Consider the following 56,337-nt stretch of genomic DNA (forward strand, 5'->3'; position numbering starts at 1 on the left):
CCTTCAGCGCCTTCGAGGACACCGGCGGCACCAGGTGGTCCTGCTCGGCATAGACATTGAGCACCGGCATGGCAACGTACTGCAGGTCGACGGCGCGGCCGCCGATGTCGATGCCGCCGTTGACGAAGCCATTGCCCTGGTAGAACTGCTGGATGAACTGGCGGAACGCTTCGCCGGCCTGGTCGGGCGAGTCGAAGATCCACTTCTCCATGCGCAGGAAATCCTCCAGCGCGCGCGGGTCGTCGAGGATGTCGACCAGGCCCACGTACTTCTGCACGAACAAGCGCCACGGTTTGAGCGTGAGGTAGCACCAGTTCATCACGTCGGCCGGCACGTTGCCCAACGCGTCGACGAACAGGTCGGCATCGAGCCCGCGCGTCCAGTTCGACAGCATGTTGTCGCCGGTGTGGAAATCCACCGGCGTGACCATGGTGACCAGATTGCGTACCTTGCCCGGATTCAACGCGGCATAGCACAGCGAGAACGCGCCGCCCTGGCAGATGCCAAGCAGGTTGACGGCATCGAGGCGGTGTTCGCGGCGCAGGTGATCGACCGCACCGCCGAGGAAGCGCTGGATGTAGTCGTCGAGCTCCAGGTAACGGTCGGAGCGGTCGGGATAACCCCAGTCGAGCAGGTAAACATCCTCGCCACGCTCGAGCAGACCGCGCACGATCGACTTGTCGGCCTGCAGATCGACCATGTACGGCCGGTTGACCAGCGCGTAGACGATGAGCAGTGGCACTTTCGCGCTCGGCGTGCGCTCACCGCGAAAGCGGTACAGCACCACCTTGCCGTCGCGCCAGACTTCTTCCTTCGCGGTGGCACCGTATGCGACATCGTCGACAGCGCGCAAGGTGTCGAGCCCGGCGCGCAGCTTGGTCTGCAACTGCAGCGCCTCCTGCGCCAGCGATTCGGCACTGAAGCCCAGCGGCCCCTTGACGACGTGTCCGTTCATGTCAGCGCTTGCCCTTCACAGGCTTGTGCTTGGTCGGCTTGGTCGCGGTGGTCTGGCGCGCCTTGGCAGCGGCAGGCTTCTTGACCGGCTTCGCCGCTGGCTTGGCCACGGCGGCACGCTTGCCGGCGGCACGTGGCTTGGTGCCCGGCTTCACGGCAGCAGGCGCTGGATCGGACGTAGCAGCGGCCTGCGCCTGCACCATATCGCGCAGCTGGCGCAGCTCGCGTTCCAGCTGGACGATCTTGCGATGGGCTGAATCGAGCTCAGTGCGGGTCGGCATGCCCAGTTGCGCACTGGCCTGCTCGATCTCGGCCTGGACGTTGGCACGCAGTCGCATCTGCGAATTCACCAGCGCGGCGTAGGCATCACGGAAGCGCGGCGACAGCGCAATGTCGGCGTAGGCCTCCTCTGCCGCGTCGATCCACAGATCGAACAGCGCGCGCGCCGAATCGATCTGCCGCCCGGGTTCGCTGCGCTCGGTCAGCTTGCGCTCGAAGCGTGCGAATGCGTCCTGCACGGCCTCGGCCAACAGGGCCTGATAGGCCTGGCTTTGCTGCTGGCTATCGAGCTGGGCCTGCGCCAGCCGCTGCCAGCGCTGCTGGTGCTCGCGGGCAAAGCCGAACGCCGGTGCGTCGAGCCACGCCCCGCTCTCGCGCTGCCAACGCTGCAGGTGTGGAGCGACCTGCTGCCACCAGTCCGACAGATCGTGCTGGCCGGGTCCGTGCAAGCTGCCCAGCAGGTCGGCGAACGGATTGGCACCCTCGCCACCCAGCGCCTGCTTCCAGGCCTGGACGATCTCGGCAGCATCGGCATCGCGGCCAGCAAACCGGGCGGCGAGCTGCTGCATCTGCCCGAACCAGGCACTCGCCTGCGTGCTGAAGCGCGCGATCGTGGCATCGGCCTGGCCGCTGCCACCGGAAACCGATGACCGGGCCAGCTGCGACCACCAGTCGATCGCCTCGTTCCAGCCCGGCGTCGTCGATGCGGCGGGGTCCGGCGCTTCGGACCCGGACGCGCCGCGCAGGGCCTCGCCCCAGGCGTTCCAGTAACGCCGCGCCAATGCGTCGAAATGGTCGGAACCGAACCCTTGCTTCGCCATCACCGCCTCCGGAAGGAGCCGCGATCATAACGCCGCAGGGTGGCAGGCCGCGCCGGGGTCAGGGCTTGGGAATGCGCAGCGTCTTGCTGATCATCAGCGAGCCCGACAGCGCGAACAGCAGCACCAGCGGGTGGAACTGCCACGGACCCAGCTTGACCATGCCGAACCACAGGTCCGGCCCGATTGCGCCCTGCCACGCAGCCACCGCCAGCACGATCACCAGCACCAGGCTGGTCGGGATTGGCGTGCCTTCGAAGTATTTGACCTTGTCGTCCTCGCCTGAAAGCTGCTCGGCGGTGACGTTGTAGCGCGCCAGGCGACTCACGCCACAGCCGACGAAGTAGCTGAGCACCACCCAGTCCCAACCGCCCTGCAGACCGCAGGCGTAGGCCAGCGCGGCCGGGGCGACACCGAAGGAGATCACGTCTGCCAGCGAATCGAGCTCGCGCCCCAGCGTGGACGCCGACTTGCGCCAGCGCGCGACCCGGCCGTCGAGTGCATCGAAGATGAAGGCGAGCGGGATCAGCGCCATGCCGATCATCAGGTCGCGCACGCCGCCTTCCTGCAGGAACCGCATCGCGGCAAAGATCGCGCCGGTGCCGCAGAAGGCATTGGCGAGGGTGAACCAGTCGGCGAGATGGAACTCGCGCAACATCGAGAAATGGCGCGACATGGGCGCTCCGGGGCGATCGAAGGACGACAGCGTGCCAAAGCCGGTGTGATGCCGGCAAGTGCGGCGTCTTTGATCGACCGCCCCACGAACTGGGAGTCCAGTGAATTTAAGCGGATAAGCAATGGCACTGCCTCCGCCCTTCGACAGGCCCAGGACAGGCCTGCGCGGATGAAGGCCAAGGTCTTTCGAGGGAGATTCGCCTGATAGGGAACGAAACTACCGCGGCAACGCCTGACCGGCGCCGCGCGGCGATAATTTCGGCATGCCTTCACCACCCCGCAAAATCCTGCACGTCGACATGGACGCCTTCTACGCGTCGGTTGAACAGCGCGACGCCCCTGACCTGCGCGGTCAGCCGGTGGTCGTGGCCTGGCGCGGTGCCCGCTCGGTGGTGTGCGCGGCCAGCTACGAGGCGCGCAAGTTCGGTGTGCGCTCGGCGATGCCGGCCGTGCGCGCAGAGCGCCTGTGCCCGCAGGCGATGTTCGTGCCGCCGGATTTTGCCCGCTACAAGGCCGTGTCCCGGCAGATACGCGAGATCTTCGCTCGCCACACCGATCTGATCGAACCGCTGTCGCTGGACGAGGCCTACCTCGACGTCACCATCACCAAGACCGACCTGCCTTCGGCCACCGCCACCGCCGAGGCCATCCGCACCGCGATCCGCGAGGAGACCCAGCTCACCGCCTCGGCCGGTGTCGCACCGAACAAGTTCCTCGCCAAGATCGCCTCGGACTGGAACAAGCCCGACGGCCTGTTCGTGATCCGCCCGCACCGGGTCGAAGCCTTCCTGGCACCGCTCCCGGTCGGGCGCCTGCCCGGCGTCGGCAAGGTCATGGAACGCCGACTGGCCGACCTCGGCGTCGCCACCGTGGCCGATCTACGCGGATTGGAGTCAGCGGCACTCGAGCACCACTTCGGCCGCTGGGGCCGGCGCCTGCACGAGCTGTCGCTCGGCATCGACGAGCATCCGGTGCAACCCGAGCGGCCGACGCTGCAGATCTCGTCCGAGGACACCTTCGAACACGACCTGCCGCTGGAGGCACTGGAGCCGCACATCCGCCGTCTCGCCGAAAAGACCTGGGCCGGCTACCAGCGCGAGCGTGAGCAGCATGACGAGCGCATCGCGCGCACCGTGGTACTCAAGCTCAAGACCAGCGACTTCCGCATCCTCACGCGCAGCCTGACGCCATCCCTGCGACCGGCATCGCTTACAGAACTGAGCGATATCGCCTGCGACCTGCGATCGCGGGTGGAGCATCCGCCACACACGCGCTATCGCCTGGTCGGTGTCGGCCTGTCGGGTTTTGTCGATCGGGACAGTCTCGCTGCGCAAACCGACCTGTTCGATCTCAGCGACAACGCCATCGAATGAACAAACCACGTCCGCGTTTCAAACTCCGCCGGGGAATCCGACGACAAAGAAAAAGCGGGCCGAAGCCCGCTTTTTCATGTCCAGCGATGTGGCTTGCGCGACTTACTCGGCCGCGACGCCCTCGCCTTCCTCGACGGCCTTGATCGACAGGCGGATGCGGCCCTGCTTGTCGACTTCCAGCACCTTGACCTTGACCACGTCGCCTTCCTTGAGCTTGTCGGAGACCTTCTCGACGCGCTCGCTGGAGATCTGCGAGACGTGCACCAGACCGTCCTTGCCCGGCAGGATCGTCACGAACGCACCGAAGTCCATGATCTTGGCGACCTTGCCTTCGTAGATGCGGCCCGGCTCGACATCCGAGGTGATCTGCTCAATGCGCGCCTTGGCGGCTTCGGCAGCGGCGGCATTCACCGACGCGATCACGATGGTGCCGTCGTCCTGGATGTCGATCTGGGTGCCGGTTTCCTTGGTGATGGCCTGGATGGTCGAGCCACCCTTGCCGATCACTTCGCGGATCTTGTCCGGGTGGATCTTCATCGTCAGCAGGCGCGGGGCGAACTCGGACAGTTCGGTACGCGAGGTGGTGATGGCGTTGGCCATCTCGCCGAGGATGTGCAGACGGCCGGCCTTGGCCTGCGCCAGCGCGACCTTCATGATCTCTTCGGTGATGCCCTGGATCTTGATGTCCATCTGCAGCGCCGAGATACCTTCCGAGGTACCGGCCACCTTGAAGTCCATGTCGCCGAGATGATCTTCGTCACCGAGGATGTCGGACAGCACGACGAAGTCGTTGCCTTCCTTCACCAGGCCCATCGCGATACCGGCGACCGGCGCCTTGATCGGCACGCCGGCGTCCATCAGGGCCAGCGAGGAACCGCAGACCGAGGCCATCGACGAGGAGCCGTTCGACTCGGTGATCTCCGAGACGATGCGGATGGTGTACGGGAACTCTTCCATCGTCGGCATCACGGCAAGCACGCCGCGCTTGGCAAGGCGGCCGTGGCCGATTTCGCGACGCTTCGGACCCATCATGCGGCCGGCTTCACCCACCGAGTACGGGGGGAAGTTGTAGTGGAACAGGAAGTGTTCCTTGTACTCGCCCGAGACGGCGTCGATGATCTGGCCGTCGCGCGCGGTGCCCAGCGTCGCAACCACGATTGCCTGGGTCTCACCGCGGGTGAACAGCGACGAGCCGTGGGTACGCGGCAGCACGCCGACCTTCGAGGCGATGCCACGCACGGTGTCGAGCGCACGGCCGTCGATGCGGATCTTGGTGCTGAGCACGGCGGCACGCATGGTCGAGTACTCGAGCTCGCCGAATTCCTTCGACAGGTCGGCTGCCTTCCACTCGTTGGCTTCGGCCTGCGCGGCCAGCGAGGCCAGCACATCCTTCTTCAACGCCGAGATGGCGTCCTTGCGCTCCAGCTTGTCGCGCACAGTGAAGGCCTGGGTCAGGCGATCACCAATGGCGGTCTTGAGCGCGCCGACCATGGCTTCGTTGGCGGCCGGGGCCGACCAGTTCCACTTCGGCTTGCCGGCTTCGGCGACCAGCTCGTTGATCGCGTTGATCGCGACCTGCATCTGCTGGTGGCCGTAGACCACCGCGCCGAGCATCACGTCTTCCGAGAGCACGTCGGCTTCGGACTCGACCATCAGCACCGCGTTGGCGGTACCGGCGACGACGAGTTCGAGCTTGGAATCCTTGAGCTCGGAGACGGTCGGGTTCAGCAGATACTGGCCGTCCTTGTAACCGACCTTGGCGGCACCGATCGGGCCGTCGAACGGGGCACCCGACAGCGCCAGCGCGGCGGACGCGCCCAGCAGCGCCGGGATGTCGCCGTCGATTTCCGGGTTCATCGACATGACGGTCGCGATGATCTGGACTTCGTTGCGGAAGCCTTCCGGGAACAGCGGACGGATCGGACGGTCGATCAGGCGCGAGATCAGCGTTTCCTTCTCGGTCTGACGGCCTTCGCGCTTGAAGAAGCCACCCGGGATACGGCCGCCGGCGTAGAACTTCTCCTGGTAGTCGACGGTCAGGGGGAAGAAGTCCTGGCCCTCGCGCGCGGTCTTGTTGGCGACCGCGGTGACCAGCAGCACGGTGCCATCGACGGTGACCATGACGGCGCCGCCGGCCTGGCGGGCGATTTCACCGGTCTCCAGCGTGACTTGCTGGCTGCCGTACTGGAAGGTCTTGGTAATTTTTGCCACGTTGGTTTCCTATCGGTTCTGTGCGTTCCGGTCGAGGCCCTTGCCCCGCTCCGGTCGGCCGCCGCGGCGGCCGATAATTCAGTGGAGCTCAAAAACGAACCGCGGCGCATCGCTGCGCCGCGGTGGGTGTTCGTTTAGCGACGCAGGCCCAGTTTCTCGATCAGGGCCTTGTAGCGCTCGTTGTCCTTGCGCTTGAGGTAGTCGAGCAGGCTGCGGCGGCGGTTGACCATCTGCAGCAGGCCGCGACGGCTGTGGTGGTCCTGCTTGTGGACCTTGAAGTGGCCAGTCAGCTGCTCGATGCGCGCGGTCAGCAGGGCGACCTGGACTTCCGGCGAACCGGTGTCGTTGTCACCGCGCTTGTTGGATTCGATGATCTTGCTGGTGTCGATGGACATTGCTTGTTCTCTTCAGATGCAAGACCTGCAGAAGCGAATCGGTCGCGGTGTAACCCGCACCGACGCACCGCCTGGCCCGCCGTTTGCTTGAGGGAAAGTGCTTTCGAAGTGCTTGAAAAGCGGCGGAATTGTACCAGCCCGCCCGGGCGAATGCGACCGCAACCAACCCGTCCGATAGCGACGAACGGAATCAGCTCGACCGGTCGGACGTCTGTTCAGCTTTTTCGCGGTGCTCGATCGGCCCGGATTGCGTCGCCCAGCGGAACAGACGCTGCGGCAACAGGCGGTGTCCGTCCTGGCGCTGGCCAAGGCCCAGACAGTGGCCGGCGTCGCTGAAGACCGCAACCAGCCCGTCCTCGCCCGCGTCACACGACACGCTCTGGCCATAGCCGAGGCGCCGGGCGGCCTCGCTGTCGAGTTCGACCCGCGGGAACGCGGCCAGTCCGGCCTCGATCGGCAGCAGACAGGCATCGAGGGCGCCCTCGCCCTGCCCGGCCAGCGCCTGCAGTTCGTCGAGGGTGAACATGCGCGGCTGCGTGAAGGGAGCGACCCAGAGCCGGCGCAGGCTGGCGACATGGGCACCACAGCCCAGGGTCTCGCCGAGGTCGCGCACCAAGCTGCGCACGTAGGTGCCGGAGCCGCATTCGACCTTGAGGCGCAGGCGCGGGCCGTCGCGCTCGATCAACTCCAGCGCATGCACGACCACATCGCGCTCGGGTGCCTCGATCGCCTCGCCACGCCGCGCCTTGGCGTACAACGGTTCGCCGCCCTGCTTGAGCGCCGAATAGATCGGGGCACGCTGGCGGATCGGCCCGCGCAGGGGCGCCAACGCAGCCTCGATCGCGGCATCGTCCAGTTCCGGTACCAGACGCTCGAGCAGTGGCACGCCGTCGGCATCGTCGGTATCGGTGGTGACGCCGAGCACCGCCGTGGTCTCGTAGGCCTTGCTCGATCCGAGCAGCAGGCCGGCGATCTTGGTCGCCTCGCCGAAGCAGAGCGGCAACAGCCCGGTCGCGAGCGGATCGAGGCTGCCGGTGTGGCCAGCCTTCTCGGCGCGGAACAGGTGACGCACCTGCTGCAGCGCCTGGTTCGAGCTGAGCCCGAGCGGCTTGTCGAACAGCAGAATGCCGTCGAGCGCACGAAATACAGTACGAGGCTTCTTGCTCATCGGCTCGGGTGTTGGCGGTAGCCGCGGTGGTTACTCATACGTTCCCGCGGAAAGTCGGCGGCGGCAAGCAGACGGCCGCGGGGCAGCCACCTGCCGTCAGTCGGTGTTGTCGTCCGGGCCTTCGTCCGTCGCAGCGGTACCGGCCGGGGCGTCGCGCAGGAGATTGTCGATGCGCTCACCGCGATCGACCGAATCGTCGTAGTGGAAATGCAGCTCCGGCACATGGCGCAGCTTCATCGCGCGACCGAGCTGGAAGCGGATCTGCGGCGCCAGTTCCTTCAACGCCTTGACCGCTTCCCTGGAGCGCTCTTCCTGCAGCGCGGTCACGAACACCTTGGCATGGGCCAGGTCGCGCGTGACCTCGACGTCGGACACGCTGACCGACGGCAGGCCGTGCTCGCGCACGGCCTCGTGGACCAGCGTGCCCAGCTCCCTGCGGAGCTGGGCGGAAACGCGGTCGGTGCGATGGAACGACTTGGTCGGCATGATCGTCCCGGCTTTACAGCGTGCGCTGGACTTCGACGCGCTCGAAGCACTCGATCTGGTCGCCCGGCTTGACGTCGTTGTACGCCTTCACGCCGATGCCGCACTCGGTGCCGTTGCGCACCTCGTCGACGTTCTCCTTGAAGCGGCGCAGCGATTCCAGCTCGCCCTCGAAGACCACGGCATTGTCGCGCAGCACGCGGATCGGCTTGTGGCGCTTGACCACGCCCTCGACCACCATGCAGCCGGCAACCGCGCCGAACTTGGAGCTGCGGAACACATCGCGGACCTCGGCGGTGCCGATGATCTCTTCGCGGATCTCGACGCCGAGGATGCCCGAGGCCACCTGCTTCACCTGGTCGATCACGTCATAGATGATCGAGAAGTAACGCAGGTCGACACCGTAGGAATCGATCACCTTGCGCGCCGAAGCATCGGCGCGCACGTTGAAGCCGATCACGGTGGCCTTGGCGGTCGCCGCGGCGTTGGCGTCGGACTCGGTGATGCCGCCTACGCCGGAGCTGATCACGTTGATGCGGATCTGGTCGTTGGACAGCGCCGTCAACGACTGGCGCAACGCCTCGACCGAACCCTGCACGTCGGCCTTGATGACCAGGTTGAGGCTCAGCTGGCCCTCGCCCTTGCCCATCTGCGCCATGATGTCTTCCATGCGGTTGCCCGCTGCGGCGACCAGGCGCGATTCGCGACGCTTGGTATCACGCTGCTGGGCGACGTCCTTGGCCAGGCGCTCGTCCTCGACCACGACGAAATCGTCGCCGGCATCGGGCACGCCCGACAGACCGAGTACCTGCACCGGGATCGACGGGCCCGCGCTGGGCACCTGCGAACCGGTCTCGTCGAACAGCGCACGCACGCGGCCGTACTGCACGCCGCAGACGAGGTAATCGCCCTTCTTCAGCTCGCCCTGCTGGACCAGCACGGTCGCGACCGGGCCGCGGCCCTTGTCGAGCGCCGATTCGATGACCACGCCGGTGGCGCGGCCGGTCGGCACCGCCTTGAGCTCGAGCACTTCGGCCTGCAGCGAAATCGCATCGAGCAGGTTGTCCACGCCCGCGCCGGTCTTGGCCGACAGCTCGACCATCTGGGTGTCGCCGCCGAAATCCTCGGCGACCACGTCCTGCGCGAGCAGCTCGTTCTTGACCCGCAGCGGGTCGGCGTCGGACTTGTCGATCTTGTTGATCGCCACGATCAGCGGCACGCCGGCGGCCTTGGCGTGCTGCACCGCTTCCTTGGTCTGCGGCATGACGCCGTCATCGGCGGCCACGACCAGCACCACGATGTCGGTGAGCTTGGCGCCGCGCGCGCGCATCGAGGTGAAGGCGGCGTGGCCCGGCGTATCAAGGAAGCTGATCACGCCCTTGTCGGTTTCGACGTGGTACGCGCCGATGTGCTGGGTGATGCCGCCGGCTTCGCCGGAAGCGACCTTGGTGCGACGAATGTAGTCGAGCAGCGAGGTCTTGCCGTGGTCGACGTGACCCATGATGGTGACCACCGGCGGACGCGTGATCTTCTCGCCCTGCGTGTCCTCGACGTGCGCGAGCAGCGCATCCTCGGCGGTGTTGGCGTCGGCCCGGACCACGGTGTGGCCGAGTTCCTCGGTCACCAGCGCCGCGGTATCGAAGTCGATGCTCTGGGTGATGGTGGCCATCACGCCCATCTTGAACAGCGCCTTGACCACATCGCCACCCTTGAGCGCGAGCTTCTGGGCGAGATCGGCCACGGTGATGGTTTCGCCGATCGCCACTTCGCGCACGATCGGCGCGGTCGGACGGGTGAAACCACTGCCGGAGCGGAGCTGCTCGGCCTGGCGACGCGGCTTGGGCTTGCCACGCGTGCTGGTCGAGCGACGCGCGCGGTCGGAGGCACTCAGGTGCATCTGGCCTGCGAAGCGGTTGGTGCGGTCGTCGTCCTCGACACCGGCAACCATCGCGTGCGAACCACGGGTCTTGTGGCGCGGATCGGCGGCGGCCCCACGCGGCGCCTCGGCGGCGCGCGGCGCGGCCGGCTTGGGATGGCCGTGACCGTGACTGGTCGGTGCCTTGCGCACCGGCTCGTCCTCGCCACCGGCCAGCGCGCTGGCGTCGGCCAGCTTGGCCTTGGCTTCTTCCTCGGCCTTGAGACGCGCGGTCTCCTCGGTTTCCTTGCGCGCCGTCTCGACGGCTTCGGCGCGGCGCCGGTCATCGGCTGCCAGGCGCTCCTGCTCGGCAAGGTTGCGCTGCTTGGATTCTTCAAGCTTGCGCAGGATCTCGGTGCGCTCGTCGGTCGGATCGCCGGTCTGGCCGTCGATCGGCTTGACCAGGGTGACCTTCTTGCGCACGACCACGTCGACGGTGGTCTTGTTCTTGCCGCCGCCGACGGTGAGTTCCTGCTTGCGGCTGCGGTTGAGCGTGATCTTCTTCGGCGCATCGCCGGCCTCGGCCGGCTGTTCGACCTTGCCGTGGGCACGCTTGAGGAAGCCGAGCAGCTTGACTTTCTCGATGCTGGTCACGACCTGGTCGGGGCCGCTGAAGGTCATGCCGGCCTCGGCCAGCTGCTCCAGCAACTTCTCGACCGGCGTGTTCACCAGCTCGGCCAGCTTGCGGATGGTGGTTTGCTGCGACATTCGGATTCCGTGTCCTCGTGGCGTGGGACGTGTCCCGCGCGTGATGGAGCAATTGTCCCCCAAGGGGACTTCCTTCGGGGCGTACGGCGGGTATTGACCCGCCGGACAACGCATGGCGGGCCCAGGCCCGCCCTACGGTTGCTTGTTACTCGAACCAGTGCTTGCGCGCTTCCATGATCAGGGCGGCAGCACGTGCTTCATCGACACCTTCGATATCGGTCAGCTCGTCGGTCGCCAGGTCGGCCAGGTCGTCGCGGGTGACCACGCCACGCGCGGCCAGCGCGAAGGCGAGCTCGTCGTCCATGCCTTCCAGCGACAGCAGGTCCTCGGCCGGCTGGTGCTCGTCGACCTCCTCCTCGGCCGCCAGCGCCTCGTTGAGCAGGGCATCGCGGGCACGCGAGCGCAGTTCCTCGACGATGTCCTCGTCGAAGCCCTCGACCGCGAGCAGCTCGCCGACCGGCACGTAGGCGATTTCCTCGACCGTGTTGAAGCCTTCCGAGACCAGGATACCGGCGATTTCCTCGTCGACTTCGAGCTTTTCCTGGAACAGCTGGCGCGCAGCGACCTGTTCAGCCTCGGACTTGGCGGTGACCTGGTCCTGGGTCATCACGTTCAGCTGCCAACCACTGAGGCGACTGGCCAGGCGCACGTTCTGGCCGCCCTTGCCGATCGCCTGGGCCAGGCGGTCCTCGGCCACGGCCAGGTCCATCGAGTGCTTTTCTTCATCGACGATGATCGACTGCACTTCGGCCGGCGCCATCGCGTTGATGACGAACTGGGCCGGGTTGTCCGACCACAGCACGATGTCGACGCGCTCGCCATTGAGCTCGTTGCTCACCGCCTGCACGCGCGAACCGCGCATGCCGATGCAGGCGCCGATCGGATCAGTGCGGTTGTCGTGCGCGAGTACGGCGATCTTGGCGCGGTCGCCCGGGTCGCGGGCGCAGGCCTTGATCGAGACCAGGCCCTGGCCGACTTCCGGCACCTCGAGCTTGAACAGCTCCATCATGAATTCCGGGGCGGCGCGGCTGATGAACAGCTGCGGGCCGCGCGGCTCGGTGCGCACGTCGTACAGGTAGCCGCGCACGCGGTCGCCGGTGCGCAGCACGTCGCGCGGAATGCCCTTGTCCTTCGGGATGATCGCTTCCGCGTTGCCGCCCAGATCGACGTAGATGTTGCCGCGCTCGACACGCTTGACGATGCCGGTGACCAGTTCGCCGACGCGGTCCTTCCAGGCATCGACGACCTGCTGGCGCTCGGCCTCGCGCACGCGCTGCACGATCACCTGCTTGGCGGCCTGCGCGGCGATGCGACCGAAGTCGGGGTTTTCGATCTGCTCCTCGATGTAGTCGCCAACCTCGACGCCCTCGACCTCGTCGATCGCGTCCATCAGGCGGACTTGGCGGTCCGGCGATTCCATCACCACGTCATCGGCCACGACCTCCATGCGGCGGAAGGTCTCGTATCCGCCGTCCTTGGGGTCGATCGTGACGCGTACCAGCACGTCCTCGTCGTGATAACGCTTCTTCGCGGCCGACGCCAATGCGGCCTCGATCGCCTCGAAGATGACCTCGCGCGGCACGCCCTTCTCATTGGCGACCGCATCCACGACCAGCAACAGTTCCTTGCTCATCTCGTTACTCCGCACGGGTCGGCTTGTCGGCCGCCGGCTTATGGGTTGGCTTTTTGGTGGGGGTGTTCTTGACGCCGCTCTTGTCGGAGCGACCGCCCTTGGGGGACGCGCCCTTTGAAGGCCGGTCCTTGCTGGGCGCGAGGCCCAGTGCGGCCCAGTCCGGAACCAGGCGCGCCTTGTCGATATTGCCGAACGACACGACGAATTCGCTGCCGTCGAGCACGAACACGACGTGATCGCCCTCGACCCGGGCGATCTGGCCCTGCAGGCGACGGCGACCGTCCTGCGGCAGCTTCAGGCCGATCTTGACCGACTCACCGGCAAAGCGGGCGAAATGCGCCAGCGTGAACAGTGGCCGGTCGATGCCCGGCGATGAGACTTCCAGCGTGTAGTTGCTGCTGATCGGATCCTCGACGTCGAGCTGCGCGGATACCTCACGGCTGACCGCCTCGCAGTCCTCGATCGTCACCGAACGCGGCTCGCCATCGCTGCCAATCGCTTCGGCAGGCACATCGATGTACAGGCGCAACAGCGCACTGCCGGGAGACGGCAGGTATTCCGCGCCCAGCAGCTCGACCCCCAGCGATGCCACGGTCGGGGCGAGCAAGTTGGCGATTTCGACTGCTTTGTCCGTCACGCGCCTGACTCCTGCGGTTGCGACTGGCCGGAGCGATGCTCCCCACCGGCGATGCCTCGGTAAAACCGAACACGAAAAAAAACAAAGGGCCCGGCGGGCCCCTTGTCCGTACAACTGGATTTCGGCGTGGTCGCGTGAGCAGAACGCGACCACCAAGCCCGAGCCTTTGGTCTTAAGAAGGCCTCCGAAGAGGCCTTCAATGAGCGAATCGCTCAGACCGAAGCTGGTAGCGGGGGCAGGATTTGAACCTGCGACCTTCGGGTTATGAGCCCGACGAGCTGCCAGACTGCTCCACCCCGCATCAGGCCGATCATAATAACGATCGACTTAAATCTACGCAAGCCCAATTCAGGGTTTACGTGAAAATATTTCCAACCGATCAGCCGGCGAAGGCGCGCTGGCACCACACCATGATCGGATTCCATGCGAAACCCAGCGCGAGCAGCGCCAGCGCGTTGACCCCGAACACGATACGCAGCGGACGGTCCTCGCGAACCACGGGCATCTGCCCGTCCGGCTCGTCGAAGTACATCGCCTTGATCACGCGCAGGTAGTAGAACGCACCGACCACCGCGAACACCACGCCAACCAGCGCCAGCCACAGCATGTCGCCCTGCAGCGCGGCACGCAGCACCGCCAGCTTGGCCCAGAAGCCGAGGAACGGCGGCACGCCGGCCAGCGAGGCCATCACACACAGGATCAGCCCGGCCAACCACGGATTGCGCGCGTTGAGGCCCTTGTAGTCGTCGATCTGGTCGGCCTCGAAACCGCGGCTGGACAGCACCACGATCGCGCCGAACGCCGCGGCCGTGGTCACCGCGTAGTTGATCGAATAGAACATCGCGGCCGAGAAGCCCTGCGCCCCGCCCCCGGCCAGGCCGAGGAACAGGAAGCCGACGTGCGACACGGTCGAGTACGCGAGCAGGCGCTTGAGGCTGGTCTGCACCATGGCGCTGAGGTTGCCGATCGCCAGCGACAGCGCCGCAATCACGGCGAGCAGGATGCGCCAGCGGTCGTCGAGCGGGCCAGCGGCCACTTCCAGCAGCCGGTAGGCCATGCCGAACGAGGCCAGGCTCGGCGCGGCACCGATGAAGATGGTGATCGCCGTGGGCGCGCCACTGTAGACGTCCGGCAGCCACATGTGGAACGGCGCGGCACCAAACTTGAAGGCGATGCCGGCGACCATGAAGATCACGCCGGTGACCAGCATCAGGCTGGACGGGCTGGTCTTCACAACGGCAGCGATCTGCGTCAAGTCGAGCGAACCGGTGGCGCCGTAGACCAGCGACATGCCGTACAACAGCAGGCCCGAGGCCAGCGCGCCCAGCACGAAGTACTTGATCGCGGCCTCGGAGGCGACCGGGCTGTCGCGATCGATCGCGACCAGGGCGTACGAGCACAGCGCCAGCATTTCCAGGCCGAGGTAGACCATCACCAGGCTGCCGGCTGAAACCAGCAACATCATGCCGGCGGTGGCGAACAGCATCAGCACCGCGACCTCGCCCTTGTACAGCCCGCGCTCGCGCAGGTACGACCAGGTGTAGACCATCGACAGGATGCCGACCACGCCAATCGCGATCTTCATCACGTCGGCGGCGGTATCGCGCACGAACATGCCATTGAGCACGCTGCCGTGACCACCGACGCCAAAGGCGATCAACGCGGTGGCGACCGCCAGCACGGCGATCGCGGCGGCGTGGGTGATGAAGCGGCGGCGCTCGTCGAGGAACAGGTCGAGCATCAGCAGCGCGAATGCACCGAGAATCACCACCAGCTCGGGCAGCAGCGGCATCAGGTCGGCGAAAGAGCGGACGGGCATGATCATGCGCTACAACCTCAAAGCTTCGACGAGGCGATCTGCATCGCCAGATTCGCGATCGACGGTTCCATCAGGTCCGTCAGCGGCTTCGGCCACACGCCCAGCACCAGCACGCCGGCGGCAAACACGCCCAGGACGAAGACCTCACGCGGATTGATGTCTTCCAGCTCGGCGACGTGGGCGTTGCCGACCTCGCCCCAGATCACGCGCTTGACCAGCCACAGCGTGTAGCCGGCGCCGATGATGAGCGTGGTCGCGGCGGCAAAGGCGATCAACGGGTGCTTCTGGAAGCTGGCCAGGATGACCATGAACTCGCCGACGAAGCCCGAGGTGCCCGGCAGGCCCGAGTTGGCCATCGCGAACAACACCACGAACGCGGCGAACCACGGCATCACGTTGGCGACGCCGCCGTAGTCCTTGATCCTGCGGCTGTGCATGCGGTCGTAGAGCACGCCGACGCAACTGAACATCGCACCCGACACGAAGCCGTGGCTGATCATCTGCACCATCGCGCCCTGCAGACCCAGGCGCGCAGCATCGCCGTTACCGTAGTCGCGGACCAGGCCGAAGGCGATGAAGATGCCCAACGTCACGAAGCCCATGTGCGAGACCGACGAGTAGGCGATCAGCTTCTTCATGTCGTCCTGGGCCAGGGCGACCAGGCCGACGTAGATCACCGCGATCAGGCTCAACGCGATCACCAGCCAGGCCCATTCGTAACCGGCGTCCGGCACGATCGGCAGCACGAAGCGCAGGAAGCCGTAGCCACCGATCTTCAACATGATCGCCGCCAGGATCACCGAGCCGGCAGTCGGCGCCTCGACGTGCGCATCCGGCAACCAGGTGTGCACCGGGAACATCGGCACCTTGACCGCGAACGCGACCAGGAAGCCGAAGAACAGCCACATCTGCTCGGTCGCCGTCAGCGGCAGCGCGTACAGGTCGGCGAGCTGCCAGCTGCCGCCCTTGAGGTACAGGTAAATCAACCCGACCAGCATGAACAGCGAGCCGAGGAAGGTGTAGAGGAAGAACTTGATCGATGCGTAGATGCGACGCGGCCCGCCCCAGACACCGATGATCAGGAACATCGGGATCAGCATGCCTTCGAAGAAGACATAGAACAGGATCGAGTCGAGCGCGCTGAACACGCCGATCATCAGGCCTTCGAGGATCAGGAACGAGGCGTAGTACTGGCTGACGCGCTTGTCGACCGAAGTCCAGGCGCCGATCATCGCCAGCAGCGAGGTCAGCGTGGTCAGGCCGATCAGCGACACGGAAATGCCGTCGACGCCGAGGTGATAACGGATGTCGTAGGCGGGGATCCACGCCTTGTTCTCGACGAACTGCATGGCCGGGCTGGCCATGTCGAAGCCGGTGAACATGAAGACGCTGGCTACCAGGGTCAGCAGCGCCACGGCGGTGGCGAACCAACGCGCGGCATTGGCGCGTTCGTTGCCGAACGCGAGGGTGGCAAGACCACCGAGAATCGGCAGCCAGATCAGGAGGCTGAGCAGGAAAGAAGTGCTCTGCAAGGGCTCGGGGCTCACGTCGCGGGTCCTTGTTGGATTAGCGCCAGTAACGAATCAGCACGGCCAGAAGTGCAATCAGGCCGAGGATCATCGCGAAAGCATAGTGGTAGAGGTAACCGGACTGCATGCGGCGGGTCAGGCGTGCAACCAGGTCGACGGCACGGGCACTTCCGTTCACCGCGGCACCGTCGATCACGTAGGTGTCGATCGCGCGCGAGAGCTTGCCCAAGGCGATGCCGCCGCCGGCGAAACCGCCGATCCAGAGCTTGTCGAAGCCGTACTTGTCCTCAAGCACGCGCACCGGCCAGGCGAATACCTTGCGCGCCTTGGCCGGCAGCTCCGGCTTCCACCAGTACATGACGGTGGCCAGGGCGAAGCCGGCGAAGGCCAGCCAGAACGCCGGCGCCTTGAAGCCGTGCAGCGCGAACGCCACCGAGCCGTGGAACTCCTCAGCCAGCTTGCCAATCACGTCACGCGCGGCCGGCACATCGATTGCGCCGAGGAAGAACGGCAACTGCCTGGCGTGACCGGACAGGTCGGAACCGAACAGCATCGGGCCGACGGTGAAGAAGCCGATCAGTACCGAGGGGATCGCCAGTAGGATCAGCGGCACCGTCACCACCCACGGCGATTCGTGCGGCGTGTGGGCGTGGTCGTCGTGGCCATGATCGCCGTGCTTGCCGTGCGCGTCGTGGCCGTGTTCCTCAGCCAGCGCGGTCTCGTGCTCGGTCGAATCCGCTTCCGGGGCGACGTAATGGTCGGGCACCGGATCGTGGAAACGCTCCTTGCCGTGGAAGGTCAGGTACAGCAGGCGGAAGCTGTAGAACGCAGTGACAAACGCGCCCAGCAGCACAGCCCAGTAGGCATACGTCGCCACCCAGTTGTGCGCCTCGTGGGCGTGATGCGCGGCGGCCTCGATGATGGTGTCCTTCGAGTAGAAGCCGCTGAAGAACGGCGTGCCAACCAGGGCCAGCGTGCCGATCAACATCGTCCAATAGGTGATGGGCATGTACTTCCTGAGCCCGCCCATGCGACGCATGTCCTGTTCGTGGTGCATGCCGATGATCACCGAGCCGGCACCAAGGAACAGCAGGGCCTTGAAGAAGGCGTGGGTCATCAGGTGGTAGACGCCGGCGCTGTAGGCCGACACGCCCAGCGCCACCGTCATGTAGCCCAGCTGCGACAGCGTCGAGTACGCAACCACGCGCTTGATGTCGTTCTGGACGATACCGATCAAGCCGGTCCAGAACGCGGTGGTGGCACCGATGAACAGGACGAAGTTGAGCGCGGTCTGCGACAGCTCAAACAGCGGCGACATGCGCGCGACCATGAAGATGCCAGCGGTCACCATCGTCGCGGCGTGGATCAGTGCCGAAATCGGGGTCGGGCCTTCCATCGAGTCCGGCAGCCACACGTGCAGCGGCACCTGCGCCGATTTACCCATGGCGCCGATGAACAGGCAGATGCAGATCACCGTCATCAGCGACCAGCCCGCCATTGGCGCCAGCCAGCTACCACTCTCGGCCAGGACCGGCCAAGCGTGCTGCATCTGCGCGCTGGCGATGATCGGCTCGCCGGTTTTGGCGAACACGGTCGCATAGTCCAGCGTGCCAAAGGCATACAGGATGCCGGCGATGCCGAGCAGGAAGCCGAAATCGCCGACGCGGTTGACCAGGAACGCCTTGAGGTTGGCAAACACCGCGGTCGGGCGCTTGAACCAGAAGCCGATCAGCAGGTACGAGACCAGGCCCACCGCTTCCCAACCGAAGAACAGCTGCAGGAAGTTGTTGCTCATCACGAGCATCAACATCGAGAAGGTGAACAGCGAGATGTAGCTGAAGAAGCGCTGGTAGCCGTCGTCCTCTGCCATGTAGCCGATGGTGTAGATGTGCACCAGCAGCGAGACGAAGGTGACGACCACCATCATCATCGCGGTCAGCTTGTCGACCATGAAGCCGATGTGGGCTTCGTAGCCGCCGACCTGGAACCAGGTGTAGACGTTCTCGTTGAACGGCGCGGCGCCCTGCCCGACCAGCTGCCACAGCACCTGCACCGACAGCACGCAGCTGACCGCGACGCCGAGGATGGTGACCCAGTGGGCGCCGGCGCGCCCGACCTGACGACGGAACAGACCGGCGATGATCGCGCCCAGCAGCGGTGCCAGCACGATCGCCAGCAGGACGGTCTTGGAGATGGCGTGATCCACGATTGCGTTATCCACTCGCGTCAGCCCTTCATCGTGTCGATTTCGGCGACATTGATCGTGCGCCGGTTACGGAACAGCGTGACCAGGATGGCCAGGCCGATCGCAGCCTCGGCCGCGGCCACGGTCAGGATGAAGAACACGAACACCTGACCGGCCGGGTCGGCCAGCTGACGCGAGAACGCGACGAAATTGATGTTGACCGCCAGCAGCAGCAACTCCAGCGACATCAACAACAAGATCACGTTCTTGCGGTTGAGGAAGATGCCGGCGACGCTGATGCAGAACAGCACCGCGCCGAGCGCGAGGTAGTGCCCCAGTGCCAGGCCCGTCCCGAAGAATTCGCTCATGGCTTGCCCTCCTCCGCTGGCATTTCGATCTCTGCCGGCGGGACCGGCTTGACCGCCTCCATCTGCACCATGCGCAGGCGGTCGCTGGCCCGCACACGCGCCTGCAGCGACGGGTTCTGGTGCTTGGCGCCCGGACGGCGACGCAGGGTCAGCATCACCGCCGCGATCACGGCGACGGTAAGGATCACCGCGGCGACCTCGAACGGCAGCAGGAAGTCGGTAAACAGCGCACGCGCCAGCCAGGCAGTATTGCCACCGGTCGCCGCATCGGCCGGGAACGGTGTGGTCGCGCTGGCCTTGACGCCGATCAGGGTCAGCATCTCGACCAACATCACCACTGCAACCAGCAGACCGACCGGCAGGTAGCGCACGTAGCCCTCACGCAATGGCACGACATCGATGTCGAGCATCATCACCACGAACAGGAACAGCACCATCACCGCGCCGACGTAGACCAGGATCAATGCGACGCCGAGGAACTCGGCACCGGCGATGATCCACACGCAGGCGACCGAGAAGAACGTCAGCACCAGCGCGAGCGCCGCGTGGACCGGGTTCTTGACGCTGATCACGGCCACGGCCGACATCACGGCAGCAGCGGCGAAGACGAAGAAAGCAATCTGGGCAAGATCCATGTCGTCGGGCCTCAGCGGAAGGGCGCGTCGGCGGCGCGGCGTTCGGCGATCTCGGCTTCGAGACGGTCGCCGATCGCCAGCAGCTGCGGCTTGGTGACGATGTTCTGTCCGCGCTTGTCGAAGTGGTACTCGTGAATGTGCGTTTCCACGATCGAATCAACCGGGCAGGACTCCTCGCAGAAGCCGCAGAAGATGCACTTGAACAGGTCGATGTCGTAGCGCGTGGTGCGGCGGGTGCCGTCCTCACGCTTTTCGGAGTCGATGGTGATCGCCAGCGCCGGGCACACAGCCTCGCACAGCTTGCAGGCGATGCAGCGCTCTTCACCGTTGGGGTAACGGCGCAGCGCGTGCACGCCGCGGAAGCGCGGCGACTGCGGCGTCTTCTCCATCGGGTACATCAGCGTGTACTTCGGCTTGAACAGATACTTGCCGGTCAAGGCAAGTCCCTGCGCCAGCTCGATGAGCAGCAGGCTCTTTAAATAAGAAGTGATGCGATTCATGCCTGACTGATCCTTACTTGCCCGGCTCGAAGATGCCGAAGTACGCCATCAACGCGACCACACAGATCCAGGCGATGGTGAGCGGGATGAACACCTTCCAGCCCAGGCGCATGATCTGGTCATAGCGGTAACGCGGGAACGAGGCGCGGAACCAGATGAAGCAGCTGGCGAAGAAGAACACCTTGGCCAGCAGCCACCACCAGCCGTCGACTGACAGCAACGGGATACCCAGGCCGTGGAATGGACTGAGCCAGCCGCCGACGAAGAAGATCGCGGTCAGGAAGCTGATCAGGATCATGTTGGCGTATTCGGCCAGGAAGAACAGCGCGAACGCCGAACCCGAATACTCGACCATGTGGCCGGCGACGATTTCCGACTCGCCTTCCACCACGTCGAACGGCGCGCGGTTGGTTTCGGCCACGCCGGAAATGAAATAGATGACGAACAGCGGCAGCATCGGAACCCAGAACCATTCCAGCGCGCCGGCGTTGCCGGCCTGCGCCATCACGATATCGGTGAGGTTGAGGCTGCCGGCGCCGACCATCACGCCGACCATGGCAAAACCCATGGCGATTTCGTACGAGACCACCTGCGCCGCGGCACGCATGGCGCCGAGGAATGCATACTTCGAGTTTGAGGCCCAACCGGCGAGGATGATGCCGTACACGCCCAGCGAGGTCATCGCCAGCAGGTACAACAAGCCGGCGTTGGCATTGGACAGCACGACCTGGTAGTCGAACGGCACCACGGCCCAGGCGGCGAACGCCGGCGCCAGCGCCAGCAACGGCGCAAGCTTGAACAGGAAGGGCTCGGCCTTGGCCGGCTGGATCACTTCCTTGAACAGCAGCTTGAACACGTCGGCGAAGGCCTGCAGGACGCCCATGCCGACATACATCGGCCCACGGCGCACGTGCATCCAACCGATCAGTTTGCGTTCCCAAACCACGTAGAACGCCACGGTGATGATCACCGGCATGGCGATCGCCAGGATCTTCAGCACGATCCAGGCCACGGTGCCGGCCATGCCGAACGAGAGCAGCCAGTCACGGAACGGATCGAACAGACTCATCTTCATGCCCTCCCCGCTTGAACGCGGCCCGCGCCGAGCGGCGCCGTCGCGCCGTGCCCGCTTTCGATCCAGGCGGTGCCGCGCGCGACTTTGTCGCTGGTGGCGACCGGCAAGATCGCGGTGCCGGCATCGGCCACGAACTTGCCGACCACGCCCTCGGCCAGGCCGAGCGTCCGGGCATCGTGTGGATGCAGCACGACACGTGGTTCGATATTCAACGGATGCGCCTGCAATGCAGCAGCACGGCGAACCACCGCATCGCTGCGGTAGATGGCGGTGCTGACGGCCAGCTCCAATCCTGCTTCCGCCATCTGCACGGGCTTGCCGGCAACCGGCTTGATCTCGCGCATCTGCAGGTTCGAACGCAGGCCCGCCAGGTCGGTGAACTCGAAACCTCTGGCACCGATCTCGCCACCGAGCGCACGCAGCACGCGCCAGCCAGCACGCGCCTGACCCGGCAGCTTGCCGCCGGCAACGGTGGATTGCTGGCGGCCGTCGAGGTTGGTCAAGGTCGCGTCGATTTCAGGCAGCAGGCCAATCGGCAGGATCACGTCGGCCACGGCACGGGTCGAGCGGCAGGCGAAGTGGCTGAACGCCACGACCTGCGCGCCACCCAGCGCCTTCAGCGCCGTCGCGGTGTCGGCAAAGTCCAGGCCCGGTTCGATGCCGTAGAGGAGGTAAGCCGTGCGCGCGTCGGCCAGCATCGCCTTGGCATCGCGCGACGTCGGCAGCACGCCGTAGTCGGCCAGACCGACCGTATTGGCGCCTTGCGGGATGCGGTTCAGCGCCGCGCCGGTGGCGGCGGCGAAATTAGCCGTGGCCTGACGGATCGCGGCGGCATGCGCACCGTTCTCGGCCAGTGCACCGACGATCACCACCGCACGCGAGCCGGTCTTGGCGGTCTCGATCAACGCGTTGTCGGCCAGGGCGGCCGCAAGCTGAGACGGCGCAACGATGTGCTTGCCGGCGATATCGAAGGTGAAATCGAAATCGACCGGATTGACCACGTGCACCTTGGCGCCACGGGTCCAGGCCTTGCGCACGCGCTGGTGCACCAGCGGCAACTCATGGCGCAGGTTGGAGCCGACAATGACGACGACATCGGCGTCGGCGATATCGGTCACCGGCATCGCGAAGGTCTCGGCGACGGCGGCATCGCTGAGGTCATGTTGCGAGAGGCGGTGATCGAGGTTGCCGGTGCCCAGGGCTTCGGCCAGGCGCGCCAGCAGCGCACCCTCCTCGTTCGATGTCGCCGGGTGCGCGAGGATGCCAAGCTGGTCGGCGCCGTTGTCGCGCAGGATCCTCGCGGCCTTGGCCAGCGCTTCTTCCCACGAGGCCTCACGCCACTCGCTGGTTCCTTCCGAATTTGTTTCCTTGACCAACGGCACGGTCGCGCGGTCCTGCGCATACAGGCCCTGGTGCGCGTAACGGTCGCGGTCCGAGAGCCAGCACTCGTTCACCGCTTCGTTGTCGCGCGGCACGCTGCGGAGCACTTCACCCCGGCGCACGTGGTGGAACAGGTTGCTGCCGAGCGCGTCGTGGTAACCGAGCGACTCGCGCGCGATCAATTCCCACGGCCGCGCCTTGAACTGGAACACCTTGTTGGTCAGCGCGCCGACCGGGCACACGTCGATGACGTTGCCGGACAGCTCGGTTGTCAGCGGCTTGCCGTCGAAGGTGCCGATCTGCAGGTTCTCGCCGCGGTACATGCCGCCCAGCTCATAGGTGCCGGCGACTTCCGCGGTGAAGCGCACGCAGCGCGTGCACTGGATGCAGCGGGTCATCTCGGTGGCGACCAGCGGCCCCATGTCCTCGTCCGGCACCACGCGCTTGCGCTCGGCGAAACGACTGACCGAACGGCCGTAGCCCAGCGACAGGTCCTGCAGCTCGCACTCGCCACCCTGATCGCAGATCGGGCAATCGAGCGGATGGTTGATCAGCAGAAACTCCATCACGTTGCGCTGCGACTTCAATGCCTTGTCGCTGCGTGTGGTGACCTTCATGCCATCCATCACCGGCGTGGCGCAGGCCGGTGCCGGCTTCGGCATCTTCTCGACTTCGACCAGGCACATGCGGCAGTTGGCCGCGATCGACAGCTTGTCGTGGTAGCAGAAACGCGGGATCGCGATGCCGGCCTTGTCGGCCGCCTGGATGATCATCGAGCCCTTGGGCGCAGCCATCTCGACACCGTCGATGAAGACGGTGACGTGGTCCGGCGGCAGGCTCGGGTTGACTGGCTGTGCGCTCATGCGGCGGCTCCCTGCGGGAGCGTGATTGGTGATTGGTGATTGGTGATTCGCAAAGGCTTCGCTCTGCGCTTCATCGAATCACGAATCACGAATGACGAATCACGGAACTTCATGCGACCACCTTCTCGACCACGGTGCCGGCGCGCTGGTCGTCGACCAGGAAACGCTTGTTCACGATCGCGTACTCGAACTCGTTCCAGTAGTGGCGCAGGAAACCCTGCACCGGCCACGCCGCGGCCTCGCCAAAGGCGCAGATGGTGTGACCTTCGATCTGGCCGGCGGCGGCGCGCAGCATCTGCAGGTCTTCCAGCGTGGCCTGCTTGTCGACGATGCGCGTGAGCATGCGGTACATCCAGCCGGTGCCTTCACGGCACGGCGTGCACTGGCCACAGCTTTCCTTGAAGTAGAAGCGAGCGATGCGCTGGCAGGCACGCACCATGCAGGTGGTCTCGTCCATGACGATGACCGCGCCCGAGCCGAGGCCGGAGCCGGCCTTCTGGATCGAGTCGTAGTCCATCGTCAGCGACATCATCGTTTCGCCCGGCAGCACCGGCATCGACGAGCCACCCGGAATCACCGCCTTGATACTGGCACCGTTGCGCATGCCGCCAGCCAACTGCAGCAGCTCGGCAAACGGGGTACCGAGGCGGATCTCGTAGTTGCCTGGCCGGGCAACATGGCCCGATACCGAGAAGATCTTTGGCCCGCCGTTGTTGGGCTTGCCGAGGTTGAGAAACCATTCGGCGCCGTTGCGGATGATCGCCGGCACCGAAGCGTAGGTCTCGGTGTTGTTGATCGTGGTCGGCTTGCCGAACAGGCCGAAATTGGCCGGGAACGGCGGCTTGTAGCGCGGCTGGCCCTTCTTGCCTTCCAGCGATTCCATCAATGCGGTTTCTTCGCCGCAGATGTAGGCACCGGCGCCGAGCGCGGCATGGATGTCGATGTCGACGCCGCTGCCCTGCACGTTCTTGCCGAGCCAGCCGTGTTCATAGGCTTCCTTCAGCGCCTGCTCGAAATGTTCGAACGGCTCGTGATGGAACTCACCGCGCAGGTAGTTGTAGGCCACGGTCGAACCGGTCGCGTAACAGGCGATCGCCATGCCCTCGACCACCGCATGCGGGTTGTAGCGCAGGATGTCACGGTCCTTGGCGGTGCCCGGCTCGGATTCGTCCGAGTTGCACAGGATGTACTTCTGGGTGCCGCTGCCCTTGGGCATGAAGCTCCACTTCAGGCCGGTCGGGAAGCCCGCGCCGCCGCGACCGCGCAGGCCCGAGCCCTTGACCATATCGACCACGGCCGCCGGCTCGATCTTCTCGGCCAGGATCTTGCGCAGCGCCGCGTAACCACCGGTCTTGAGGTAGTTCTCGTACGACCACGGCGTGTCGTAGTGCAGCGTCGTGTAGACGACCTGGTGCTCCTGCGGGACCGGGCCAACCGGGCCGTAGCCCTTGGAATAATCGTGATGCTCGTGGTGCGCCATCTGGGCCTGCCTCACTTCAACCCGTCGAGGATCTCGTCCACCTTGGCGGTGTCGAGGTTCTCGAGGTAATGACCGTTGACCACGACCACCGGCGCGCCGCAGCACGCGGCCAGGCATTCTTCCTCACGCTTGAGGAAGATGCGGCCGTCGACGGTGGACTCACCAAGCTTGCAGCCGAGCTTCTGCTCGGCATGCGCGACCAGGTCTTCGGCACCGTTGAGCCAGCAGCTGATGTTGGTGCAGAAAGCGACGTTGTTGCGGCCGACCTTCTGCGTCTCGAACATCGAATAGAAGCTGGCAACCTCGTAGGCCCACACCGGCGGCAGGCTCAAGTACTTGGCCACGGCCGCGATCAGCTCGTCGCTGAGCCAACCACCGTTCTGCTCCTGCGCGGCGTGCAGGCCCTGCAGCACGGCCGAGCGCTTGCGGTCCGGCGGGAACTTGCCCAGCCAGTGGTCGATGTGCGCACGGGTCTTGTCGGACAGCGCGACCAACGGGTCGACGTGCTGACAGGCCTCGAAATTTCCGGTCGCTTTCATGGGAGCTGTGATTCGTGATTCGTGATTCGTGATTGGGAAAGGCGGGATGCGGTTCGCGTGCACACCGGCGCGGCTACGCGCCTGTACGAATCACGAATCACGAATCCCGAATCACGGCCGTTCATCGGTCGATCTCGCCGAACACGACGTCATAGGTACCGATCATCGCCACCACGTCAGCCAGCATGTGGCCCTTCACGATCGCGTCCATCGACGACAGATGGGCAAAGCCCGGTGCGCGCAGCTTCACGCGGAACGGCTTGTTGGCGCCGTCGGACACCAGGTAGCAGCCGAACTCGCCCTTGGGCGCCTCGACCGCGGCGTAGGTCTCGCCGGCCGGCACGCAGTAGCCTTCCGAGAACAGCTTGAAGTGATGGATCAACGCTTCCATGTCGTCCTTCATCTCCTCGCGGGAGGGAGGTGAGACCTTGAAGTTATCGACGATCACCGGGCCTGGATTGGCCTTCAGCCATTTCACGCACTGCTTGACGATGCGATTGGATTCGCGCATCTCGGCCACGCGCACCAGATAGCGGTCGTAGCAATCGCCATTGACGCCGATCGGGATGTCGAAATCGACCGCGTCATACTTGGCGTAAGGCTGCTTCTTGCGCAAGTCCCAGGCGATGCCCGAGCCACGCACCATCGGGCCGGTCATGCCCAAGGCCAGCGCCTGCTCCGGCGACACCACGCCGATGCCGACTGTGCGCTGCTTCCAGATGCGGTTGTTGGTCAGCAGCGTCTCGTATTCGTCGACGCGCTTGGGGAAGTCGTTGGTGAACGCTTCCAGGTAATCCAGCAGCGAGCCTTCGCGCCACTCGTTGAAGCGCTTGAGGCTGCCACCCTTGCGCCAGGGCGACTCCTTGTACCTCGGCATGCGCTCAGGCAGGTCGCGGTAGACGCCGCCCGGACGGTAATAAGTCGCGTGCATGCGCGCGCCGGAGACCGCCTCGTAGCAGTCCATCAGCTCTTCACGCTCGCGGAACGCATACAGGAACACCGCCATCGCGCCCAGGTCGAGCGCATTGGAACCGACCCACATCAGGTGGTTCAGGATGCGGGTGATCTCGTCGAACATCGTGCGGATGTACTGCGCGCGCTCCGGCGCCTCGATGCCCATCAGGGTCTCGATCGCGCGCACGTAGGCGTGCTCGTTGCACATCATCGACACGTAGTCGAGGCGATCCATGTAGCCGATCGACTGGTTGAACGGCTTGGACTCGGCCAGCTTCTCGGTACCGCGGTGCAACAGCCCGATGTGCGGGTCGGCACGCTGCACGACTTCGCCGTCCATCTCGAGGATGAGGCGCAGCACGCCGTGTGCGGCCGGATGCTGCGGGCCAAAGTTCAGCGTGTAGTTGCGGATCTCGGCGTTGTGGAGACCCGAGGTGCTGGATGCAGGCACGTTCACTTCTTCACCTCCGCGCTCTGCGCGGCCTCGCCCTGTGCGGTCTGGTAGCGCGCGTCGTCACGGATGACGCGCGGCACGCCGACACGCGGCTCGATCGAGACCGGCTCGTAGACCACGCGCTTCTTGTCAGCGTCATAACGCACTTCGACGTTGCCGATCAGCGGGAAATCCTTGCGGAACGGATGGCCGACGAAACCGTAGTCGGTCAGGATGCGGCGCAGGTCCGGGTGCCCCTCGAAGACAATGCCGAACAGGTCGAACGCCTCGCGCTCGAACCAGTCCGAACCCGGCCACACCGACGTCAGCGAGGCTACCACCGGCAGGTCGTCGCTCTCGGCGAAGGTGCGCAGGCGCACGCGGCGGTTGTGCTGGTACGACAGCAAGTGCGCGACCGCAGCAAAGCGACGCTCCGGGGTGGCTGCCACGCCGTTGGGCTGTTCACCCCAGACGAAGCGGCCGGCACTCTTGCCTTCAACGCCGCGGGAGAAACCTTCCGAGGACACGTCGGTGTCCCATTCGTCGCTGCCGTAGCTGAGGTAGTCGACACCACTGACGTCGACCAGCTGCTCGAAACCGAACTCGTCGCGCAATGCCTGCGCGACGGCCAGCCACTGGCCCGGCGCGACCTCGAGGGTCACCTCGCCACGCGGCTCGGCCACGACGGCGAGGGCATCCTCGAAGCGAGCGACCAGGAGATCGGCGAACTGCTGTGCGGTCATGCTGTGCGAAAGCGCGACCATGTCAGCGCACGCCCTGGATGTTTTCGCCGAAGTTGGTGCCGCGGCGGATCTTCTTCTGCAGCTGCAGGATGCCGTAGACCAGCGCTTCGGCGGTCGGCGGGCAACCCGGCACGTAGACGTCGACCGGCACGATGCGGTCGCAGCCGCGCACCACCGCGTATGAATAGTGGTAGTAGCCGCCGCCATTGGCGCAGCTGCCCATCGAGATCACCCACTTCGGGTCGGGCATCTGGTCGTAGACCTTGCGCAGCGCCGGGGCCATCTTGTTGACCAGGGTGCCGGCCACAATCATCACGTCCGACTGGCGCGGCGACGGGCGGAACACCACGCCGTAACGGTCCAGGTCCAGGCGCGAGGCGCCGGCGTGCATCATCTCGACCGCGCAGCAGGCCAGACCGAAGGTCATCGGCCACATCGAGCCGGTGCGCGCCCAGTTCCACAGCGCGTCCATGCTGGTGGTGACGAAGCCCTGCTGCAGCAGCGGGTTGTCGCCTTCCGGGCGCAGGATGTCGTCCAGCCGTCCTTCCGGCAGCGGGTTGTGCATCAAGCCAGAAACGCTCTGGATCACTCCCATTCGAGCGCTCCCTTCTTCCAAACGTAGACGAAGCCGAGCAAGAGCATGCCGGCGAAGATGCCCATTTCGATCAGGCCGACGACACCGAGTTCGCGGAACACGGTGGCCCAGGGCACGATGAAGATGATTTCCAGATCGAAAATGATGAACTGGATGGCGATGAGGTAGTAGCGCACGTCGAACTGCATGCGCGCATCATCGAAGGCCTCGAAGCCGCATTCGTACGGGGACAGTTTCTCGAGGCTCGGACGCTGGGGGCCGAGCACCTTGCCCACCACCAGCAGGGCGACGCCGATACCGCTGGCGACGATCAGGAACAGCAGGGTCGGCAGGTATTCGGCCAGCACTCGATGTTCTCTCGGCTTCGTTTAGCTACTTGGCCGCGGTGAAGCGACCTTGGCTCGGCGCGTACGCCTGGTAATCCCCGCGCGAGTAACGGCCCGCCGTGCGTGCCGCACCTGCGTCGGTGGTGCTCATTGCTGCATAAAGTACGTGTTGTCGGTGTGGTGCCCAAGGGGGGACTCGAACCCCCACGACCTAAGTCGCTACCACCTCAAGGTAGTGCGTCTACCAATTCCGCCACCTGGGCAATCAAACCGGGTCTTCCTGACACGATCGCGCCGCTAAGGCTGGGATCGTTTTCGGTCATCACTGACCGCACCCAGCGCTCCATGCCGGGCCATCGAAGCTATGGTACCGCGCCGACTCAGCCGCCCGGAGCAGGCTCAGGCTTTGCAGGTTCGGGCTGTTGCGTAGCAGCCGGCGCCGGGGCCTGCGGCACGCTGGAAGCCGGGGCTGCCGGAACAGCAGCGTTGCCGTCCTGCGGCTTGGCCGGTGCCGCCGGAACCTGCGCCATGACGCCGCGATCCACGGCGGCAGGCGCATTGTCGCCGGCCCTGCGGGTCGCCTGCCAGGCCATGAACAGACTGATCGCGAAAAATGCGACCGCCAGCCACTTGGTAGCCTTCGACAGGAAGTTGGACGAGCCGCGCGCACCGAACACCGTCGCCGAGGCGCCGCCGCCGAAGCCGGAACCGGCCTGCGCGCCCGCGCCACGCTGCATCAGGATCAGCGCAATCATCGCGATCGCGATCAGCACATAGATGACGTTGAGGAACAACAGCATCGTGGAATTCTGCTCAGGTTAGCTCGGTTATGACGGGCGCCGGCGCGAGCCGGAGTCCGTCAGGGCGCCGCCGCGACCGCGATGGCGTGGAAATCGGCGGCCACCAGAGAGGCCCCGCCGACCAGGCCGCCATCGACGTCCGGCTGCGCAAACAGCGCGGCGGCATTGTCGGCCTTCACGCTACCGCCGTACAGGATCGGTAGCGAGCCAGCGATTCTAGCATCGTGCGCGGAGATTTCGCTACGGATGAATGCGTGCACCGCCTGGGCCTGCTCCGGCGTCGCGGTTTTGCCGGTGCCGATTGCCCACACCGGCTCGTAAGCGAGGATCGCACCGTCCAGCGCGGCGTTGCCGCCCAGCTCGAACACCGGCGCCAGTTGCTCCTGGATGCGCCACTGTGTCTGGCCGTTCTCGCGCTCGCCCAGGGTCTCGCCCACGCACAGGATCGGAGTCAGGCCAGCCGCCTTGCAGGCCAGGAACTTGCGCGCGACCAGTTCGCTGCTCTCGCCGTGGTACTGGCGGCGCTCGGAATGACCGATCAGGCCGTAGCCGGCGCCGACATCCTTGAGCATCGCGGCCGACACCTCACCGGTGTAGGCGCCCTTCTCGTTGGCGCTGACATCCTGCGCACCGAATTGCAGGCCGCGCGCGCCGTATCGCTCGATCAGCCCGCTCAGGTACGGCAAGGGTGGCAGGATCAGCAGTTCGACACCGTCCGGAGCGGCTTGCGCCACGACCGCATCGAGCAGGCCGATGGCGAACTTGCGATCACCGTGCAACTTCCAGTTTCCGGCGACGATTCTGCGGCGCATGGCCACTCCGTGGTACGAAAGGCGGCCAGTTTACCGCAGCACGGCGACAATCCGACCGCATGCCGAATCCGCCACTGATCAGCCCACACTTGTTGCAGGGCTTGCCACCGGTCGTGGCAAAGGACGCGCGCGTCCTGGTCCTGGGCAGCATGCCCGGCACGGCATCGCTGCAGGCCGGGCAGTACTACGCGCATCGCCAGAACCGGTTCTGGCCGTTCATGGGCGAACTGGTCGGCGCCGATCCGGTACTGTCCTATGCGCAACGCCTGAACCGCCTCGGCGCAGCAGGCATCGCGCTGTGGGACGTGCTCGCGTGCTGCGAACGCGACGGCAGCCTCGATACGGCGATCCGCACCGACACTGCGGTCGCCAACGACTTCGCCGGTTTCTTCGACAAATACCCCGCAATCGGCACGGTGCTGTTCAACGGCGCCAAGGCCGAACAATGCTTCCAGCGATTCGTGGCGCCGCAGTTGCGTGGCGCGACACCGGTCCTGCGGCGCCTGCCGTCGACCAGCCCGGCCAATGCCGCCACCAGCGCGACGGCCAAGCTGGCGGCCTGGCGCGAGGCGCTGCAGGCCGCCGGCGTGTCAGGCCTGATTACTTCAGTTTGATCTCGCGCAACCGCTCTTCGAGATAGCCCTGCGCGGTGATCGCCTCGGGGTAGCGACTGGGGTTGTCCGGGGTGACCGTCGAGGGCAGCACGTCGATCAGGAAATCCGGATTCGGATGCAGGAAGAACGGCGTCGAGTAGCGCGGCTGGCGCGCCTTCTCGCCCGGCGGATTGACCACCCGGTGCGTGGTCGACGGGTACACGTGGTTGGTCAGGCGCTGCAGCATGTCGCCGATGTTGACGACGATGGTGTCGGCGTCGGCGGTGAACGGCACCCACTCGTCCTTGCGTGACTTCACCTCCAGGCCTTCGGCACTGGCACCGACCAGCAGCGTGATCAGGTTGATGTCCTCGTGCGCGCCGGCGCGCTCGTTGGGAATGTCATCGGCGGTGATCGGCGGGTAATGGATCGGGCGCAGGATCGAGTTGCCGGAATTGGTTTTGTCGACGAAGTAGGTCTCGGGCAGGCCGATGTGCAGCGCGAGTGCACTGAGCACGCGCGAGCCGAGCCGGTCCAGTGACTGGTACAGGCCGTAGGCCTGATCACGGAACTCGGGGATTTCCTCCGGCCACAGGTTGGCCGGCATCACGTCGGCGTACTTGGAGTCGCGCGGGATCTCGCGGCCAACGTGCCAGAACTCCTTGAGATCGAAGTGCTTGGAGTCCTTGGCGGTCTCCACGCCGAACGGCGTGTAGCCGCGCGCACCGCCGCTGCCCGGCACGTGGTACTTGCGCTTGACCTCGTCCGGCAAGGCGAAGAAACGCTCGAACAGGTCGTAGCACTGCTCGATCTGCGCGACCGGAATGCCGTGGCCACGGATGCCGGCGAAGCCCCACTCGCGATAGGCCGCGCCAAGCTCGGCGACGAAGGCCTCGCGGTCGGTGTCGCTGGACGGCTCGCTGAAGCGGCGGATGTCGAGGGTCGGGATCTGGGGCTGGGTCATCGTCTGTCTTTCGATTACGGATGGAGGGCGGCACTCCGGTCGAGTGCCGCCGTCGTGTGTCGATCAGGCCGCCGCGACACGCACCGCGATGGCCAGCGCGTCCAGCGTGGACTGCATCAATGCCGAGTCATCGGCCTCGACCGTGACGCGCACCACCGGCTCGGTCCCGGAAGGACGCAGGAAGGCACGGCCGCGCCCGGCAACCGCCGCCTGCGCCGATGCCAGCGCGGCCTGCACGCTCGGCGCCTCGGCCGGTTTGGCCGCGCCGTTGTAGCGCACGTTGACGGTTTTCTGCGGGACCTTGGCGAAACCGTCCAGCGCTTCGCGCAGGCCGAGCTTGCGACGCTGCAGCACTTCCAGCACCTGCAGCGCGCTGACGATGCCGTCGCCGGTGCTGGTGCGGTCCAGGCACAGCAGGTGCCCCGAGGCCTCGCCACCGAGCACGCCGGCGTTGGCGATCAACTGCTGGTGCACGTAGCGGTCACCGACCTTGGCGCGGATGAAATCGATGCCACGCTGCGCGAACGCGCGCTCCAGCGCGTAGTTGGTCATCAGGGTGCCGACCACCGGCCCCTGCAAGCGGCCGCTGGCATGCCAGTCGTTGGCCAGCACGTAGAGCAGGTCGTCGCCGTCGCGGACGACGCCGTCGCCGTCGACGAACAGCACGCGGTCGCCGTCGCCGTCGAAGGCGATGCCGAGGTCGGCATTGGTGGCCTTGACGTGCGTAGCCAGCGTTTCCGGATGGGTCGAGCCGACGCCGTCGTTGATATTGATGCCATTGGGGTCGATGCCGATGGCATCGACGCGCGCGCCCAGCTCGCGCAGCACCAGCGGGCCGAGCTGGTAGGTCGCGCCGTTGGCGCAGTCCATGGCGATGCGCAGGCCGCCGAGGTCGAAGCCCTTGGGCACCGAACTCTTGCAGGCCTCGATGTAGCGACCCAGCGCGTCACGCGTGCGCACGGCCTTGCCGAGCTGCTCGGATGGCACGGTGCGGAACGGCTGCTCTAGCGCAGCCTCGATGGCCAGCTCGGTGGCATCGTCAAGCTTCTCGCCCTCGGCCGAGAAGAACTTGATGCCGTTGTCGTGGTGAGGATTGTGCGAGGCCGAAATCACGATGCCGCCGTCGGCGCGCATCGAATGGGTCAGGTGGGCCACGGCCGGCGTCGGCATCGGCCCCATCAGCTGCACGTCGACGCCGGCGGCGACCAGGCCGGCCTCCAGCGCAGCCTCGAACATGTAGTTGGAGATGCGCGTGTCCTTGCCGATGATCACCACCGGGTTGCGCCAGTCGCGGCGCGGCAGCGCATGGCCGTAGGCGTTGCCCAGGCGCATCACGAAATCGGCCGAGATCGGACCCTCACCGACGCGCCCACGGATGCCGTCGGTGCCGAAATACTTGCGACTCATGCCGTGGCCTCGTCGTCCTGCGGCTGCGGCTGCTTCATCAGCAGGGCAAACAGCGTGGCCAGGCGATCGCGCAGCTCGCGGCGGTCGCAGATCTGGTCGATGGCGCCGTGCTCGAGCAGGAACTCGGAACGCTGGAAACCCTCGGGCAGCGTCTCGCGCACGGTCTGCTCGATCACGCGCGGGCCGGCGAAGCCGATCAGCGCTTCCGGCTCGGCCAGGTTGAGGTCACCGAGCATCGCGAACGAAGCCGACACGCCGCCGGTGGTCGGATGGGTCATGACCGAAATGAACGGCAGGCCGCGCGCACGCATGCGCCCGAGTGCGGCCGAGGTCTTGGCCATCTGCATCAGCGAGAACAGGCTCTCCTGCATGCGCGCGCCGCCGGTGGCGGTGAAGCACACCATCGGGCAATTCAGCTCGACCGCGCGTTCGGCGGCGCGGGCAAACCGCTCGCCGACGACCGAGCCCATCGAGCCGCCCATGAATGCGAAATCGAAGGCCGCGGCCACCAGCGGCCGCTGCTTGAGCGTGCCTTCCATCGCAACCAGCGCGTCGCGCTCGCCGGTGGACTTCTGCGCCGCCTTGATGCGGTCCGAGTACTTCTTCTGGTCCTTGAACTTGAGCACGTCGACCGGGCCAAGCTCGGCTGCGAGCTCGCGGGTGCTGTCCGCATCGAACAATGCCGTCAGGCGCACGCGGGCCCGGATCGACATGTGGAAGCTGCACTTCGGGCAGACCTCGAGGTTCTCCTCGAGTTCGGGGCGGTAAAGCACGGCGCCGCAGCGGTCGCACTTTTCCCACAGTCCTTCGGGCACGCTGCGGCGCTTTGAGGCGCCCCCGGCTTCTGTCCGGATGCCGGTGCGGATGCCCGAGGGCATGAGTTTCTTGAGCCAGGACATGCGTTGCGTGATCCCTTCGATTTAGGTGCCGCGTTCAGGCTTGATAAGAGCCGGAGTGGGGTCCGGCCGAGCGGGTCAGTTTAACGCAGTGGCCGCTCAGGCCGGGGTGGCATCCAAGGCTGCGCGCAATGGCGCAAGAAACGTGCGTGCCTGCTGGGCCGGGTCTGGTGCATCGGCCAAAGCCGCCACCAGCGCGCTGCCGACGACCACGCCGTCGGCCTCCCGGGCCATCGCCGCGGCACTGGCTGCGTCCTTGATGCCGAAGCCGGCCACCACCGGCACCGCGCTCTGCCGTCGGATCGCCTGCAGGTGCGCACCAGCAGTACCGGTGTCGAGCCGGTCGGCACCGGTCACGCCGGCAAAGCTCACGTAGTAGAGATACCCCTGCGCGTCGTCGCACAGCAGGCGCATGCGCGCGTCGGTAGTGGTCGGCGACGCCAGCAGGATGAGGGCCAGCCCATGCTGCGCGAACGCCTCGCGGAATTCGCCGGACTCTTCCGGTGGCAAGTCAACCAGCAGCACGCCGTCGACGCCAGCCGTCACCGCTTCGCTGGCGAAACGCTCGGCGCCGCGGATCTCGACCGGATTGAGGTACCCCATCAGCACCACCGGCGTGTCGGCGTCGTGCTTGCGGAAGGCGCGCACGCTGTCGAGCACGAATGCCAGCCCTGTCCCACGGGACAGCGCGCGCTCGGAACTGCGCTGGATGGTCGGGCCGTCGGCCATCGGGTCGGAAAACGGCACGCCGAGCTCGATCACGTCGGCACCGGCCTCGACCAGTGCGTGCATGACCGGCACCGTGGCTTCGAGCGATGGATCGCCGGCGGTGATGAACGGAATCAGCGCCTTGCGGCCCTGCGCCTTGAGCGCGGCGAAGCGGGTGTCGATGCGGTTCATGCAGTCAGCTCGAAATAGCCCCTCTCCCATCGGCGCCCGAAGGGTGTCCAGAGGTGAGAGGGGTTGGGGTGAGGGTACGGCGGAGTGATCACGCACGAGCGCGGTGGCGAATGTGAGCCGATCGTTTCCAGCGGCAATCGAACGTACCCGCTCCGCCGAACCCTCATCCGGCGCTGCGCGCCACCTTCTCCCTGAGGGAGAAGGAAACACGGCACCGGGATCCAGGGCATCACAACGCAATCCCCTCGCGCCCGGCGATCGTATGCACGTCCTTGTCGCCGCGGCCGGACAGGTTGCACAGGACGATCGCGTCCTTCGGCAGATCACGCGCCAGCTTCACCGCCTGGGCGATGGCGTGGCTGGATTCCAGCGCCGGCAGGATGCCTTCGGTACGCGCGAGTTGGTGAAACGCGGCCAGCGCCTCGTCGTCGGTGACGCCGACATAGTCGGCGCGGCCGCTGTCCTTGAGGAAGGCGTGCTCGGGCCCGACGCCGGGGTAGTCCAGGCCCGCCGACACCGAATGCGTCTCGATGATCTGGCCGTCGTCGTCGCACAACACGTAGGTGCGGTTGCCGTGCAGCACGCCGGGGCGGCCCGCCGCCAGCGAGGCGGCGTGGTGGCCGCTGGCGATGCCCTCGCCCGCCGCCTCGGCGCCGACCAGGCGCACGCCCGGATCGTTGAGGAAGGCGTGGAAGATGCCGATCGCGTTGCTGCCGCCACCGACGCAGGCGGTGACTGCATCGGGCAGGCAGCCGTACTCGGCCAGCATCTGCGCGCGTGCCTCGCGGCCGACGATGGCGTTGAAGTCGCGAACCATGCGCGGATACGGGTCCGGGCCGGCGACGGTGCCGATGATGTAGAAGGTGTCGCGCACGTGGGTGACCCAGTCGCGCATCGCCTCGTTGAGCGCGTCCTTGAGCGTGGCCGAACCGCTGGTGACCGGCACCACGGTCGCACCGAGCAGCTTCATCCGGTAGACATTGATCTTCTGCCGCTCGATGTCGGTCGCGCCCATGTAAACCACGCACTCCAGGCCCAGGCGCGCGGCGACCGTCGCCGAGGCGACGCCATGCTGGCCGGCGCCGGTCTCGGCGATGATCCGGGTCTTGCCCATGCGACTGGCGAGCAGCGCCTGGCCGATGGTGTTGTTGATCTTGTGCGCGCCGGTGTGGTTCAGATCCTCGCGCTTGAGCAGGATGCGGGCGCCGCCGACTTCGCGGCTCAGGCGTTCGGCGAAATAGATCGGGCTGGGCCGGCCGACGTAATGGGCCAGGTCGTTGTCGAATTCGGCGATGAAGGCCGGATCGACGCGGGCGGCGTCGTAGGCCGCGGCCAGCTCCTCCAGCGGGCCGATCAGGGTCTCGGCGACGAAGCGGCCGCCGTAGCGGCCGAAGTGGCCGGAGGCGTCCGGATAGGCGTGGAAGTCTTCGACGCGGGGGCTGATCGACATGGGCAGGCACGAAGCACGGAGAGTGCTGAGACTTTATCGCGCATGCAGCCGCTGAGAAATGTATTAAATTGGCGAAACCTGTCAGAAAAACTCACCAATCCGATGAGCCGCGACCTGCCCCCGTTGAATGCCCTGCGCGCCTTCGAGGCCGTCGCCCGCCTGGACAGCGTCAGCCGTGCCGCAGCCGAGCTGCACGTCACCCACGGCGCGGTCAGCCGCCATTTGCGAACGTTGGATGATGCCGTGGGCACTGCGTTGTTTATCCGCCAGGGCCGCGGTCTGGCGCTGACGCCCGCCGGGCGGCGCTTGCATGAGGCGGCCGAAGCAGCCTTCGACCCGTTGCGCACGGCCTGGGCGCAATTGCGCAGGCGCCCGGACCAGGCGCCGTTGGTATTGGGCTGCCCCGGCAGCGTGCTGGCGCGCTGGATGATCCCGCGCCTGGACCGTCTGGCGCGCGAGTTGCCCGACCTCAAGCTGCACCTGTCCGCCAGCGAGACCGCCCCGGATGCGCAGCTCGATGGACTCGACGCCGCCCTGCTGATCGCACAGCCGCCGTGGCCGGCCGACTGGCAGGTGCATGAACTGGCGCCGGAGCGCATCGGCCTGGTGCTGAGTCCGCACTGGCCGGGCGCCGGGCTCCTGCACAATGCGCCGCCGCAGGCGGTCCTGGAGCAGTCCCTGCTGCACACCACCTCGCGCCCACAGGCTTGGCGCGACTGGGCTGCGCGCTCGGGCCTGGACCCGGCAGCGTTGCGCCTGGGCACCGGCTTCGAGCATCTGTACTACCTGCTGGAAGCCGCCGTGGCCGGGCTCGGCGTGGCCATCGCGCCCGAACCACTGGTCAGCGAGGACCTGGCCGCCGGGCGCCTGCTGGCGCCATGGGGCTTCGTCGAAACCTCAGGATGCTGGGCGCTGTGCACGCCACGGCGGCGCCACGACCCACGCCTGGCGCAGCTGGCCGACTGGCTGCGTGAGGCACTGACGCAGGATGCTGCCGGCGCGCGGCGCCCGGATCAGCCGCTGTAGCAGTCGGCGCGGCGTACTTCCTCGACGAAACGCCGCATCTTGTCGCCGTCCTTGATGCCCGGCGCGCTCTCGATGCCGCTGGACACGTCCACGCCCCAGGGCTGCACGGCCAGGATCGCGTCGAACACGTTGTCGGCGGTGATGCCGCCGGCCAGCACGAACGGCTTGTCCATCGCCGCCGGCAGGCGTGCCCAGTCGAAGGTGTGGCCGCTGCCGCCACTGCCGCCGCGACGATGGCTGTCGAACAGGAAGCCAGCGGCAGCCGGGAACTGCGCGGGCAAAGCCGTCGCCGGCGTCGCCTGTGTTTCGTCACCCATCGCCACCGCCTTGAGGTAAGGCACGCCGAAGCTGCGGCAGAACGCGTCGTCCTCGCTGCCGTGGAACTGCAACAGGCTCGGCCGCACCTGGCGCACGACTTCGCGCACCTCGTCGGCCGGGTTGTCCATGAACAAGGCCACGGCATCGACCAGCGGCGCCAGCGCGATGCGCATCGCCCGCGCTTCTTCGGGCTCGAGCTGGCGTGGGCTGCCGTGGGCGAACACGAAGCCGATCGCATCCGCCCCCAGTTCGCAGGCCAGGCGCACGTCGCCCAGACGGGTCAGGCCGCAGAACTTGACGCGGGTGCGGAACAGCAGACGGTTGCCGGAAGCGCTCACAGCGTGACCTCAGCGGGAAGGCCCCATTCTGCGGGGTAGCGCGGACCGAGGAACACCAGCCCGGCCGACGGCGCGGTCGGCCCGGCGACGGTGCGGTCGCGGCCGGCCAGCAACTCGCCGATCCAGGCCTCGGGCTGCTCGCCGCACCCGACCGGCAACAGGCTGCCGACGATGTTGCGCACCATGTGGTGCAGGAAGGCGTTGGCCTGCACCTCGACCTCGACGACATCGCCATCGCGGCGCACGCGGATCGCCTGCAACTCGCGGCGTGCGTGCGGGGCCTGGCAGTGCACGGTGCGGAACGCCGAAAAGTCGTTCTCGCCGAGCAAGGCCTGCGCCGCGCGGTGCATGGCATCGGCGTCGAGCGGCCTGCGTTCCCAGCTCAGGTACTGGCGCCGCAGCGCCGGCCGCACCGCGCGGTTGAGGATGCGGTAGCGGTAGCGTCGCGCGCGTGCCGAAAAGCGTGCATGGAAATCGTCGGCGACCGGCACACACCAGCGCACGCACACCGCCGGCGGCAGGCGACTGGTGGCACCGAGCATCCAGCCGCGCGGGTCGCGCGTGGCCGGGCTGTCGAAATGCACAACCTGGCAGGCGGCGTGCACGCCGGCATCGGTGCGGCCGGCGCAGATCACCTCGATCGGGTGGCCAGCGACGAACGACAGCGCCGCCTCGACCGCGCTCTGCACGGTCGGCTCGCCGGGGCGGTCGGGCTCGCCGTGCTTGCTCAGCCGCTGCCAGCCGGAGAATTCGCCGCCGTCGTATTCGACGCCGAGGGCATGGCGCCGCGATGGCGGTGCGTCGGCGACGGGTACGGTCTCAGTCACGCTATTCCAGCTCTTGCAGCATCCGCGATGCCTGCTGGCGCGCGATCAGGTCGCCGTTGATCACGACCTCGCTGAGCAGTTGCCGGGCGCTGTCGTGATCGCCCAGGTCGAGATACGCGCGAGCGAGGTCCAGGCGCTCCTGTCCCGGCGGGGTCGCCAGCGACGGCTCGATCCGGCTCGATGCATCGGCGGTGGCCACGTGCCATGCCGGGGCTTTGGGTGCGACGGTGATCGGCGCCGGCCGCAACGGCTGTGCGATGGGCTCTGCTTCCAGTGCGAAGGCGGCGAACGACTCCGCCGGAGCATCAACCTCCTCCGCTTCTGCCGCCAAGGGTTCGACGATGACGGGCGCGGCCGCGGCCGCATCGGCACGCATTGGTGCCCGGAACACCGGTTTCGACGGCCGACGGCGCAACAGCCAGCCGCCGAGCACGGCCAGCAGCACGCCACCGCCGATCGCCCACGGCCACACGGCGCCTGCGGCGGCGCCCTGATCCTGGTTGCTCTTGGCGAGCCGCTGCTGCGCCGCGGCCAGCTCGCTGTCCTTCATCGCGATCAACTGCTGCTGTTTGCCCTGCAACTGTTCGAGTTCGGCGATGCGGCCCTTCAGCTCCTGCAGTTCGGCCTCGCGTGCGGCCAGGGTCTCCTGGTTCTGTACAAGTTCCTGTCGCAGCATGTCGCCCTCACCACCGGCGTTGATGCCGGACTGTGTTCCCGCCTGGGTGGCGCTGCTGGCGCCAGGCGGAACGATTTCCAGCCGCGCGTCGGCGTGGCTCGATGCCGAGGTCATGGCCGTGGCCGCCTCGCCGGCGGCCGCTCCCGCAACCAGGCCGGCGTCGGTCGCCGGTTGTGGCACGGCGCGGCGCGCCTGGCGCCACTGCTGCACCTGCTGGCTGACGATCTGGCTGGCCTGGGCCGCATCGAGGCTGGCCAGCTCCTGGCCCGCGGGCACCTGCAGCACCGCCCCCGCCTTCAAGCGGTTGATGTTGCCGCCGATGAATGCCTCGGGATTGGCGCGCAGCAGCGCGATCATGGTCTGGTCGAGCGTGTAGCCGTTGCCGGCATCGAGTCGGCTGGCGATCTCCGACAACGTATCGCCGCGGCGCACCGAGTAGGCGTCGCCGTCGATGGCGGCCGCCGGCACGCGCGCCGGTGTCGCCACTACGACTGGCGCTGGCGCCACGGGCACGGCGTTGTCCGGCGTCTGCGCCACGGCATCGACCTCGGCGTTGCCCGGCGGATCTGCCGGTGCCGGGTCGGCGGCGGATTCGGGCGGCCGTTCGATCGTGTTCGGCGCCGCCACCACAGCCTCGTCGATGGCGGGCTGCAACGGCGCCGAGACCGTGCGCGGCGCATCCAGCAGCGCCGAGTACTCGCGCACCAGGCGGCCCTGCCCCCAGTCCACCGACACCAGGAAGATCAGCACCGGGTCGGTGACCGGCTGCTCGCTGGTGACGCGGATCACCGGGTTGCCGGTGGCATCGAGCGCCGAGGCGAACTGCAGGTCGGCGACGATGCCGGTCGGCGGCTGCAGACCGATGCGGGCGAAAGTGAGCGGCGAAGCCAACTCGGCCTGCACGTTCTCCAGCTCGCCCGGATCGCTGGACACGATCGGAATCTCGGCCAGCAGCGGCTGGCCAAGCTTGGATTTGACCTCGATCTGGCCCAGACCGAGCGCGGCCGCGGTGCCGCTGGCCAATGCCAGCGCCATCGCCAATGCCGTACGCACGTAATGCTTCACAACCATCCCATTGCCTGGATCCCCGGCGGGGACTCTAGCCGCCGCCGGGGCCCGGACGCAATGCAATCCATCGCGGGACGCCTTGGGATCGGCCCCGGATCAGCCGTTCGCGCGCTCGGCCAGCACCAGTTCGGCCAGTTGCACCGCGTTCAGCGCCGCGCCCTTGCGGATGTTGTCGGAGACGATCCACAGGTTGATCGCGCGCGGGTGCGAGTAGTCCTCGCGGATGCGGCCGACGTAGACCGGATCGGTGCCCGAGGCATGCGTGACCGGAGTCGGGTAGCCGCCGGCCCTGGGCTCGTCGACGACCTCCACGCCCGGCGCGGTCGACAGCATCTGCCGCACTTCGGCCGCGCTGATCTTGACCCGGGTTTCGACGTTGACCGCCTCGGAATGCCCGTAGAACACCGGCACGCGCACCGCGGTCGGGTTCACCTGGATGCTGTCATCGCCGAGGATCTTGCGGGTTTCCCACACCAGCTTCATCTCTTCCTTGGTGTAGCCGTTGTCCTGGAAGTCGTCGATGTGCGGGATCAGGTTGAAGGCGATCTGCACCGGGAAACGCTCCGGCTGCGGGTCCTGGAAGTTCAACAGCGCGCCGGTCTGGCGGCCTAGTTCTTCCAGCGCCGAGCGCCCGCCGCCCGACACCGACTGGTAGGTCGCCACGTTGATGCGCTCGATGCCGACCTTGCGGTGGATCGGCGCCAGCGCGACCAGCATCTGCATGGTCGAGCAGTTGGGGTTGGCGATGATGCCGCGCGGGCGGTTCTTGACCTGCTCGGGATTGACCTCCGACACCACCAGCGGCACGTCCTCGTCGTAGCGGAACGCCGAGGAGTTGTCGATCACCACCGCGCCGGCGGCGGCGAACTTCGGCGCGTATTCCTTGGACACGCTGCCGCCGGCCGAGAACAGGGCGATGTCGACGCCGCTCGGGTCGAACGCGGCCAGGTCTTCCACCACCAGAGTTTTCGCGCCGAACTCGATTTTCTCGCCGGCCGAGCGCTCGCTGGCCAGCACGTGCAAGGTGCCAATGGGGAATTTTCGCTCGACGAGGATCTTCAGCATGGTCTCGCCGACCGCGCCGGTTGCACCGACGATGGCTACGTTGCAGGAGTTCTTGGCGTTCATTGGTTCCTTGATGGTCCTGGTTGGAAGCCGCCGGACCCATTCCGGCGGGTGTTGCGATTGAGAAGGTGGCCCGGAGGGCCAGGTGAGGGCAAGCGCGGCAACGTTCGGCAACCGATGTGCGCCCGCCCTCACCCCTCTCCCGCACGCGCGCGAGGGGCTTTCAGTGCATCGACATTCACGGGCGTCGGCGGACGCCCTGCATCCGGCCCAAAGCCCAACGCCGCGATCAGATTGTCTACCGCCAGCGCCACCATCGCCCGACGCGTGGCCAGGCTGCCGCTGGCGATGTGCGGGGTCAGCACGACGTTGCGCAGCGCCAGCAGGCGCGGATTCACCGCCGGCTCACCCTCGAACACGTCGAGACCGGCCGCGGCCAGCCTGCCGCCGGTCAGGGCGTCGGCCAGCGCGTCTTCGTCGACGAGACCACCGCGGGCGATGTTGGTCAGCGTCGCAGTTGGCTTCATCTTGGCCAGCGCCGCGGCATCGATCAGGTGATGCACCTGCGGTGAGTACGGCAGCACCAGCACCAGGTGATCGGCGCGCGCGAGCAGTTCATCAAAATCCACGTACTCGGCGCGACACTCGCGCTCGACCGCCTCCGGCAGGCGGCTGCGGTTGTGGTACAGCACGCGCATGCCGAAACCGGCCGCACGCCGGGCGATGCCCTGCCCGATCCGGCCCATGCCGAGGATGCCCAGCGTCGCGCCATGCACGTCGCTGCCGAGCAGCGTCTCGAAACTCCACTGCCGCCAGAGGCCGTCGCGCAGCCAGCGCTCGGCCTCGCTGATGCGGCGCGCGGTGGCCATCATCAGTGCGAAACCGAAATCGGCGGTGGTTTCGGTGAGCACGTCCGGGGTATTGGTGATGAGGATGCCGGCCTGCGTCAGCGCCGTCACGTCGAGATTGTTGTAACCCACGCCGACGTTGGCGATCGCGCGCAGGCGGGGGGCGTCGGCGACTTCGGCCGCGCCGATCGGGTCGTTGAGCGTGACCAGGGCGCCGTCGACCTCGCGCAGCGCCGCGGCGATGGCCTGCGGTGAGTGCTGCGTCACTTCGGGCGTGGCGATGACATCGGCATGCGGCTGCAGCCGCGCCACGATGTCGGCGAACAGCGGCTGCGACACCCAGACGCGTTGACGTGCCGCGGCCATTCGCTCAACCCGGGATGCGCGGCGTAATCGCGCCGATGTCGCCGCACTGCGCGCGGTGACGCAGCGCCTGATCCATCAGTACCAGCGCCACCATCGCCTCGCAGATGGGCGTCGCGCGGATGCCGACGCAGGGGTCGTGGCGACCGGTGGTGACCACCTCGACCACGTTGCCGTGGGTGTCGAGGCTGTCGACCGGCAAGCGCAGGCTCGAGGTCGGCTTGAACGCGGTCGAGCAGCGCAGCGCCTGACCGGTGCTGATGCCACCGAGGATGCCGCCAGCGTGGTTGGAGGCGAAACCGTCGGGCGCCATGTGATCGCGGTGTTCGCTGCCCTTCTGCGACACCACGGCAAAACCGTCACCGATCTCCACACCCTTGACCGCATTGATGCTCATCAACGCCGCGGCCAGTTCGCCGTCGAGCTTGCCGTAGATCGGCTCGCCCCAGCCCGGCGGCAGGCCGGTGGCGATCACGTCGACGCGCGCGCCGACGGAGTCGCCAGACTTGCGCAGCGCGTCCATATACAGCTCCAGCTCCGTCACCTGGCGCGCATCGGGCCAGAAGAACGGGTTGCCCTCGACCACCGACAGGTCGACATCGTGCGGCACGATCTCGCCGATCTGCGACAGGAAGCCCTGCACGCGCACGCCGTGATGCTGCGCCAGCCACTTCTTGGCGATCACGCCGGCGGCGACGCGCATCGTCGTCTCGCGCGCGGACGAGCGCCCGCCGCCGCGCGGGTCGCGGATGCCGTACTTCTGCCAATAGGTGTAGTCGGCGTGGCCCGGGCGGAACTGCTCGGCGATCTTGTTGTAATCCTTGCTGCGCTGGTCGGTGTTGCGGATCAGCAGCGCGATCGGCGTACCGGTGGTGACGCCCTCGTACACGCCACTGAGGATCTCGACCTCGTCGGCCTCGTGCCGTTGCGAGGTGTGACGCGTGCGGCCGGTGGCACGGCGCTCCAGGTCATGGCGGAAGTCCTCGGGCGCGATCGCGATGCCTGGCGGGCAGCCGTCGATCACGCAGCCGATCGCCGGGCCGTGGCTTTCGCCGAAGGTGGTTACCGAGAGGAGTTTGCCGAAGGTGTTGCTGGACACGGGTGATCCTGTCGATACCGTTGCCTTGAGCGCCGCACTCTAACAACCAAAGATGGTTGCTGCAGGAACTTTGCGCTGCCTTGAATTCGCCGTTTTGAATCAGGCCGTCATTCCTGCCTTGTTGATCCGACCCCCAAACAAGTCGTTGTAGGAGCGGCTTCAGCCGCGAGCTTTGGGTGGACGCCCCGTAGAACATGCGAAAAGCTCGCGGCTGAAGCCGCTCCTGCATGAAACAAGAATTCGGGACGAATCAATAGCGGGAACGACGGAACACCGATCCGATCTCACCCGCGCGCGTCGGCCAGTTCCTTGATCCGCGCGTGGTGCTCGACCAGGTCGGCACGTTCAGCCACGAAGATGCCCATCTGCCCGACCTTGAACTCGACCCAGGCCAACGGCAGTTCCGGCAGCAGTTCGGCCAGCGCCCGCTCGGCTTCGCCGACTTCGCAGATCAGCACGCCGCCCTCGCTCAGGTGCGCCGGCGCATCGCGCAGGATCTTCAGCGCCAGATCGAGGCCGTCGTCACCGGCGCGCAGGCCGAGTTCGGGCTCGTAGGAGTATTCCTGCGGCAGCGCATCGGTCTCGTCGTTGGTGACGTACGGCGGATTGGTCACGATCAGGTCGTAGACCTCGCCCTGCAGCTGCTTGAACAGGTCCGACTTGCGCAGCGTGACGTTGCCGGCGTGCAGACGGGTCTTGTTCTCGGCTGCCAGCGCCAGGGCATCGTCGTTGATGTCGACGCCGTCGACCTGCCAGTCCGGGTGGTAATGGCCCGTCGCAATCGCGATGCAGCCCGAGCCGGTGCACAGGTCGAGCACGCGGTGCACCTCGCGGCCGCCGAGCCAGGGCTCGAAGCCGGACTCGATCAGCTCGGCGATCGGCGAGCGCGGCACCAGCGCGCGCGGGTCGCTCTTGAAGCTGAGCCCGGCGAACCAGGCCTCACCGGTCAGGTACGCGGCCGGAACGCGCTCGTTGATGCGGCGCTCGAACAGCGCCAGCACCTGGGCCTTCTCGGCCCCGGTGACCTTGGAGGCGCCGTAGACCGGGCTGAGGTCATGCGGCAGGTGCAGCGCGTGCAGCACCAGCTGGGTGGCCTCGTCGAGGGCGTTGTCGTAGCTGTGACCGAAGGTCAGCCCGGCCGCGTTGAAACGGCTGCCGCCGTAGCGGATCAGGTCGATGATCGAGACCTGCTCAAAATTCACGGAATCGGCCGTCATATCAGGGCTTTGCAGAGGGGGCTGGCGATTATAGCGGCCGCCGCCCGCTATCATGCCCGCGCGCCCCAGACGGGGGCCCGCCATCGGAACTGCCCGGAATCGCCCATGTTCAATCGCACAACGGTTTATGTCCTGATCGCCGCCGTCGCTGCCGCGCTTGGCCTGTGGGCTGCACAGCGCTATTTCGGCCACACCGCCCCCTCGAAATGGCCGCAGACCCAGGCCGTGCGCCTGTTCGAGCCGCCGCGCGTGCTGCCGGCGTTCTCGCTGCGCCAGTCCGACGGCACGCCGCTGGTGCCGGGCGAGCTCAAGGGCCACTGGACGCTGGTGTTCCTCGGCTTCACCCACTGCCCGGACATCTGCCCGACCACCCTGGCCGAGATGGCCAAGGCGCAGAAGCAGTGGGCGGCGCTACCGGAATCGACCCGCCCGCGCGTGCTGTTCGTCTCGGTCGACCCCGAGCGCGACACCCCGGACCGCATCGGCGAGTACGCCCACGCCTTCCACAAGGACACCCTGGCCGCGACCGCCGACGTCCCCGCACTGGAAGGCTTCGCCAAGTCGCTGAGCATGGTGTTCGCCAAGGTGCCGCCGCCGGAGGGCATCCCGGCCGACCAGTACAGCGTCGACCACAGCGCCACGATGGCGCTGCTCGACCCGCAGGGCCGCATGGCCGGCATCGTCCAGCCGCCGCTGGACCCGCTGGCGATCGCCGCGGACCTGACGGCGCTGACGCAAGCCGCCACCAACTAAGCACCAACGCCGTCACTCCCGCGCAGGCGGGAGCCCAGCGCCTTCGACGCGCAGGACGGCATCGGCAAGTCACTGGATCCCCGTCCTAGCGGGGATGACGAGCAAAACAAACCCATGAGCCTGATTACCACCCTCACCTACGCCTTGCCGCACCGCCTGCTGTCATCGATGGCGCGCGCATTGGCCTACTCGGACAATCCGACCGTCAGCCGCTGGCTGATCGACACGGTGACCCGCAAGTTTGGCGTCAACCTCGCCGAGGCCGCGCAGCCCGACCCGCGCGCCTACCCCAGCTTCAACGCCTTCTTTACCCGCGCCCTGAAGCCCGGCGCGCGCGTGGCCGATGCCGATCCGAACACTCTGCTGATGCCGGCCGACGGCCGCATCAGCCAGTGCGGCCCGATCGACAATGGCCGCATCTTCCAGGCCAAGGGCCAGTCGTTCACTGCCGCCGAACTGCTCGGCGACGACGCTGCAGCCGAGCCGTTCCGCAACGGTCTGTTCGCCACCGTGTACCTGTCGCCGAAGGACTACCACCGCGTGCACATGCCGTGGACCGGCACCCTGCGCGAGACCGTGCACGTGCCCGGCCGTCTCTTCAGCGTCGGTCCGAAGGCAGTGCAGCACGTGCCGCGGCTGTTCGCCCGCAACGAGCGGCTGGTCTGCCACTTCGACACCGATTTCGGCCCGATGGTGATGGTGATGGTCGGCGCGCTGCTGGTGTCCGGCGTCGAAACCGTCTGGAGCGGCGTCGAGATACCGCGCTACGGCGATGCGATCACGGTCAAGGATTACCGCGGCGCGAACATCACCCTGGAGCGCTTTGCCGAGATGGCGCGCTTCAACTACGGCTCGACCGTGATCGTGCTGCTGCCGCCAGGCGTGGCGGCGCTCGACACTGCCCTGCAGGCCGAATCGCCGGTGCAGCTGGGCGAAGTGCTGGCGCGGCGCATCGACGCAGCGTAGTCGTCGTCATCCCCGCGAAGGTGGGGTTTCGAGCTTGTCTTCCGGCGACTTGATGACTTCGAGGTCTCCACGAAGCGAAGTCCATGGATCTTCGATCCCCGGCCATCGGGCATAGCCCGATGGCGCTCAACACCGTGCGAGCCAGTGGCTCGCACGCAGCAGCGCATCGCCCCGCCTTCGCGGGGATGACGTACGAGGAAGCCCCCGCCGTGGCGGGAATGACCAACCAGCGAATTACCCGTCGCAGCCTTCCAGCTTGATCTTCTGTCCCGGTCGGATCGCGTAACGCGGTGCCTTGAGCTTGTTGACCTTGGCCAGGTCACCGGTGTCGCACTGGAACTTCTGCGCGATAGCCGTCAGCGTCTCGCCGGTTTGCACCGTGTAGGACGTCGGCCGCGCCGGCTTGGGCGGGGTGGCCGGTGCTGCCGTGCTGGCAACGCCGGCCCCCTCGCTTTCGGTTACGACATCGGCATCGTCCGTCACCGGCGTTACCGGCCCGGTGCGCACGATCGCCGAGCGCGCGTCGCTCATCACCAGCGTGTGCGCCAGCTGGGCGCGCTGGCCCTGCACGCACCAGCGGTTGTACAGGCCGACGATCCTGGTGGTGGCGTTGAGCGAGGTGCCAGCCGACAGCCAGCTGTCCGCCTGGTAACGCGGGTTGAGGTTGCGCAGCGCGCGCATGTAACCCTCGCGGGTGCCGCCGTTGCCGAGGCAGATGGTCAGCTCGTAGATCGAGCTGGGCTTGCTCAGGCGCAGGGTCGCCGGGCGCGAATCGACCTTGGGGAAGGTCAGTCCGTATTCCTTCGGGTGCAGGAACAGCCAGGCCGCGGCGATCACCATCGGCACGTAGTCGCGGGTCTCCGTCGGGAACTGGTTGTAGACCGACTCGTCCCAGAAATTGCGGCCGCCGCTGCCGTTGTAGACGCGCTGCGCACGGCCCTCGCCGCCGTTGTAGGCGGCAAGCGACATCTCGATGCTGTTGTTGAGCACGCCCAGGCGCTCGTTGAGGTAGCGGGCACTGGCCTCGGCCGCCGAACGCGGGTCGTAGCGGGTGTCGAAGCCGCTGCCGTCGTCACCGAGACCAAAACGCTTGCCGGTGGCATACATGAACTGCATCGGCCCGGCGGCGCCGGCACGCGAGGTCGAGTGCACCCGGCCGTTCGACTCCTTGGCCATGATCCCGAACAGCAGCGCTTCGGGCAGGCCAGCACGCTCGAACTGCGGCCACATCAGTTGGCGCATGTACTGGTAGTTCTCGTAGCTGTCGATCAGCGACGGCCGCATGTCGGTCAACCAGCGGCGGATGCCGGCCTGCACGGCCGGGTTGTACTGCACCATCTTCACGAAGCGCTGGCCGTCGGCATTGAGCAACGCCGCGGCGCGTGCGGCCTCGGGCACGTCGGCGGCGAGCGAGCCGGCTTCGTCGCCGACGCCATCCTCGGGGGCTTCGTCACCGGCTGCGGTGTCGGCGTTGCGCTTGAGCAGGCGTTTGTAACCGGCCAGCATGGTCGTCGCCGAACAGCCCTTCTGCTTGACGCAGGCGGCCATCACGTCCTCCATGTCCTCCAGCGCGGCATCGACCTCGCTGCGGCCGCTCGGGTCGGCGTTGCCGATCTTCACCAGGCCCAGGCGGTAGCGGCTTTCGGCCGCCTGCATGCGCTGGTCGAGGGCCTCGACCGCGCTCTGGTCGCGCTTGGACAAGGCGCTTGCATCGAAGGACAGTGCAGCAAACGTCAGCGCAACGAGCGCGCCGGAAGTACGGGCAAATGCGGGCATGGACGGCAGGCGATACGGGGAGCCGCAGAGTAGCCCCGCGCCATGAAAACCGGCAAGCGCGACAGCCGCGGCCCCGCTGCTGGACGCATCGACGGGCAAAGCGGACGGGTGTCCACGGCCTTTTCGCGCGGGTGCGGTCCAACCCCAACGCGGGCAGGAGCTCCCTCACCGGTTTCGCGATTCGCGCATAGAATCGGGAGACTTCCACACGGAACCGGACATGGACCCGATCCTCATCGGCAAGGCCGTCACCACGCCCGAGAGCGGACAGGTTTTCCTGCTGCCCAAGTTCGGCAATCGCCACGGCCTGGTCGCCGGTGCCACCGGCACCGGCAAGACCGTCACCCTGATGACCCTCGCCGAAGGCTTCTCGCGGCTCGGCGTGCCGGTGTTCCTGGCCGACGTGAAGGGCGACGTCGCCGGGCTCGCCGTCGCCGGTACCAGCAACGACAAGCTGCAGGCGCGCGTGGCCGAGATCGGTGTCGCCGGCTACAGCAACGAAGCCAATCCGACGGTGTTCTGGGACCTGTTCGGCAAGCTCGGCCATCCGGTGCGCACCACGGTCAGCGAGATGGGACCGACCCTGCTCTCGCGCATCCTCGAACTCAACGACACGCAAAGCGGCGTGCTCGACATCGTGTTCAAGCTGGCCGACGACCGCGGCCTGCTGCTGCTCGACCTGGAAGACCTGCGCGCCCTGCTCGGCCTGGTCGCCGAGGAACGCAAGGACGTGTCCACCCGCTATGGCCTGGTCAGCACGCAATCGATCGGTGCGATCCAGCGCTCGCTGCTGCGCCTGGAGTCCGAAGGCGGTGAGGTGTTCTTCGGCGAGCCGGCGCTCGAACTCGTCGACCTGATGCGCACCACTCCCGACGGCCGCGGCGTGGTCAACATCCTCGCCGCCGACCAGTTGATCCTGAAGCCGCGCCTGTATTCGAGCTTCCTGCTGTGGCTGCTGTCGGAGCTGTTCGAGAACCTGCCCGAGGTCGGCGACCTCGACAAGCCGAAGCTGGTGTTCGTGTTCGACGAGGCGCACCTGTTGTTCGACGACGCACCGCCGGCGCTGCAGCAGCGCGTCGAGCAGGTGGTGCGGCTGATCCGCTCCAAGGGCGTGGGCGTGTACTTCTGCTCGCAGTTCCCCGACGACGTGCCCGACAACATCCTCGGCCAGCTCGGCAACCGCGTGCAGCACGCGCTGCGTGCGTTCACCCCGCGCGACCAGAAGGCGGTGCGCACTGCCGCGCAGACCTTCGTGCCCAACCCGGCACTCGACGTGGCCGAGGCGATCTCCAAGCTCGGCACCGGCGAGGCACTGGTGTCGACGCTGCAGGACAAGGGCATCCCGATGCCGGTCGAGCGCACCCTGGTCGCGCCACCGCGCTGCCGCATGGGCGCGATCACCGAGGCCGAGCGCAGCCAGGTCCGCAGCGGCAGCCCGGTCGGCCATAAGTACGACACCCGCGTCGATCGCGAATCCGCGTCCGAAATGCTGACAAAGAAAGTCGAGGCCGCCGCCGAACAGGCCAAGGCGCCGCCGGCGCGCACGCGCGAGCAGGACGACGCCGAGGAAGGCGGCTTCGGCCAGGCGGTGAAGGACGCAGTATTCGGTACCAAGCGCCGCCAGGGTATGGTCGAGACCATGGCCAAGCAGGCTTCGCGCACGGTCGGCAACCAGATTGGCCGGCAGATCCTGCGCGGCCTGTTGGGCGGCATCTTTGGCGGCAGTCGCCGCTGATGCTTCCCTCTTCTTCCCACCCCCGGATGGAGCCCAGAGAATGAACCAGAAGCTGTTGATCCTCGCTTGCGCCAGCCTCGTCGTCCTCGCCGCGTGCAAGCCACCCACGCCCGCCGAGCCGACGGCCGCACCCGCCACGGCACCCACCGACAGCACCGCACCCGCCGTCAGTACCGACCCGGCCAAGCCCGCCGAATTCGACATCAAGGCTTTTGCCGGCACCTTCAGCGGCACCCTGCCCTGCGCCAGTTGCCCGGGCATCGACACCCGGCTCGAACTGGCCGCCGACGGCAGTTATCGGATCGACGAGACCTATCAGGACGAGAAGGACGGCCAGTTCAAGGGCGACGGCACCTGGACCGCCGAAGAAAACGGCAAGCGCCTGCGCCTGGACCCGAACAGCAAGAGCGACCAGGACCGCCTCTACGAAGTCGTGTCGAACGACGAGATCCGCATGCTCGACCAGGCGGGCAAGTCGATCCAGAGCGAGTTCAACTACAGCCTCAAGCGCGCCACCGTCGCGAAGTAATCGCCACGTTACGGACGGCAAAGGCGGCCTCGCATCGGGCCGCCTTTGTCTTGCCCGGGACACGCACGGCCGATGGCGCAGCAAACTGCCCAACCCGATGACATGCCACTGACCACGCAAGGACGCTGCCCACCATGACCCGCTCCTCTACGCCCGCCACGCCGATCCCGTTCTGGCATCGCCTGCGCCCGATCATGCTGTACCCCGTGCGTGGCGCGGCCTTGTACACGCTGATCGCATTGACCCTGTGCAGCCTGCTCGGGCTGATACCGGTGCTGGGCTGGATCGTCTCGATCCTGGTCTGGCTGGCGGCCTACAAGTATGCGTTCGAGGTCCTGCGCGCCACTGCCGACGGCCGCATGGATCCCCCCGAAAGCGTGCTGGCGGTGGACGATGGCGTGGTCTGGCGGCTGATCGCCCTGCAACTGATCTGCATCGTGGTGATCGCGTTCGCGCTGATCATCGGCGGGCCGGTGATCGGCCTGCTGAGCATCGTCGTGATCGCCTTCCTGCAGCCGGGCTGCATCATGTCGCTGGCCATCGACGGCAGCCTGCGCCACGCCATCAACCCGTCGACCTCGTTCGGGGTGATCGCCCGGGTCGGCTGGCCCTACCTGGCGGTGTTCGGCTTGCTGTTCGTGATCCAGGCGAGCGCGGCCACCGCCGGCAGCTGGATGTCGAAGATCATGCCGCCGGTGGTGGGCGACCTGACCCTGACCCTGGTGTCGTTCTGGGGCCTGTTCGCCGCGTTCCACCTCATGGGCTATCTGGTCTACCAGTACCACGAGGCGCTGGGCTTCGAGCCGGACAGCCACCACCAGGGTGCGCCGGCCCTGCACGACCGCGACAGCGAACTGCTCGAACACGCGCAGGACCTGATACGCGACGGCAACAACGACGCGGCACTGGAACTGTTGCGCAGCGAGACGCGCAGCCGCGCCGTCAACCTGGACACTCACGAGCTCTACCACCGCCTGCTGCGCCAGGGCGCGAACACCGCCGAGCGCAGCGAGCACGCGCGCCAGTACCTCAACCTGCTGATGCTGGAGAAGCAGGACCGCCGCGCCCTCGGCCTGTTGCGCGAGGCCCTCGACGCCGATCCCGACCTCGTGCCGATGCAGGACGAACACGGCGAACGCCTCGCCGAACGCGCACGTGAAGCCGGCCAATCCCAGCTTGCGCTCGACACGCTGCGCGCGATGCTGCGCGGGCATCCGCGCAGTCCGGCGGCACCACGTTGGGGGCTCGCCGCTGCCCTGTTGCTGGTCGATCGCTTTGGTCGCGACGACGAGGCCCGCGACCTGCTGGAGCAGGCCCTGGCACGCTGCGAGGATCCGTCGTTGCAGGAGAAACTGGAAGCGGCCCTCAAGCCGCTGCGCGCGACACCAGCCTGAGGCAACGCTGATCAAGTTGCTTTTGCTCGTCATTCCGGCAAAGGCGGGAATGACGACACTTGCTCAGCGTTGCCCTGATCGACTCAACCCGCGCCACTCAGTTCGTTCTCAAGCAGAAAACGCGCCTTCGCCGCCTGCGGTTGCTGTGGGTGGCGTTCGATCAGTTCACGCAGGGCGCGCGCCTGCGCCTGGCTCGCCTGACGGTCGCGGTAACCCAGCGCCAACTCGAACCACAGTTGCGCCTGCGAAGCCGACGAGGACGCACCGACCTCGCCGTCGATCAGCAGCGCCTGCACCGGATCGAGCGCACCGATGCCGATCCAGCGCCTGGCCAGCGCATGGCGTTGCGTCTCGTCCAACGCCGCGCCGGCCGCGTCCAGCGCGGTCACTGCCTCGCGTTGCACCTGCACGCCGTCGGCATCGCCGGGCGCGATGGCCAGTAATTCACCACTGCGCTGCACCAGCCGGTCGCGGCGGCCCGAATTGCGCGCCACCCGGTACAGCGCCACGCGCACGTCGAAACGTTGCGGTTGTTCCTGCGCCAGCTCTACCAGCAGCGCTTCCGCCTCGGCCAACTGCATCCGGCCCAGGTGTGCCTGCGCACGCTCCCAGCGCGTGTCCGGCGCGGCGGCCGCATCATCCTGCATGAAGCCAACGCGCACCTGGCCGAGGCCCACCAGCACCGCACCGAGCAGCGCGCCGCTGACCAGGCCGCCGGCGTGGGCATCGAAGCCGACGCCAAGGTCGTCGTTGACCAGCAGGTTGTAGACCTCCCAGCCCAGCCAGGCCGGCAGCAGCCAGATTGCCGGCGCCCGCACGTAGTCGAAGATCACGCCGAACCAGTAGAAGAACCGCACCGGTCGCCATCCCCAGATCACGCAGAACGCCCCCATCAGGGCCGCAATCGCACCGGACGCACCCAGCCCGCCACCGGCTTCGCCCCAGCGCCACAGCAGCGACGCGGCGCTGGCGCCCATTGCGCCAAGCAGGTACACCCCGATGAAGCGCATCGGTCCAAGCGCACCCTCGACCAACAAGCCCAACGCCAGCAGGAATACCATGTTGCCGATCAGGTGCATCGCGTCGCCGTGCAGGAACGCGGCCGCGAGCATGCGCCACGGGTCGACCTCGGAGCTGCGCAGGATGTACCGCAGGGTGAACACCTTGCCCTGCAACGCTTCGTAATCGGCACGCAACGGCCGCCACTGCGCCATCGCGTCCTGGCTCGCGAGCAGGCTGCCACTGTGCAGGGCCCGGGCGAATGCCACATCGGTCATCGTGTGCAGGCCGACGTAAGCGGCGCGCTGGCGCTGCGGCACATCACTCAACTCGGCCAGGGCTTCGTTCTGCCCGGTGTCGCGCAGATAGCTCTCGTAGGCCTGGGCCTCGATCCGCCCCAGGCCCGACTGCAGGTAATACGCCTGCGCCTGCTTCATGGCCGGCTCGTCACCTGCCTGCAACGCGAAAAACACGAACGCGTTGATGACCACCAGCAACACGGTCGCAAACGGGAAGTTGGCGCGCGTGAACGGCCGATGCAGTGGCAGGATCAGCATGACAGGCTTGGCATGATGCGAATCGACCGGAACGTGGCCCCCCGGCAAGCGTCGACGATCGCTCGGGGGCAATGCAAGACGGCAGTCCGCGCTTGAACTCGGCGCCCGGCTTTGGCATAAGCCGCTCTCCCGCATTCGATGACACCACCATGGGCCGTTGGCGCCCCCCTGCCGAAAAAAGCACCGCGCTGATCACCCGCGAGGGCCACGACCGCCTCAAGGCCGAACTCGACGAGCTGTGGCGCGTGAAGCGTCCCGAGGTCGTCAAGGCCCTGGCCGCCGCTGCGGCCGAGGGTGACCGCTCCGAGAACGCCGAGTACACCTACCGCAAGAAACAGCTCGGCGAGATCGACCGGCGTGTGCGCTACCTGAGCAAGCGCGTGCCGGCGCTGCGCGTGGTCGAGACCACGCCGAGCGACCCCGAGGCAGTGTTCTTCGGTGCCCAGGTCGAGATCGAGAACGTCGCCAACGGCGAGAGCCAACGCATGCGCATCGTCGGCCCCGACGAAACCGACGCCCGCCGCGGCTTCATCAGCATCGACTCGCCGTTGGCGCGGGCGATGCTGAAAAAGCGCCTGGACGATGAGTTCGAGGCGATGCTGCCGGGCGGAGCGGTCCGGTTCGTGATCGTCGAGGTGAGCTACCCCGACTGACGAGTCGGCAGCACGTCCGGATCCGCGATACCCCCGCTTTGGAATGAGGACACCCTCAGCGTGCCAGCGCCATGGCCCAGCTCACCGTCAATCCGCAGCGCTTCGATCCCTACAAGGATTTCAAGTTCCGGGTGAAATGGGACGGCCGCTACGTCGCAGGCGTCCACCGCATCAGCGCCCTGCGCCGCACCACCGAGGTCATCGAGCACCGCGAGGGCGGCGACCCGAGCAGCAGCCGAAAGTCCCCCGGCCGCACCGAGTACGAAGCGATCACGCTGGAGCGTGGCCTCACTCACGATCCCGAGTTCGAGCAGTGGGCGAACCGGGTCTGGAACCTCGGTGCCGGCCCCGGTGCCGAGGTCTCACTCAAGGACTTTCGCAAGGACATCGTGATCGAGCTGTACAACGAGGCCGGGCAGCGGGTGATGGCCTACAAGGTGTTCCGCTGCTGGGTGTCCGCGTACCAGGCGCTGCCTGAACTCGATGCCCATGCCGGCGCGGTCGCTGTCGAGAGCATCACCCTCGAAAACGAGGGCTGGGAACGCGACTACACCGTGGAGGAACCACAGGAGCCTTCCTGCCTCGACCCGAACCGCTGAGACCATGGCGCTGCACGTACGCGCCGTGGTGACCCGCCGCGCCACGCCGACCGACGCGGCCGCCATCAGCGCGCTGACACTGGCCCTGACGCGGCGCTGGATCGCCCCGGACTGCACCCAGGAAGGCGCCGGCCTGCTGCTGGCATCGATGGGAACGCAACCGACACTGGCCCGCATCCAGTCCGGTTACCGCTACCTGGTCGCCGAGCAAGGCACGGTGCTGCTCGGCGTCGCGGCATTGCAACTGCCGCACCACCTCTACCATCTCTTCGTCGCCGATGCCGCACAGCACCAAGGTCTGGCACGCCGACTGTGGGACGCGTTGCGCGACACCGATCACCACGCCATGCAGCCAGCGGGATACACCGTCAACGCGGCGCGCCATTCGATTGCGGCCTACCGCCGGCTCGGTTTCGTCGCGGAAGGACCGGAACAGGCCACGCAAGGCATACCGTCAACGCCGATGCGCTGGCGCGGCCAAATCGACATCCGCTGAACCGTCATCCGTGCGCGACGCCGTGATGCCCGTCCTTACGCGCGAAACGCTGCGCGCATGTCGCATAGGTCGCACCGAGCACGGCACCGAACGCCAGGTGGGTGGCGATCGAGACCCAGTGGCGCGCCTCGGCAAACCACGGGAACCACAGCGTAAAGCCGTAGAAGTTCACCAGGTACAACAGCAGTCCGAAGCCGGCACCCAGCATCGTGTCGGCCACCACCGAGCGGCCCTTGGCGACGAACGCGAACACCAGTGCGTAGGCCAGCGACAAGACGACATGGACCACGATGGCGGCACTGACGGCGGTGGTGTCGAAGGTGTCCGGCGGTGGCAGCACGCTCCGCCCCATGGTGATGGCCGCGATCATCCGCGGCGGCACCCACGCGCTCATCCCCATGAACAACGGCGTCAGGATCAGTTCCAGCACCAGGAACACCGCGCCCGCAGCCAAGCCGGCCCAGAGAATCGCCTTGGCCGATATATGGGATCCGGGCACCGTGAGGTGGAGCTTGTTGGCGATGGTGGTAGGCATAAACC

The 56,337-nt window shown here is 66.8% G+C and carries 52 protein-coding genes and 2 tRNA genes (1 of these 54 running past the window's edge); 11 read left to right on the forward strand and 43 right to left on the reverse strand.

The annotated features are described in order from the left end of the window. The 3 genes in view from ACFOLC_RS01580 to ACFOLC_RS01590 are tightly spaced (at most 58 nt apart) and all read right to left on the reverse strand, a layout consistent with a single transcriptional unit that may run on beyond the window. Positions 1-955, reverse strand: the 5' portion of a protein-coding gene (locus ACFOLC_RS01580; RefSeq protein ID WP_386756971.1) for a class III poly(R)-hydroxyalkanoic acid synthase subunit PhaC. It extends 131 nt beyond the left edge of the window; 955 of the gene's 1,086 nt are visible here — the first part of the coding sequence; it begins with the start codon at positions 953-955; the stop codon falls past the left edge of the window. A 1-nt stretch (position 956) separates the two neighbouring features. Beyond that, positions 957-2,054, reverse strand: coding sequence for a class III poly(R)-hydroxyalkanoic acid synthase subunit PhaE (gene phaE / locus ACFOLC_RS01585; RefSeq protein ID WP_386756972.1), 1,098 nt, complete (start codon positions 2,052-2,054; stop codon positions 957-959). Positions 2,055-2,112: 58 nt separating this feature from the next. Beyond that, a complete protein-coding gene (locus tag ACFOLC_RS01590) occupies positions 2,113-2,727 on the reverse strand; it encodes a CDP-alcohol phosphatidyltransferase family protein (RefSeq protein ID WP_386756973.1) in 615 nt (204 codons plus the stop codon). A 262-nt stretch (positions 2,728-2,989) separates the two neighbouring features. Here ACFOLC_RS01590 and dinB point away from each other — a divergent pair, with 262 nt between their 5' ends. Beyond that, complete coding sequence (dinB, locus tag ACFOLC_RS01595) at positions 2,990-4,099, forward strand: DNA polymerase IV (protein WP_386756975.1); 1,110 nt, start codon at positions 2,990-2,992, stop codon at positions 4,097-4,099. A gap of 102 nt (positions 4,100-4,201) precedes the next feature. On the opposite strand, the gene pnp is transcribed toward dinB, so the two are convergent. The 25 genes from pnp to tpiA all read right to left on the reverse strand — a co-directional run bounded on the left by pnp (position 4,202) and on the right by tpiA (position 30,285). After that, complete coding sequence (gene pnp / locus ACFOLC_RS01600; protein WP_386756976.1) at positions 4,202-6,310, reverse strand: polyribonucleotide nucleotidyltransferase; 2,109 nt, start codon at positions 6,308-6,310, stop codon at positions 4,202-4,204. A gap of 134 nt (positions 6,311-6,444) precedes the next feature. After that, positions 6,445-6,705, reverse strand: coding sequence for a 30S ribosomal protein S15 (gene rpsO, locus ACFOLC_RS01605; RefSeq protein WP_386756977.1), 261 nt, complete (start codon positions 6,703-6,705; stop codon positions 6,445-6,447). A 190-nt stretch (positions 6,706-6,895) separates the two neighbouring features. Beyond that, positions 6,896-7,873: a tRNA pseudouridine(55) synthase TruB gene (truB, locus tag ACFOLC_RS01610; RefSeq protein WP_386756979.1), complete on the reverse strand. Its 978-nt coding sequence runs from the start codon at positions 7,871-7,873 to the stop codon at positions 6,896-6,898. 96 nt (positions 7,874-7,969) lie between these two features. Then, positions 7,970-8,359 carry a 30S ribosome-binding factor RbfA gene (rbfA, locus tag ACFOLC_RS01615; protein WP_386756980.1) on the reverse strand — a complete coding sequence of 130 codons (390 nt, stop codon included), beginning with the start codon at positions 8,357-8,359 and terminating at the stop codon, positions 7,970-7,972. Positions 8,360-8,372: 13 nt separating this feature from the next. Next, positions 8,373-10,979, reverse strand: a complete 2,607-nt coding sequence (gene infB / locus ACFOLC_RS01620) for a translation initiation factor IF-2 (RefSeq protein WP_386756981.1) — start codon at positions 10,977-10,979, stop codon at positions 8,373-8,375. A 145-nt stretch (positions 10,980-11,124) separates the two neighbouring features. Next, positions 11,125-12,612, reverse strand: coding sequence for a transcription termination factor NusA (nusA, locus tag ACFOLC_RS01625; RefSeq protein ID WP_386756982.1), 1,488 nt, complete (start codon positions 12,610-12,612; stop codon positions 11,125-11,127). Positions 12,613-12,616: 4 nt separating this feature from the next. Next, the gene (gene rimP, locus ACFOLC_RS01630) at positions 12,617-13,249 is read right to left on the reverse strand and encodes a ribosome maturation factor RimP (RefSeq protein ID WP_386756983.1); all 633 of its coding nucleotides are present in this window, start codon (positions 13,247-13,249) and stop codon (positions 12,617-12,619) included. A 224-nt stretch (positions 13,250-13,473) separates the two neighbouring features. After that, positions 13,474-13,550: transfer RNA gene (locus ACFOLC_RS01635), tRNA-Met, on the reverse strand. 78 nt (positions 13,551-13,628) lie between these two features. Continuing rightward, complete coding sequence (gene nuoN, locus ACFOLC_RS01640) at positions 13,629-15,074, reverse strand: NADH-quinone oxidoreductase subunit NuoN (RefSeq protein ID WP_386756985.1); 1,446 nt, start codon at positions 15,072-15,074, stop codon at positions 13,629-13,631. 11 nt (positions 15,075-15,085) lie between these two features. After that, the gene (locus ACFOLC_RS01645) at positions 15,086-16,600 is read right to left on the reverse strand and encodes an NADH-quinone oxidoreductase subunit M (protein ID WP_449284289.1); all 1,515 of its coding nucleotides are present in this window, start codon (positions 16,598-16,600) and stop codon (positions 15,086-15,088) included. A 34-nt stretch (positions 16,601-16,634) separates the two neighbouring features. Then, positions 16,635-18,803 carry an NADH-quinone oxidoreductase subunit L gene (nuoL, locus tag ACFOLC_RS01650; protein ID WP_386756986.1) on the reverse strand — a complete coding sequence of 723 codons (2,169 nt, stop codon included), beginning with the start codon at positions 18,801-18,803 and terminating at the stop codon, positions 16,635-16,637. A 20-nt stretch (positions 18,804-18,823) separates the two neighbouring features. Next, entirely contained in the window at positions 18,824-19,150 is a 327-nt protein-coding gene (gene nuoK, locus ACFOLC_RS01655) for an NADH-quinone oxidoreductase subunit NuoK (protein WP_386756988.1), read from the reverse strand. Next, on the reverse strand, positions 19,147-19,785 hold the full coding sequence (locus ACFOLC_RS01660) for an NADH-quinone oxidoreductase subunit J (RefSeq protein ID WP_386756989.1): 639 nt from the start codon (positions 19,783-19,785) through the stop codon (positions 19,147-19,149). Before ACFOLC_RS01660 ends, nuoK begins: the two co-directional genes overlap by 4 nt. Positions 19,786-19,796: 11 nt before the next feature. Then, complete coding sequence (gene nuoI, locus ACFOLC_RS01665; RefSeq protein WP_386756990.1) at positions 19,797-20,285, reverse strand: NADH-quinone oxidoreductase subunit NuoI; 489 nt, start codon at positions 20,283-20,285, stop codon at positions 19,797-19,799. A 13-nt stretch (positions 20,286-20,298) separates the two neighbouring features. Beyond that, positions 20,299-21,354 carry an NADH-quinone oxidoreductase subunit NuoH gene (gene nuoH, locus ACFOLC_RS01670; protein WP_386757929.1) on the reverse strand — a complete coding sequence of 352 codons (1,056 nt, stop codon included), beginning with the start codon at positions 21,352-21,354 and terminating at the stop codon, positions 20,299-20,301. Positions 21,355-21,356: 2 nt separating this feature from the next. Next, a complete protein-coding gene (gene nuoG / locus ACFOLC_RS01675) occupies positions 21,357-23,603 on the reverse strand; it encodes an NADH-quinone oxidoreductase subunit NuoG (RefSeq protein WP_386756992.1) in 2,247 nt (748 codons plus the stop codon). A 109-nt stretch (positions 23,604-23,712) separates the two neighbouring features. Continuing rightward, positions 23,713-25,083, reverse strand: coding sequence for an NADH-quinone oxidoreductase subunit NuoF (nuoF, locus tag ACFOLC_RS01680; protein ID WP_386756993.1), 1,371 nt, complete (start codon positions 25,081-25,083; stop codon positions 23,713-23,715). A gap of 11 nt (positions 25,084-25,094) precedes the next feature. Then, positions 25,095-25,622 (reverse strand): NADH-quinone oxidoreductase subunit NuoE, encoded by a 528-nt coding sequence (gene nuoE, locus ACFOLC_RS01685; RefSeq protein WP_386756994.1) that lies wholly within the window; start codon positions 25,620-25,622, stop codon positions 25,095-25,097. 121 nt (positions 25,623-25,743) lie between these two features. Beyond that, positions 25,744-27,027: an NADH-quinone oxidoreductase subunit D gene (locus ACFOLC_RS01690; protein ID WP_386756995.1), complete on the reverse strand. Its 1,284-nt coding sequence runs from the start codon at positions 27,025-27,027 to the stop codon at positions 25,744-25,746. A gap of 2 nt (positions 27,028-27,029) precedes the next feature. Further along, the gene (locus tag ACFOLC_RS01695; protein WP_386756996.1) at positions 27,030-27,752 is read right to left on the reverse strand and encodes an NADH-quinone oxidoreductase subunit C; all 723 of its coding nucleotides are present in this window, start codon (positions 27,750-27,752) and stop codon (positions 27,030-27,032) included. A 22-nt stretch (positions 27,753-27,774) separates the two neighbouring features. After that, positions 27,775-28,347, reverse strand: coding sequence for a NuoB/complex I 20 kDa subunit family protein (locus ACFOLC_RS01700; RefSeq protein WP_386756998.1), 573 nt, complete (start codon positions 28,345-28,347; stop codon positions 27,775-27,777). Next, positions 28,338-28,694, reverse strand: coding sequence for an NADH-quinone oxidoreductase subunit A (locus tag ACFOLC_RS01705; RefSeq protein WP_386756999.1), 357 nt, complete (start codon positions 28,692-28,694; stop codon positions 28,338-28,340). The genes ACFOLC_RS01700 and ACFOLC_RS01705 overlap by 10 nt, the downstream gene beginning before the upstream one ends. Positions 28,695-28,851: 157 nt before the next feature. Next, positions 28,852-28,936: transfer RNA gene (locus ACFOLC_RS01710), tRNA-Leu, on the reverse strand. Positions 28,937-29,053: 117 nt separating this feature from the next. Then, the gene (gene secG / locus ACFOLC_RS01715) at positions 29,054-29,473 is read right to left on the reverse strand and encodes a preprotein translocase subunit SecG (protein WP_386757000.1); all 420 of its coding nucleotides are present in this window, start codon (positions 29,471-29,473) and stop codon (positions 29,054-29,056) included. 59 nt (positions 29,474-29,532) lie between these two features. Then, the gene (gene tpiA, locus ACFOLC_RS01720) at positions 29,533-30,285 is read right to left on the reverse strand and encodes a triose-phosphate isomerase (RefSeq protein WP_386757001.1); all 753 of its coding nucleotides are present in this window, start codon (positions 30,283-30,285) and stop codon (positions 29,533-29,535) included. A 59-nt stretch (positions 30,286-30,344) separates the two neighbouring features. Between tpiA and ACFOLC_RS01725 the strand changes: the two genes are divergently transcribed. Next, the gene (locus tag ACFOLC_RS01725) at positions 30,345-30,899 is read left to right on the forward strand and encodes a DNA-deoxyinosine glycosylase (protein ID WP_386757003.1); all 555 of its coding nucleotides are present in this window, start codon (positions 30,345-30,347) and stop codon (positions 30,897-30,899) included. On the opposite strand, the gene ACFOLC_RS01730 is transcribed toward ACFOLC_RS01725, so the two are convergent. From ACFOLC_RS01730 to trpB, 5 genes are all read right to left on the reverse strand, one after another. Further along, positions 30,886-31,842, reverse strand: coding sequence for an isopenicillin N synthase family dioxygenase (locus tag ACFOLC_RS01730; protein WP_386757004.1), 957 nt, complete (start codon positions 31,840-31,842; stop codon positions 30,886-30,888). The two genes, ACFOLC_RS01725 and ACFOLC_RS01730, sit on opposite strands and share 14 nt — an antisense overlap. Before the next feature lie 63 nt (positions 31,843-31,905). Further along, positions 31,906-33,249 carry a phosphoglucosamine mutase gene (gene glmM / locus ACFOLC_RS01735; RefSeq protein WP_386757006.1) on the reverse strand — a complete coding sequence of 448 codons (1,344 nt, stop codon included), beginning with the start codon at positions 33,247-33,249 and terminating at the stop codon, positions 31,906-31,908. Next, on the reverse strand, positions 33,246-34,148 hold the full coding sequence (gene accD, locus ACFOLC_RS01740) for an acetyl-CoA carboxylase, carboxyltransferase subunit beta (RefSeq protein ID WP_386757007.1): 903 nt from the start codon (positions 34,146-34,148) through the stop codon (positions 33,246-33,248). The genes glmM and accD overlap by 4 nt, the downstream gene beginning before the upstream one ends. Positions 34,149-34,244: 96 nt before the next feature. Next, a complete protein-coding gene (trpA, locus tag ACFOLC_RS01745; protein WP_386757008.1) occupies positions 34,245-35,045 on the reverse strand; it encodes a tryptophan synthase subunit alpha in 801 nt (266 codons plus the stop codon). A 229-nt stretch (positions 35,046-35,274) separates the two neighbouring features. Beyond that, positions 35,275-36,495, reverse strand: coding sequence for a tryptophan synthase subunit beta (trpB, locus tag ACFOLC_RS01750; RefSeq protein ID WP_386757010.1), 1,221 nt, complete (start codon positions 36,493-36,495; stop codon positions 35,275-35,277). 102 nt (positions 36,496-36,597) lie between these two features. Between trpB and ACFOLC_RS01755 the strand changes: the two genes are divergently transcribed. Further along, entirely contained in the window at positions 36,598-37,521 is a 924-nt protein-coding gene (locus tag ACFOLC_RS01755) for a LysR family transcriptional regulator (protein WP_386757011.1), read from the forward strand. Here ACFOLC_RS01755 and ACFOLC_RS01760 read toward each other — a convergent pair. The 7 genes from ACFOLC_RS01760 to prmB form a co-directional block, all read right to left on the reverse strand. After that, positions 37,509-38,177, reverse strand: coding sequence for a phosphoribosylanthranilate isomerase (locus ACFOLC_RS01760; RefSeq protein ID WP_386757012.1), 669 nt, complete (start codon positions 38,175-38,177; stop codon positions 37,509-37,511). The two genes, ACFOLC_RS01755 and ACFOLC_RS01760, sit on opposite strands and share 13 nt — an antisense overlap. Further along, complete coding sequence (gene truA, locus ACFOLC_RS01765; protein WP_386757013.1) at positions 38,174-39,004, reverse strand: tRNA pseudouridine(38-40) synthase TruA; 831 nt, start codon at positions 39,002-39,004, stop codon at positions 38,174-38,176. Before truA ends, ACFOLC_RS01760 begins: the two co-directional genes overlap by 4 nt. Position 39,005: 1 nt before the next feature. Next, positions 39,006-40,751, reverse strand: coding sequence for a type IV pilus assembly protein FimV (locus ACFOLC_RS01770; protein WP_386757015.1), 1,746 nt, complete (start codon positions 40,749-40,751; stop codon positions 39,006-39,008). A 93-nt stretch (positions 40,752-40,844) separates the two neighbouring features. Beyond that, positions 40,845-41,876: an aspartate-semialdehyde dehydrogenase gene (locus ACFOLC_RS01775; protein ID WP_386757016.1), complete on the reverse strand. Its 1,032-nt coding sequence runs from the start codon at positions 41,874-41,876 to the stop codon at positions 40,845-40,847. Between the two features lie 128 nt (positions 41,877-42,004). Then, on the reverse strand, positions 42,005-43,027 hold the full coding sequence (locus ACFOLC_RS01780; protein WP_386757017.1) for a 2-hydroxyacid dehydrogenase: 1,023 nt from the start codon (positions 43,025-43,027) through the stop codon (positions 42,005-42,007). A 4-nt stretch (positions 43,028-43,031) separates the two neighbouring features. After that, entirely contained in the window at positions 43,032-44,123 is a 1,092-nt protein-coding gene (aroC, locus tag ACFOLC_RS01785) for a chorismate synthase (RefSeq protein ID WP_386757019.1), read from the reverse strand. Positions 44,124-44,407: 284 nt separating this feature from the next. After that, positions 44,408-45,340: a 50S ribosomal protein L3 N(5)-glutamine methyltransferase gene (gene prmB, locus ACFOLC_RS01790; RefSeq protein WP_386757021.1), complete on the reverse strand. Its 933-nt coding sequence runs from the start codon at positions 45,338-45,340 to the stop codon at positions 44,408-44,410. Between the two features lie 105 nt (positions 45,341-45,445). Between prmB and ACFOLC_RS01795 the strand changes: the two genes are divergently transcribed. Then, positions 45,446-46,093, forward strand: coding sequence for an SCO family protein (locus ACFOLC_RS01795; RefSeq protein ID WP_386757022.1), 648 nt, complete (start codon positions 45,446-45,448; stop codon positions 46,091-46,093). A 114-nt stretch (positions 46,094-46,207) separates the two neighbouring features. Beyond that, positions 46,208-47,059, forward strand: coding sequence for an archaetidylserine decarboxylase (asd, locus tag ACFOLC_RS01800; protein ID WP_386757023.1), 852 nt, complete (start codon positions 46,208-46,210; stop codon positions 47,057-47,059). Positions 47,060-47,293: 234 nt separating this feature from the next. On the opposite strand, the gene ACFOLC_RS01805 is transcribed toward asd, so the two are convergent. Beyond that, positions 47,294-48,835 (reverse strand): transglycosylase SLT domain-containing protein, encoded by a 1,542-nt coding sequence (locus tag ACFOLC_RS01805; RefSeq protein WP_386757024.1) that lies wholly within the window; start codon positions 48,833-48,835, stop codon positions 47,294-47,296. A gap of 220 nt (positions 48,836-49,055) precedes the next feature. Between ACFOLC_RS01805 and ACFOLC_RS01810 the strand changes: the two genes are divergently transcribed. The 3 genes from ACFOLC_RS01810 (at position 49,056) to ACFOLC_RS01820 (ending at position 52,493) form a co-directional block, all read left to right on the forward strand. Then, positions 49,056-50,570, forward strand: a complete 1,515-nt coding sequence (locus ACFOLC_RS01810) for a helicase HerA-like domain-containing protein (protein WP_386757025.1) — start codon at positions 49,056-49,058, stop codon at positions 50,568-50,570. A 40-nt stretch (positions 50,571-50,610) separates the two neighbouring features. After that, the gene (locus ACFOLC_RS01815; RefSeq protein ID WP_386757026.1) at positions 50,611-51,099 is read left to right on the forward strand and encodes a copper resistance protein NlpE; all 489 of its coding nucleotides are present in this window, start codon (positions 50,611-50,613) and stop codon (positions 51,097-51,099) included. A 134-nt stretch (positions 51,100-51,233) separates the two neighbouring features. After that, positions 51,234-52,493: a hypothetical protein gene (locus ACFOLC_RS01820; protein WP_386757027.1), complete on the forward strand. Its 1,260-nt coding sequence runs from the start codon at positions 51,234-51,236 to the stop codon at positions 52,491-52,493. Positions 52,494-52,576: 83 nt separating this feature from the next. Here ACFOLC_RS01820 and ACFOLC_RS01825 read toward each other — a convergent pair whose 3' ends face one another. Beyond that, complete coding sequence (locus ACFOLC_RS01825; RefSeq protein WP_386757028.1) at positions 52,577-54,049, reverse strand: rhomboid family intramembrane serine protease; 1,473 nt, start codon at positions 54,047-54,049, stop codon at positions 52,577-52,579. Between the two features lie 149 nt (positions 54,050-54,198). On the opposite strand from ACFOLC_RS01825, the gene greB reads away from it, so the two are divergent. From greB to ACFOLC_RS01840, 3 genes are all read left to right on the forward strand, one after another. Then, complete coding sequence (greB, locus tag ACFOLC_RS01830) at positions 54,199-54,702, forward strand: transcription elongation factor GreB (protein ID WP_386757029.1); 504 nt, start codon at positions 54,199-54,201, stop codon at positions 54,700-54,702. Between the two features lie 71 nt (positions 54,703-54,773). Continuing rightward, positions 54,774-55,301 (forward strand): phage tail protein, encoded by a 528-nt coding sequence (locus tag ACFOLC_RS01835; protein ID WP_386757031.1) that lies wholly within the window; start codon positions 54,774-54,776, stop codon positions 55,299-55,301. 4 nt (positions 55,302-55,305) lie between these two features. Next, positions 55,306-55,797 (forward strand): GNAT family N-acetyltransferase, encoded by a 492-nt coding sequence (locus ACFOLC_RS01840; protein WP_386757032.1) that lies wholly within the window; start codon positions 55,306-55,308, stop codon positions 55,795-55,797. A gap of 4 nt (positions 55,798-55,801) precedes the next feature. Here ACFOLC_RS01840 and ACFOLC_RS01845 read toward each other — a convergent pair whose 3' ends face one another. Then, on the reverse strand, positions 55,802-56,332 hold the full coding sequence (locus ACFOLC_RS01845; protein ID WP_386757033.1) for a hypothetical protein: 531 nt from the start codon (positions 56,330-56,332) through the stop codon (positions 55,802-55,804). Positions 56,333-56,337: the final 5 nt, after the last annotated feature.

The sequence above is a fragment of the Lysobacter cavernae genome, assembly GCF_042648505.1.
Taxonomy (GTDB): Bacteria; Pseudomonadota; Gammaproteobacteria; order Xanthomonadales; family Xanthomonadaceae; genus Lysobacter_L; species Lysobacter_L cavernae.

Excerpts from the sequence above, each read along its gene's own strand:
- ACFOLC_RS01810 (WP_386757025.1), top strand. The coding sequence starts at position 49,056 with ATGGACCCGATCCTCATCGGCAAGGCCGTCACCACGCCCGAGAGCGGA.
- ACFOLC_RS01820 (WP_386757027.1), top strand. The coding sequence starts at position 51,234 with ATGACCCGCTCCTCTACGCCCGCCACGCCGATCCCGTTCTGGCATCGC.
- ACFOLC_RS01795 (WP_386757022.1), top strand. The coding sequence starts at position 45,446 with ATGTTCAATCGCACAACGGTTTATGTCCTGATCGCCGCCGTCGCTGCC.
- ACFOLC_RS01780 (WP_386757017.1), bottom strand. The coding sequence starts at position 43,027 with ATGGCCGCGGCACGTCAACGCGTCTGGGTGTCGCAGCCGCTGTTCGCC.
- rpsO (WP_386756977.1), bottom strand. The coding sequence starts at position 6,705 with ATGTCCATCGACACCAGCAAGATCATCGAATCCAACAAGCGCGGTGAC.
- ACFOLC_RS01695 (WP_386756996.1), bottom strand. The coding sequence starts at position 27,752 with ATGACCGCACAGCAGTTCGCCGATCTCCTGGTCGCTCGCTTCGAGGAT.
- ACFOLC_RS01775 (WP_386757016.1), bottom strand. The coding sequence starts at position 41,876 with ATGAACGCCAAGAACTCCTGCAACGTAGCCATCGTCGGTGCAACCGGC.
- trpB (WP_386757010.1), bottom strand. The coding sequence starts at position 36,495 with ATGTCGATCAGCCCCCGCGTCGAAGACTTCCACGCCTATCCGGACGCC.
- nuoG (WP_386756992.1), bottom strand. The coding sequence starts at position 23,603 with ATGAGCGCACAGCCAGTCAACCCGAGCCTGCCGCCGGACCACGTCACC.
- nuoN (WP_386756985.1), bottom strand. The coding sequence starts at position 15,074 with ATGATCATGCCCGTCCGCTCTTTCGCCGACCTGATGCCGCTGCTGCCC.
- ACFOLC_RS01755 (WP_386757011.1), top strand. The coding sequence starts at position 36,598 with ATGAGCCGCGACCTGCCCCCGTTGAATGCCCTGCGCGCCTTCGAGGCC.
- tpiA (WP_386757001.1), bottom strand. The coding sequence starts at position 30,285 with ATGCGCCGCAGAATCGTCGCCGGAAACTGGAAGTTGCACGGTGATCGC.
- ACFOLC_RS01660 (WP_386756989.1), bottom strand. The coding sequence starts at position 19,785 with ATGGATCTTGCCCAGATTGCTTTCTTCGTCTTCGCCGCTGCTGCCGTG.
- nuoK (WP_386756988.1), bottom strand. The coding sequence starts at position 19,150 with ATGAGCGAATTCTTCGGGACGGGCCTGGCACTGGGGCACTACCTCGCG.
- ACFOLC_RS01825 (WP_386757028.1), bottom strand. The coding sequence starts at position 54,049 with ATGCTGATCCTGCCACTGCATCGGCCGTTCACGCGCGCCAACTTCCCG.
- ACFOLC_RS01840 (WP_386757032.1), top strand. The coding sequence starts at position 55,306 with ATGGCGCTGCACGTACGCGCCGTGGTGACCCGCCGCGCCACGCCGACC.
- ACFOLC_RS01730 (WP_386757004.1), bottom strand. The coding sequence starts at position 31,842 with ATGACCCAGCCCCAGATCCCGACCCTCGACATCCGCCGCTTCAGCGAG.
- infB (WP_386756981.1), bottom strand. The coding sequence starts at position 10,979 with ATGTCGCAGCAAACCACCATCCGCAAGCTGGCCGAGCTGGTGAACACG.
- greB (WP_386757029.1), top strand. The coding sequence starts at position 54,199 with ATGGGCCGTTGGCGCCCCCCTGCCGAAAAAAGCACCGCGCTGATCACC.
- ACFOLC_RS01835 (WP_386757031.1), top strand. The coding sequence starts at position 54,774 with ATGGCCCAGCTCACCGTCAATCCGCAGCGCTTCGATCCCTACAAGGAT.
- secG (WP_386757000.1), bottom strand. The coding sequence starts at position 29,473 with ATGCTGTTGTTCCTCAACGTCATCTATGTGCTGATCGCGATCGCGATG.
- glmM (WP_386757006.1), bottom strand. The coding sequence starts at position 33,249 with ATGAGTCGCAAGTATTTCGGCACCGACGGCATCCGTGGGCGCGTCGGT.
- ACFOLC_RS01805 (WP_386757024.1), bottom strand. The coding sequence starts at position 48,835 with ATGCCCGCATTTGCCCGTACTTCCGGCGCGCTCGTTGCGCTGACGTTT.
- ACFOLC_RS01590 (WP_386756973.1), bottom strand. The coding sequence starts at position 2,727 with ATGTCGCGCCATTTCTCGATGTTGCGCGAGTTCCATCTCGCCGACTGG.
- nuoI (WP_386756990.1), bottom strand. The coding sequence starts at position 20,285 with ATGAATCGCATCACTTCTTATTTAAAGAGCCTGCTGCTCATCGAGCTG.
- phaE (WP_386756972.1), bottom strand. The coding sequence starts at position 2,054 with ATGGCGAAGCAAGGGTTCGGTTCCGACCATTTCGACGCATTGGCGCGG.
- nuoH (WP_386757929.1), bottom strand. The coding sequence starts at position 21,354 with ATGAGTCTGTTCGATCCGTTCCGTGACTGGCTGCTCTCGTTCGGCATG.
- ACFOLC_RS01815 (WP_386757026.1), top strand. The coding sequence starts at position 50,611 with ATGAACCAGAAGCTGTTGATCCTCGCTTGCGCCAGCCTCGTCGTCCTC.
- nuoE (WP_386756994.1), bottom strand. The coding sequence starts at position 25,622 with ATGAAAGCGACCGGAAATTTCGAGGCCTGTCAGCACGTCGACCCGTTG.
- dinB (WP_386756975.1), top strand. The coding sequence starts at position 2,990 with ATGCCTTCACCACCCCGCAAAATCCTGCACGTCGACATGGACGCCTTC.
- rbfA (WP_386756980.1), bottom strand. The coding sequence starts at position 8,359 with ATGCCGACCAAGTCGTTCCATCGCACCGACCGCGTTTCCGCCCAGCTC.
- nusA (WP_386756982.1), bottom strand. The coding sequence starts at position 12,612 with ATGAGCAAGGAACTGTTGCTGGTCGTGGATGCGGTCGCCAATGAGAAG.
- truB (WP_386756979.1), bottom strand. The coding sequence starts at position 7,873 with ATGAGCAAGAAGCCTCGTACTGTATTTCGTGCGCTCGACGGCATTCTG.
- accD (WP_386757007.1), bottom strand. The coding sequence starts at position 34,148 with ATGTCCTGGCTCAAGAAACTCATGCCCTCGGGCATCCGCACCGGCATC.
- ACFOLC_RS01770 (WP_386757015.1), bottom strand. The coding sequence starts at position 40,751 with ATGGTTGTGAAGCATTACGTGCGTACGGCATTGGCGATGGCGCTGGCA.
- asd (WP_386757023.1), top strand. The coding sequence starts at position 46,208 with ATGAGCCTGATTACCACCCTCACCTACGCCTTGCCGCACCGCCTGCTG.
- trpA (WP_386757008.1), bottom strand. The coding sequence starts at position 35,045 with ATGAACCGCATCGACACCCGCTTCGCCGCGCTCAAGGCGCAGGGCCGC.
- nuoF (WP_386756993.1), bottom strand. The coding sequence starts at position 25,083 with ATGGCGCACCACGAGCATCACGATTATTCCAAGGGCTACGGCCCGGTT.
- ACFOLC_RS01725 (WP_386757003.1), top strand. The coding sequence starts at position 30,345 with ATGCCGAATCCGCCACTGATCAGCCCACACTTGTTGCAGGGCTTGCCA.
- ACFOLC_RS01845 (WP_386757033.1), bottom strand. The coding sequence starts at position 56,332 with ATGCCTACCACCATCGCCAACAAGCTCCACCTCACGGTGCCCGGATCC.
- prmB (WP_386757021.1), bottom strand. The coding sequence starts at position 45,340 with ATGACGGCCGATTCCGTGAATTTTGAGCAGGTCTCGATCATCGACCTG.
- ACFOLC_RS01700 (WP_386756998.1), bottom strand. The coding sequence starts at position 28,347 with ATGGGAGTGATCCAGAGCGTTTCTGGCTTGATGCACAACCCGCTGCCG.